Source organism: Janthinobacterium sp. BJB446, from assembly GCF_002735655.1.
In the GTDB taxonomy this organism is placed as follows: Bacteria; Pseudomonadota; Gammaproteobacteria; order Burkholderiales; family Burkholderiaceae_D; genus Janthinobacterium; species Janthinobacterium lividum.
The window spans coordinates 513,165-570,835 of record NZ_PDZK01000001.1 but is presented as its reverse complement, the minus strand read 5'-3'; the positions used below and the strand labels follow the sequence as shown (position 1 = coordinate 570,835).

The following is a 57,671-nucleotide window of genomic DNA, read 5'->3' as shown; positions in this document are numbered from 1 at the left end:
CTGCTGTTCCTGCAAGCCGTCTTCGCGCGCCGCGCCATGCCGGCGCCGCGCCAGATCGCCATCAGCACGGGCCTGCTGGCCGTCTACTGGCTGCTGGCGAACTACGTCACCTTCGATATCCGCGTCGCCAGCTGGAGCACCTTCTCGCCGCTGGAAATCTGGGCGCACGTGCTGCCCGCCTCCACCATCAGCATCGCCGTCTGCGCCGCCGCGTACTTTGGCCTGAGCTGCGTCATCCTGCGCCAGGGCCGCGCGAAAAAGTAAACGGGGGGCGCTTTTTTCACCTGCATCAAGGATTCGTCACGCAACTGCACGCGCCCTTTGACGCCACTATATTTAGTGATTAATCTCCATAAAAACACCGCATGTTGTGTTTATTGGAGGTTTCATGACGACAAATGCAGTTTCCCCCACACGCGGCCAGGTCGATGTCGCCGCGTCCATCAATGAATACCTGGAGCGGCGCGACTGGCGCGTCAACGCCAACGCCAACCAGGGCTACTCGCTGGGCGGCCTGATACTCAACGTGTCGGGCAAGGTGATCGCCAACTACTGGCTGGACCAGGTCTATCCGCCGGAAGTGGGCGCGGCGCACCGCGAAGCGGCGCTGCACATCCACGACCTCGACATGCTGGCCGGCTATTGCGCCGGCTGGTCGCTGCGCACCCTGCTGCACGAAGGCTTGAATGGCGTGCCGGGCAAGATCGAATCCGGTCCGCCCAAGCACATGTCGAGCGCCATCGGCCAGATCGTCAATTTTCTCGGCACCCTGCAAAACGAGTGGGCCGGCGCGCAGGCGTTCAGCTCCTTCGACACCTACATGGCACCCTACATCCGCAAGGACAGCCTGCGCTACGAAGACGTGCGCCAGTACATGCAGGAGCTGATCTTCAACCTCAACGTGCCATCGCGCTGGGGCACGCAGACGCCGTTTACCAACCTCACCTTCGACTGGGTCTGCCCGGACGACCTGCGCGAGCAAATTCCCGTCATCGCCGGCCAGGAGATGGACTTCAGCTATGGCGAGCTGCAGGTGGAGATGGACATGATCAACCGCGCCTACATCGAGATCATGATGGCGGGCGATGCCAAGGGCAGAGTCTTCACCTTCCCCATCCCCACCTATAACATCACCGAGGATTTCGACTGGCATAGCGAAAACGCCGAACGCCTGTTCGAGATGACGGCCCGCTACGGCCTGCCCTACTTCCAGAACTTCATCAATTCGGAACTCAAGCCGAACATGATCCGCTCCATGTGCTGCCGCCTGCAGCTGGACTTGCGCGAACTGCTGAAACGGGGCAACGGCCTGTTCGGTTCCGCCGAGCAGACGGGTTCCCTGGGCGTGGTGACGATCAACTGCGCGCGCCTGGGCTACCGATGGCGCGGCGACGAGCCAGCCCTGATGGCGGACCTGGACCGCCTGCTGGAACTGGGCAAGACGAGCCTGGAAATCAAGCGCCGCATCATCGAGGAACTGATGCAGCAAGGCCTGTTCCCGTACACGAAGCGCTACCTTGGCACCCTGCGCAACCACTTCTCCACCCTGGGCGTGAACGGCATCAACGAAATGATCCGCAATTTCAGCGGCGACGCCCATGACATCACGAGTCCCGAGGGCCATGCGCTGGCCGTGCGCCTGCTCGACCACGTGCGCGCCCGCATGGTGCAATTCCAGGAAGAGACGGGCCATATGTACAACCTGGAAGCGACGCCGGCCGAAGGCACGACCTACCGCTTCGCCCGCGAAGACCGCAAGCGCTATCCCGCCATCCTGCAGGCGGGCACGGTCGACAACCCGTACTACACGAATTCGTCGCAGCTGCCCGTCGGCCACACGGACGACCCGTTCGAGGCGCTGGAATTGCAGGACGCGCTGCAGCGCAAGTACACGGGCGGCACGGTGCTGCACCTGTACATGACGGAAGCGCTGTCGGACGCGAATGCCTGCCGCGAGCTGGTGAAACGCGCCCTGAGCCGCTTCTCGCTGCCCTACATCACGGTCACGCCCACGTTTTCCATCTGCCCGCGCCACGGCTACCTGGCCGGCAAACATGAATTCTGTCCCACCTGCGACGCGGAACTGATCGCGCGCAAGCAGTCCGATCTCGCTCACCCACTCAAGGAAACGCCATGAACGCACGTCCCGACTTCACTCCCGCCATCACCCTGCTCGACACCGAACGCCAGCGCTGCGAAATCTGGACCCGCGTGATGGGCTATCACCGCCCCGTCGCCTCGTTCAACATCGGCAAGCAGGGCGAATTCCACGAGCGCCAGTACTTTACGGAAGCGAGCGCCCGGGTTGGCCTGTCCGCCTGCCATGGCGGCTGATTTGAAAGTGGGCGGCCTGACGCCCTTTTCCGCCACCGACTACCCTGGCAAGCTGGCGGCCGTGGTGTTCGTGCAGGGCTGCCCCTGGCGTTGCGGCTATTGCCACAATCCGCACTTGCAAGCCCGCACGCCGGAAGGCGCCATGCCCTGGCACGACGTGTTGACCTGGCTGCGCCGCCGCATAGGCCTGGTCGACGCCGTCGTCTTCAGCGGTGGCGAAGCGTGCATGGACCCGGCGCTGGGGCGGGCCATGCAAGACGTCAGGGAACTGGGGTTCGGCATCGGCCTGCACACGGCCTGCATCTATCCGCAGCGCCTGCAGGAAGTGCTGCCCCTGGTCGACTGGGTCGGCTTCGACATCAAGGCGCCGTTTGCCGACTATCGTCATGTGACCCGCGTGGCCGGCAGCGGCGACCCGGCGCGCGCCTGCCTAGACACCATCCTCGCCAGCGGCGTCGCCTACGAATGCCGCACCACCACCCACCCGGATCTGCTGCCGGACGAGCAGTTGCTGTCCCTGGCCACCACCCTGGCCGCGAAAGGCGTCGACAACTACGTGCTGCAGCAATTCCGCGCCGAAGGCTGCGCGGACGCGGCGCTGTCCGGCCGCCCCCTGCACGGCTATCCGGCGGCGCCTACCTTGGCGCAAATCGGCGCCATGTTTCCGCGATTTACATTCCGTAATCATGGCGGTTGATCCTGCCGCCACATAATTGCAGAAAGCTCTACAAAATTCCCCGTTCTGCAACGCTGAAATGTCTTGCGTGCTGTAATGTATCAACTGTGCCGCGCGCCATGCGCAGCCCATCAGATTCTTCACTCCGCATTACAGATAAGCGTCATCCATGAACGATTTCACCGCAGTCAGCCCAGGCACTCCTTCCACCCACGCCGACATCCTGTACGGCCCGCCGCGACCGGATCTGCTGCGCGAGGAAGTACTGGCCGACCTGCTGGAAGCGACGGCACGCCGCTGCCCGCAACAGACCGCCCTGATCGACGGCGAACGCCGCATCACGTATGCGGAGCTCGACGCGCAGGCGGGACTGGCCGCGTCGCGCCTGGTGGCGGCCGGCGTCAAGCCGGGCGACATCGTGGGCCTGTGGCTGCCGCGCGGCGCCCATCTGCTGCTGATGCAGGCGGCCATCGCCAAGGCGGGCGCCGCCTGGCTGCCCGTCGATGAAGACACGCCCGTCGAGCGCCTGCAAGTGTGCCTCGATGATGCCAGCGGTGCCGGCGTCGTCAGCTGCCAGCAGTTCGCGCCACGCCTGCTGGACGCCGGCGTCCAGCGTCCCGTGTGGACGGCGGAAAGCCTGCTGGCCCCCGCCGCGCCGGGAGAAGTGCTGCCCGCGCGCGGCGCCGTGCTGCCCGAACACCCGGCCTACGTGATCTACACCTCCGGCTCCACGGGCAAACCGAAGGGCATCCTGATCAATCAACGCAGCATCTGCCACTTCCTGCGCAGCGAAAACGCCGTGCTGGAAGTGACGCAAGACGACACCGTCTACCAGGGCTTTTCCGTCGCCTTCGACATGTCGTTCGAGGAAATCTGGATCGCCTACCTGGTGGGCGCCACCCTGTGGCTGGGCCCCAAGGATATCTCGGGCGACCCGGAAGCCTTGCCGCGCGCGCTGGCCGAAAACAAGGTCACCGTGCTGCACGCCGTGCCGACCTTGCTGGCCCTGTTCGCCGAGGAAGTGCCGAGCCTGCGCCTGATCAACCTGGGCGGCGAGATGTGCCCGGAGTCCCTGGTCGAGCGTTGGTCGCGCCCGGGCCGCGCCATGTTCAACACCTATGGCCCCACGGAGGCGACCGTCTCGTGCAGCCTGGCGCGGTTGCGGCCCGGCGAACCGGTGACCATCGGCACGCCGCTGCCCAACTACGGCTTGCTGGTGCTGCAGGTGGCCGAGCCGGGAGAAAACCGTCCCCTGGCCCTGCTGCCGCGCGGCGAGACAGGGGAGCTGTGCATCATCGGCCCCGGCCTGGCCGAGGGCTACCTGGGCCGGCCCGACCTGACGCTGGAAAAATTCTTGCCCAATCCATGGGCGGCCAGCGAGGATGACGCGCGCCTGTACCGCACGGGCGACCTGGCTCGCATCGATGCGGACGGCCAGGTGCTGTGCCTGGGCCGTGCCGACGACCAGGTGAAAATTCGCGGCTTCCGCGTGGAGCTGGGCGAGATCGAAGCCGTGCTGGCGCAGCAGGCGGGCGTGGGCACGGTGGCCGTGTTGCTGCGCAAGGATGACGGCATCGACCAGCTGGTGGCCTACATCGTCGGCAGCGACGAGGCACCCGAGGACGCCCTGGCGGCAAAGACCCTGCGCGCCGCCCTGAACCTGCATTTGCCGCCCTACATGGTGCCGGGCCGTTTTGAATTGCTGCCGCTGATGCCGCGCCTGACCTCGGGAAAAATCGACAGGAAGGCCTTGAAGGCCATGCCATTGGCCGCGCCGCCCCCAGGCGAGGCGGGCGAATCGGACGTGCCGGAAACGCCGGCCGAAGCGGCCCTGTTCGCGGCGCTGGCCAAGCTGTTTCCCGGCCAGGCGATCTTGCGCCAGCTGGATTTTTTCAGCGACCTCGGTGGCCATTCCTTCCTGGCCGCGCGCCTCGCATCCGCCCTGCGCGCGGATCCGGCCTACGCCCAAATGACGGTGCGCGACATTTACCAGAACCGGCAGATCGGCAAGATCGCCGCCGTCTTGAGCGAGGCGCCCGCGCTGGCCACGCCGGAGGCGGAATGGACGCCGCCGTCCACCCTGAAGCGCTGGATCTGCGGCGCCGCGCAGGCGGCAGCCGTGCCTGGCCTCGTCACCCTGCGCATGGCGCAGTGGATGGCGCCCTTCTTCACCTACCACTTCTTCACGGGCGACACGGGAGATACCGTGCCGGGCGCCATCGCCGCCTCGATCGGCGTGTTCCTGTTGGCGACCCTGGCCGAATTTGCCATTGCGATTGCCGGCAAGTGGCTGATCGCCGGGCGTTTGAAACCGGGCAGCTATCCGCTGTGGGGCGTCACGTATTACCGCTGGTGGCTGGCCGACCGCCTGGTCGAATCGGCGCCCGCCTACCTGCTAAGCGGCTCGTCCCTGAATAGCTGGTGGCTGCGCGCGCTCGGCGCGAAGGTGGGCAAGGAAGTGGTCATCGGTTCGATGACCCTGCGCGCGCCCGACCTGCTAGCCATCGGCGACAACGTCAGCGTGGGCAACGCCGTCAACTTTGAAAACGCCAGGGTCGAGCGGGGCCGCCTGTTGCTGGGCCAGATCCGCATCGGCGACGACGCCTGCATCAGCTCTTACGCAATTTTGGAAGGCAATACCACAGTGGGTGCGTTCGGCCACCTGGAGGGACAATCGGCGCTGGCCGATGGCGCCTCGGTGCCGGCCGGCAGGGTCTGGACTGGCTCGCCCGCGCGCGATATCGGCCCCTACGACCCGGCCAGCCAGCCGCCGCGCCCCTCCGTCTCGCGCCTGCGCCTGACGGGCGAAACCGTGTTCTTCTGCTTCGGCATGGTCTTGATCGCCGTGCTGTTCTTCATGCCCGTCTTCCCCAGCTTCGTGCTGATCGACTGGTTCGACGAGCGTGAAATGATGCCGTGGCTGCAGGGCCGCGACGTGACGACCCAGCTAGCCCGCTACTTCCTGCTGGCCTTCCCCGCCAGCGCCGTGCTGATCGTGCTCACGGCCTTGCTGTCGGCCGCCATCCGCTGGGGTGCGCTGCCCCGCTTGAAGCCGGGCAGCTCGCCCGTGCATAGCAATATCTATTGCGCCAAGTGGCTGGTCAGCCATATCCAGGAATCGAGCCTGAACGTCCTGCACGGCATCTACGCCACCGTGTACGCGCCATACTGGTACCGCCTGCTGGGCGCCAAGGTGGGCAAGGGCGCCGAGATTTCCACGGCGCTGGGCGTGGTGCCCGACATGCTGACCCTGGGCGACGACACCTTCATCGCCGACGCCGTCATGTTGGGCGACGAGCAGATCGACGGCGGCTGGATGACCATGCGCCCCACCGTCATCTCGCACCGCAGCTTCGTCGGCAATGGCAGCTACATCCCGGATGGCACCGTGCTGCCCGAACACGTGCTGATCGGCGTGCACACGCATGCGCCGCGCAATGAGCAGATGCACAGCGGCGACACGTGGCTGGGCTCCCCGCCCATGCATTTGCCCGCGCGCGAGCAGGTCAGCGGCTTTGCCGAGCACCTGACCTTCAAGCCATCGCTGTTGCGCCGCCTGGGCCGCAGCCTGATCGAAGCGTTCCGCATCGTCGCGCCGCACGCGGTGGTGATCGCCGTCGGCTACACCCTGGTGTTGGACGTGATGCCGATCGCGGGTGCGGGACGCTGGGGCGAGGTGGTGGGTGACCTGGCCATCGCCGGCCTGGCCTACGGCATCGGCAATTTTCTGGTGGTCGTGCTGTTCAAGTGGCTGCTACTGGGACGCTACCGCAAGCATGCGGCGCCCATGTGGACGCCGTTCGTGTGGATTTCGGAAGGCGTGACCAACCTGTACGAAGGCATCGCCGTACCCAACTTCATGCGCTACCTGCGCGGCACGCCGTGGCTGCCGCTGGCCTTCCGCCTGTTCGGCTGCAAGATCGGCCGCGGCGTCTACATGGATACGACCGACATCACGGAATTCGACTGCGTGCACATCGGCGATTACAGCGAATTGAACGCGCTGACCTGCCCGCAAACGCATTTGTTCGAAGACCGCGTGATGAAGATCGACCATGTGGAGATCGGCCAGCGCGTCTACATGGGCCCGCGCAGCTCCGTGCTGTACAGCGCCAAGGTGGGCGACAACGCGCGCCTGGGCCCCTTGACCCTGGTGATGAAGGGGGAACACATCCCCGCCGACAGCAACTGGGCCGGCTGCCCGGCGGCGCCGCTGCGCAGCTGATGGATGATAAGGTGCTCTTCTCAAGAGACGGCGTGCTGGTGATCGGCATCGCCGCCTTGCTGCCGCGCGCCGAAGCCCGGTGGCGCATCCGCGCCGCCGTGCGCGAGGCGGCGGCCCGCTGGCTGGATGTCAGTATCGGGGCGATTTCGGTGGCATCGACGCCGGGCACCCCTCCCCGCTTGCTGCTGGCCGGAAGCACGGCCAGCCTGTCGTTCAGCCATGACGAGGGAATCTCGCTGGCCGCCATCGGCCTGCATGGCCCTGTCGGCATCGACGTGATGCGGGTGCAGGAGATTCCCGACTGGTTTGAGCTGGCGCGCGACTATCTGGGGCCGCAGGTGGCTGGTGAACTGAGCGCCTGCCCCACCGATCAGCGCCCGTTGACCCTGGCGCAGGCGTGGACGGCGCGCGAGGCGGCGCTCAAGCGTGCGGGCTTGCCACTGACGGAGTGGAACGGGGTAGCACCGGCTTGCCGCTTGCACGCCTTTGCGTTGCCGGCGCCGCATGTGGCGACCCTGGCATATTAATCTTCCTTCCCTTTGCCAGCTCCGCCGATCTGGACGAAAATCAGTTTTACGATAATACTGACGAGCAATCCCAGCACCCCGATCAATTCCAGCATGGTCTTTCCTTTGCAGTGACAGCAGACCAGCCCACTGTAACGCGAACACCGGGGCCAGGCTAATATCAAATCAGGCAGTCTCCGATCTCGAAAAGGCATACGATTGATTTCCATCAGACAGTTCCGCTATTTTGTCGAAGTCGTCGATGCGGGCAGCTACTCGCGCGCGGCGGAAAAGCTGTACATCGCGCAGTCGGCCCTGAGCCGGCAAATCAAGGAGCTGGAAGGTGAAGTACAGGCCCTGCTGCTCACGCGCGACGCGCGCCATATCGAACTGACGCCCGCGGGACAGGTCTTTTATGAGCGGGCCAAGCGCATCCTCGAAGACATCGACGAAACCGTGCGCCAGACGCGCCACGTGGGACAAGGGGCGCAAGGCATCGTCCGCCTGCTGCATTCGAGCTCCGTCACCCTCACGCCCGCCATCGGCGCGGTGCTGAACCGCCTGCTGGCGCAATTTCCCGGCGTTTCGCTCGATGTATCAAAAGGGTCGTCGGAAAACCAGGCCGCCGACATCGAGGAAGGCCGCGCCGACCTGGGCCTGGTGCGCCTGCCCACCCTGCGCAAGCATGCCAACATCGTCGTGCGCGAGCTGTTTACAGAAAAGCTGGTGGTGGCCGTGTCAGCGACGTCGCCCCTGGCCGCGCTGGAGCGCACGACCATCGCGGCATTGCGCGACGAAGCCTTCGTCTCGATCCCGCACAAGGACCGCGGAGGCCTGAGCTACCTGGTGGCGGGCCTGTGCCTGGCGCAGGGCTTTTTCCCCAAGGCGGCGCGCGCCCTGTCGCGCAAGACATCGCAGCTGAACCTGATCGAAGCCAATATGGGCATCGCCATCGTCCCTGACAGCATGCGCCTGGTGGCGCCGCCCGGCGTGCGTTTTATTGCGCTACCGGACGAGGAATCGCATTCCGTCGTCGGCCTGATCTCGCCGCGCGCCGCCAGCGGCATGGTGGCCGCGTTTACAGAGGCGTTCGTGCGCGAGATGAATGCGCTGGCAGCGGCGGATTAACCCTCCGCATACAGCGCCGCATCCGCGTCGCGCACGGCCGACATCAGCAAGGCCAGTTTCATGACATCGAGCTTGCCGTCCGTGCGTACGCGCGAGCACAGGTCGATGCCGTAGGGGCGTACCTGGCGCAGCGCGTCGGCTACGTTGGTGGCGTCCAGCCCGCCGGCCAGGAAGACGGGACGGGGGCTGGCGCGCACGAAGCGCGCACTGACGGACCAGTCATGCGTGCGGCCCGTGCCGCCCAGTTCCGGGACCTGCGCGCCGGGGCGGCCCGAATCGAGCAAAAACGCATGCACATGGGGCGCATAGGCGGGGATCAGCGCCAAAGCCTGCGGCCCCTCCACGTGGATCACCTGCACGCGCCGCACGTGCGGCAGCAAGCGCGCCAGCTGCGCCACTTCGCCGGGGTCGATATGGCCGACGATCTGCACGGTGGACGGCTGCGTGGCGCGCACGTGTTCGGCGATGGCTTGCGCCGTCGTCTCGGACGTCAGCAGGAACGTGGCCACGGGCGGCGGCGTCCAGGCGGCGATCTGCGCGATGCGCGCGTCGGGAATCGGGCCGGGGCCGGATGGCATGGCCGCCACCAGGCCCAGCGCGTCGGCACCGGCGGCAATGGCCAGTTGCGCTTCGTCGATGGAAGCGATGCAGCAGATCTTGATGCGGGTTCTCATGGCCTTGCGTGTTCAGTCCGGATGATCAACATTACAACACAGGGCGGCACACGCGCCAAGACACGCGGTCAAGGCCGCGCACGATTGTGTGCCGAATGGGGCGCACCCACCTCGTCTCGACGGAAGGCCACGCCATGCCGCCGCAACACCACCACCAGCGCAGCAGCGGGCAGGGGCCGCTCCTCTGACGCCTGATCGTCAGCCCGCGCTGATTGACATGCGCCAGGCGGCGGACGATACTTGCTTTATCCGGAATCGCCATTGGAACGTCACTGGAACACCAGCATGCGTATCGTCGACTTTGAAGTCCGCAAGGAGTGCCCGCCGCAGTTGTGCGATTGCGAACGCGAGCGCCTGCTCGACGATGCGCAGGCGGACCTTGCCATCCTGCGCCTGAACCTGACGGAAGAAAAGCGCCTGCTGGCGCATATCGAGCAGATCGACAGCTATACGCAGCTAAAGAAACTGCAAGAGCGCTTGAAGAGCAACCTGGGCGTGGACTTGCAGATTGCGCCGGGCAGCGGCGAAGTGCGCACCGTGCGCGGCTTCCAGATCCGCCTGCTGGAGCGGCCCGGCCTGTGCCGCAAGACGCGCGCCGCCATCCCGGCCGCCGTGCGCCGCTGCCTGGCCGCACATCCCGAGATCGCGTTTGCGATATTGAATGAAAACGATTTGCTGGATGGGGTGTGAGCCGAGTAGGTCGGATTAGCGGGCACCGCGTAATCCGACACCATTGTTGGCGTATGTGCGAATGTCGGATTACGCTCCGCTAATCCGACCTACGCCGTCACGCTGGCGCGGATGGGAATGACCTTGCCCTTCGCTTCACGCGCCCTTAACTGTCCGCAGCCGCCCTCCACGTCCTGTCCTGCAGAATCGCGCAATTTGGTCAGCACGCCGCGCGCGTGCAGGCCGGCGGCAATGGCGCGCGCTTTTTCCCAGCTGGGGCGCTTGAACGGCAAGTCGTCGATGGTGTTATACGGGATCATGTTCAGCACCGCATATTTCCCCTGCAAGAGCGCGACGATGCCATCCATCTCGTCCTGGCCATCGTTGACCCCTTCCATCAGGGTCCACTGGTACTGCACCGGATAGCCGGTCAGGCGCGCATACGACTCGCCGAAGTCCACCAGTTCCTGCGGGGTGAGCCTGGGCGCGCGCGGCAGCAACTGTTCGCGCAGCTCCGGCTTGCTGGTGTGCAGAGACAGGGCCAGCGCCGGCTTGACGCGCCCTTGCGGCAGGCGCTCGAAGGCGCGCGGGTCGCCCACGGTGGAAAACACGAGGTTCTTGTGGCCGATATTGCCCTCGGTGCCCAGCAGCTCGATCGCTTCCATCACATTGTTCAGGTTATGCGCCGGCTCGCCCATGCCCATGAAGACGACTTTTTTCACGGGGCGCAGGGTGCGCGCCAGCACCACCTGCGCGACAATTTCTCCGCTGCTCACTTGCCGGATCAAACCATCGCGGCCCGTCATGCAGAACTGGCAGCCGACGGCGCAACCGACCTGGCTGGACACGCACAAGCCATCGCGCGGCAGCAGCACGCTTTCCACCGTCTGGCCATCGTGCAGTCCCACCAGCAGGCGCGCCGAACCGTCGGCGCCCGGATGGGTGCTGAGCAATTTCAGCATGCCCTGCAGCTCGAGATCGAGCGCAGGCAAGGCCTCGCGCACGGGCAGCGGCAAAAAATCCTCGGCGCGGCGCCGGCCCTGGTCGTGCGGCTGGCCCTGTATCCAGTCGCGCAGCACGCGCTGTTCATGCAGGGGTTTGGCGCCCAGGGCGCGCAGGCGCTGGCGGAGATGGTCGATTTGCATGGCGTCTGAAATAAAAAACGGCGCGCCGGCAGGAATGCGAGGCGCGCCGCGGATGGCAAGGAGGAGCTTAGACTTTTTTCACGAACTCGGTTTTCAGGCTCATGGAACCGAAGCCGTCGATCTTGCAGTCGATATCGTGGTCGCTGTCGACCAGGCGGATGTTCTTGACCTTGGTGCCCATCTTGACGACACCGCCGCCGCCCTTCAGTTTCAAGTCCTTGATGACGCTGACCGTGTCGCCGTCCTGCAGGATATTGCCGGCCGCATCGCGGTACACGCGAGCGCCCTCTTCCGCCGCTTCGCCAGCCGTGGCCGACCATTCATGCGCGCATTCAGGGCAGATCAACTGGCCGCCATCTTCGTACGTGAATTCGGACTTGCATTGCGGGCATGGTGGTAATGTGCTCATTTTATTCTCTGTCTGGTGAACAGCGCGTGCTGTAAAAGCCGACAGTATAGTGCCTACGCCCCGCATCAGCGCGCTTTTTTCGCCATCATTGTCAAGGACGGCGAATAATCTCGATGGTGCTGTGGACAATTTCCTCGTGGATGCCGATGCGCGCGCGCAGCTCGGCGCCTGTCAGCGCGGGATCGCGGCTGACGACGGACAAGGCGCACGAATACAGCTGCTTGCCCACCCGCCACACATGCAGGTCGACGATGCGCGGCGTGTCGCCGGCGCTTTCCACTTCCACCGCCTCGCGGATTTCATCCACCACCGGATGGTCCATTTCGCGGTCCAGCAAGACCTTGCCCGTCTCCTGCATCAGTTTTTTCGCCCACAGCGCCACCAGCACGGCGCCCGCGATGCCCATCACGGGATCGAGCCAGCGCCAGCCGTAAGCCCACGCGCCGCCCAGCGCAAGGATGGCCAGCACGGACGTGGCGGCATCGGCCAGCACGTGGATGTAGGCGGCCTTCATGTTCAGGTCTTCGCCATGGTGGTGACCGTGATGGTCATGCTCGTCGTGGCCGTGACCATGGTGATGGTCATGGTCATGGTGCCCGCCGAGGATCAGCGCGCACACGAGGTTGACCACCAGGCCGAAAGCCGCCACGGCCATCGCCTGCGGATAGTGGATGGGCTGCGGCGAGAACAGGCGTTCGACGGAAGCGGCCACCATCAGCACGGCCACGCCCAGCAGCAGGATGGCGCTGGTGTAGCCGGCCAGCACCTCGATCTTCCACGTGCCGAAGGCAAAGCGCGGGTCGCGCGCATAGCGGCGCGCGGCCGCATACGCAAATGCGGCCAGGCCGATGGCCAGCGCGTGGGAACTCATATGCCAGCCATCGGCCAGCAGGGCCATGGAGTTGTACCACCAGCCGGCGAGGATTTCCAGCGCCATGGTGGCCAGGGTGATCCACATGACGATGCGCGCGCGGCGTTCGGCCCTGCCATTGCTGCTGTCAAAAACGTGTTCGTGCTGCCAGGCGGAGAGGTCTTCGCCGAGGGATTGCGCTTTCATGGCATTCTCCTTATTTGAGGTAGGTGCGCAGGATGCCCGCGATGTCGTCGGCGCCCCTGGCCCGTTCGTCGCCGGAGATGTCGGGACTGGCCACATGCTCACGCAAGTGCTCTTCGATCACTTCGGCCATCAGGCCGTTCACGGCGCCGCGCACGGCGGCGATCAGCTGCAGCACTTCGCCGCAGTCGCGCCCCTCTTCCAGGCCCCGCTCCAGGCCCTCCACCTGGCCGCGGATGCGCTTGACGCGATTAAGCAACTTGGTCTTGTTGTGCGCCGTGTGTCCCATGATTTCACCTCGATAAATACTATAGGGGGGTATACTATCAGAAACCACTACGGCCACGGCCAGGCGCAAAAAAGCCGCGCATCGCGCGAACGATGGCGGCTCCGTCAACAAGGCGTGTCCGCGTCAGGGCGCGGGGGCGATCTTCTGCAGCTTGCTGGCCAGCGAGGCATCGGATAATTCGCCCAGGTGCGTATCGACCAGTCGCCCCTGCGCATCATAAAACAGGGTGGTGGGCAGGGCCGAGGAGCCGGCCGCCTTGCCCAGCGCCGCCTCGCTGTCGAGCACCACATTGCGCAGGGTTACGCCGCTCCTATCCAGGAAAGCGCTGGCCGCCGCCGCATCCTCGCGCTGGTTCGCATACACGAAGACGATATCGGCGCGCGCCTGCTGCGCGGCAGCCAGCACGGGCATCTCGCGCCGGCATGGCGGACACCAGCTGGCCCACAGGTTGACCACCATGGGCTTGCCGCCGGCCAGCGCCGCCAGGGTCACCGGCGCGCCACCGATAGCCCGCAGCGCCACGGCCGGCAAGGCTACCGGCTTGTCGTAGGCCAGCGAGAGCCCTGCACTCAGCACGCCCCAGGCCAGCGCGCCGGACGCGACGCTGATGGCCAGGGGACGGCGCATGGCCGCCATGGCGGGACGCCGGCAGCGCCACGCGGCGATGGCCAGGGCAGCCGCGATGCCGGCCGGCGCCATGAAACCGCCATCGCGGATATTGATGATGGACCAGGGCGCCGCCGAGGGGGAGCTGAAATACTGCTCATGCCAGCGCAAGACGAATGCCAGCCGCGCCGCCAGCAAGCCTGCAATCAGCATGTCGGAAACGAGGGGACCGGCATCCGGCAACTGGCGATAGCGCCGCAGCCAGCCCGCCACGCCGTAGGCGACGCACAGGAAAACGATCAGCAGGACGAGGCCCGTGGGCAGGGCCAGGGGACCGATTTGCAGGGACAGCATGGGCGCTTTCAGGAACGTCGGGGGAGGCCATTGTGGCCCATGCGGATTAAGCGGGCGTTAAGAAGCGGCCAGCGCTTCCTTGCGCACGAAATGCATGGCTTGCGGCTGGTCGACCAGCACGCACTGCTTGCCCGTGCGCTTGCAGTGGTCATGCACGCGCCAGTAGGCGTCGTGGCTGACGCAGCCCGTCTGGCAAATCACCAGGTCGGCCGCCACCAGGCCCGCTTCCAGCGCCGCCGCATCGTCGGCGCCATCGTCGCCGCCCGCGTGATGCAGGAAGCGCCCGCCGGCCTGCTCGATGGCTAGTTGCGCCGCGTTGGCGCCACCCGCATCCTTGCCCGGCTCCAGACTTGAATAGTGGCCCACATATAGCACGGCCTTTTCGCGCACGTCGGCCTGCAAGGCGGGCGACGGCACCCACTGCAGGCGCAGCAATTCGCGCATCAGGTCCTGCACGCGCTCACTGAGCCACTCGACCTTGCGCGCCAGCCTGGCGCGCGTCGGCAAGCCAGGCACGCTGGCCGCCAGGTCCGCCAGTTCGTCGCGCGCCAGCGCCAGCTTCGTATCGCGGATCACCACCTGCGCCCGCGCGCGCATCAATTCCGATTCCAGCTGCGCGATGCGCGCTGCCTGCGCGGCCAGCTGCGCACTGCAGCGGGCCTGCGCCCTCCCATACTCGCCCATCAGCACGCGATGCTCATGCGCGATCAAATCCTCATTGCCGTACATACTGCCCATCATGCCCTCCCTCACCATGCATGGCGCCATGGCGCCGGCCCATCGCCACCCCATTGAGCCGCATTATAAATGAGAATCATTATTATTTGTCTATGCGCGTGCGCGCAGTAGGGGTATCGGGTGGCCGCCAGCGTCACGCAGCTGGTGGACAAGACAGCAGGCGCTGCCATACGTCGTCCTGCACCTGCCGCACCTGCCGCAGGCCGTCAGGGCCACGATAGATTCCCAGCGTGTTCGGCCACGCCATATCGATGAACAACAAGCGTGCCGGATCGATCAGCAGGGACTGCCCCACGTAGTTGCCCTTGATCTCGCCCTTGTTGACGGTCAGCAGGCGCGCGCCGCCTGCAAGCGTCCGCTCGTCCAGCGCCACGCCGCTGCGCTCGGCCACATCGCGCAGCCAGCGTTCGCGCCAGCGCGCCTGCTCCTCGAACTGCCCCTCTGGAGGCCGGTCCAGCTTGACGACAGCCGCCACGGGACCGTCAATGCCCGCCTGCAGCGAAAAACCCATGCGTTGCTGCAGTTCGACCGTGTACGACTCGCCCCTGACGTCGATCTGGTAACGCCCCGTCCCGTTCTGCACCAGCAGGTCAGCCTGATGGTAGGAAGGTTTGACGCAATTGGCGTACTGATAGACGAGCACGTCAAGAAACGGCGGTGCGGCCGGCGTGGATGCCGCCATGGCGGGCGACAGGGTGGAACACAGGGCCGCGGCGGCCGCGCATTGCATCGCGCATTTCATCATACTCATGCTTGCTCCGGTTCATGTGGAAGACGATGGCAGCCGACAAATATCCAGGGCGCGCCATCTTGTCGCTCATAGTAGCTATTTTGTATATTTCTTTCTGGTACACGATTCAATTGAATCACGCTTGTTCGATCACTTTTTCTAAGGTGTAATCTTGCAAACAAATCATTGAGCTACCGTACCGTCACCATACCATTTGTATCCGGATGCGCTCCAGATGCGGATGCCCGGCCTGGAACAAGGAACAAGAATGCAAACGCTGGACGAACAGGATTTTCTGGCCAGGCGCAGGGAACCGCGGCTGTCATATGCCATCTATCTTGAAAGCAAGGAAAGCCAGGACGAGGGCTACGACATGGTGGAAGCCGGCTTGCAACAACCGGAAGAAGTGCTGCGAAATATTCCACCAGAAAACTTCATGACGGCTACGCGCCAGCGGGCCTGGGATGGGATCGACCAGCTCGCCCTCGCCTACAGCGCCGGCCACCCGCTCGACGAGTTGCGCGCGTCGTATCCCACGATACTCGGCTACTGGCTGGCCTTTGCCCGGTATGACATGATATTTGACGCTCAGGCCAGCGAGGCCGAACAGGGATTTCCCCACTTCGCCCTGCCCGGCGACGCGTATGAACAAGTCAACCGCATGGTCTGCCTCGGCATTCTGCTTGGCTGGGGCAGTTTGCTGCCCAAGCTGGCGCCGGTCATCGATTTCAACAACCATGAAAAGGATGGCTTGCTGGAACGGCTGCTGGCCTGCTTCGTCGCCGGCAGGGATAGCGCCTGGCCCGCATGCACGCGCCACCGGCCCTACATCAACACACTCAAGATATTCGCGGCAGAAAAAGATGCGCGTCCCGCGCTGATGCAGGAGTACCTGCGGCAATGGTATGACGCCAGCCGCCGCGAGCCCTATTACGACAGCCACCGGCGCGATACGTCGTTCTGGGGCTACTGGTCGTGGGAAGCGGCCGCCATCACCTGCGTGCTCGGTATCGACGACAAGCACTATCGGGACGCGCCCTTCTATCCGGCCGACCTGGCGGCATTCTGCCGGATACAGGGAATCGGCGCCAAAGCATGACAGCCATCGCCGCCGTCACCCATCCCTTTCCAGGCATGTATGCCATCGTCGATCCTGTCACTGGCGAAACCTGTCTGGAAACGTTTTCCACTGCAGCGGCCCGCGCGCCATGACGGTTGTTCAGGCCGCCACCTGCGCGCCGGCATGCAAGCGGCGCCAGAACGGCGCAGCGGGCCAACGCTGCTCCCAGCCGTAATACTGCTGGCGCTGCGCCAGGTACTGCGCATGGCGCTGCGCTACCGTGTGCGCCACCGCGCCCAGGGTGGCGTGGCCGGCGATGGCGCCAGCGGCCGCCATGCCGTTGGCCAGCGCCTTGACGATGCCTTGCGAGGTGACAGGATCGTAGGCCGAAGCGGCGTCGCCGATGGCCAGCCAGCCGTCGCCATGCAGTTGGTCGAGGCAGTAGGACGGCGCGGGAAAACTCTGCACGCCGCCTGCCAGCGGCACCGCGCCGCGGGCCAGCGCGGCCGTGTTGGGCGCGGCCGCCAGCCATGCCAGCCAGTGTCCGGCAAGCTGCAGGCGCCGCGCCTTGACGGTGGCCGCATCGCTGTAGAACGCCAGCAGCAAGGTGGCGTCGGGCAGGTGGGCGGCATACCACCAGCCATGTTCGACGGCTTCCAGGTGCGTCAAGCCGGAACGGGGACCATCGGGCGCCGCGAAGCGCATGGCCAGGCAGACCAGCGGCAGCGTTTCCACCTTGCGGCTGCCGCGCTGACGCGCGAAGACGGCGCGCGTGCCGCTGGCGTCGACCACCAGATCGGCATGGATGGTAGCCGGGCGCGGGTGCGCCGGATCGCCCAGCATCAATTCCAGGGCAAAGCCGCCGCCTTGCGCCGGGGCCGACGCGGCCAGGCTGGCGCGCAGCAGCACTTCCGCCCCGCGCAGGTGCGCCTGGCGCGCCAGGAAGCCATTGAAGCGGGAGCGCTCCAAGTGCCAGCCGTGGCCCAGCGGATGCAGCAGCGCGTCGTTGTAGCCGCGCTTGTCGCTGCCCCACCAGGAACAGCTGCCATGGCAAGGCGCATGCGCTTCGGCGAAAAATTCCTGCGCAATACCCAGCGCCTGAAACAGGCGGTTGGCCTCGGGCGGAATGCTCTCGCCGATGCGAAATTGCGCGTAGTCGCCCGCCTCGATCACGAGCACGTCGTGCACGCCATGCTGCGCCAGCGCCAGCGCGCAGGCGCAGCCGGCCGGGCCGCCGCCGATGATGGCGACCCGGTAGTGCTGCCGCGATGGCGCTACCGCGCCGGGAGTGTCTGCAAACGCCGCCATCAGGGCTTCGGTTTCGGCTGCGGCTTCGGCCGGTACACCTTGTCGATGGCCGTGTTGCGCCAATACTCGACCAGGTTGCTTTCATCGCTGTCAAACAGGCTCTCGACTTCCAGGTAGTAATCCTTGCAAATGGCCTTCTCGCCCGCCTTGCGCGCAATCGCCGTGCTTTGCACGACCACGCCGATGCGGTGCCAGTTCAGCAGGAACTGCGCGCGGTCCTGGTAACGGCCCACATGCATGGCGGGCCGGTCGATTTCCGCATTCTCCGGGGTGGTCGACGGCACCCCATCGGCCCGCGTGCCCTTGCCGCGCACGGAGTAGCGCGGCGTCGCCAATTCGTCGCCGTTGGCGACGACGTCGTCGTACGTGTACACGGCCACGGGCCGCTGCGCCGGCCAGGAGGAATACAGCAAGGTATTGTAGCCATTGCCCTTGATCGCCGTGGCCGCATCGATCGCCTGCTGGTTATTGCGCACCGTGCCGCCGGGATTCGGATCCGGCAGATGCGTGGCGCACGAGTTGTAATCGGTATGCCACGGCAAGGCCATGAACTTCGACACGTCGCCGGGCTGCACATCGCCGCCGCGCAGCGGCATATAGCCGGCGCCGAGGAAAGGCTGGTCCCTGACGGCGGCCGGGTAATCGAGATGCTGTGCATTGATGCGGAACGGGCCACCGCCATCATGGCGCCGCCACGCCTGCCGGTACAGGCCGGGGTCGCGCACGATAAAACCCATCTCGATGCCGGGGCTGTAGCGGCCGCCCAGGCAGTTGAACAGGACGGTACGGTCGAGCGCTTCGCCCGCGCCCAGCAGGAAATCGCCGCTGTCGGCCACATACTGGCCATGCGCCCATTGATCCATGAAAAAATACTGGGCACGGGTCAGGGTCAGCAGGCTGCTGCCCGCATCGCCCAGCGACAGCGGCATTTGCGGCTTCAGCGACGGCGCGCCCGTCTGGTCGGGATGGCGGATGAAATTCATGATCGGGTAGGTCAGGCCTGCCGCCTTCATCTTGCCCAGCAAGTCGTGCTCCTTGATCGCCCTGGGCGGCAAGCTGGTCGTCCAGCGCTGCAGCGAGGCCGCGCGCAGGATGGGCTGGACATCGGTGCTGAAGTTGCTCCGGTAGCCCGTCTGGTAGCTGCCATCCGCATACACGGCGGGCCGCAGCGCCATTTTTTCCAGCCAGGTGCAATACAGGTCGTCCCACAGCGACACGACGTTCGCCGTTTGCGGCGCATACGACGGGTCGCTCGATATCACCCAGGCGCTGCCCTCGACGCTGCGCGCCGTGCCGTCGGCGAAGAGCAGCATGGCCGTGACGGGGCCATCGGCCACGTCATCGAACCAGTTGTCGTTGTTGACATTGTCGTGCAGGACGGCGGCGGCCGAGTAATTGCCTTGCGCGTCGAAGCCGCATGCCTTGCCATAGCCGCCCAGCACCAGCAATCGGCCATTCTTTTCCGTCGTGATGGCGCCCAGCGACGCGATGATGGCGCCAGGACCCTGCGCCGGCGCGCCAGGCTGCCCGCCGCGCGGGAACGACACGGGGTAGTCGGGCAGGCTGCGCACGGCGCCGCTGGCCGCCTCCGCGCACGACGGCGGCGTGGCGGCGTCGAACTGCTGCACCGACTGGCGCGAAGCTTGCACGCTGCGCGGTCCGGGGTCGATGACCAGCAGCTTCAGCCGCAGCGGGTCGGCCGGCGTGCCGAAATGCGGCGAGCCCGGCTCGCCAAAGGCCGGATTGCGCAGGGCTGGTGCGCCATTGTTTTGGAAGGGCGCCACGCCGTCCCCGCCCTCCCAGCTATTGGCTTTCTTGTTGGCCAGGTGCACGGTCCAGACGATGTCCTTGACGATCTTGCCGTCGACCATGCTGCCGATGGCCACTTCGGCCGCCGCGCCCCGCCGGCCCAGCGGATAGGCTTCCACGCCGTCCGCCGCGTCGAACGCATACTGGTAAATGCGGAAGCGGGCCGCCTGCCGCTTGAGCTTTCCGCTGGCGTCGCGCAATTCGGTGCTGGCGATTGCCGTGTCTTCCGTGCCGGGCCGGATCGGCAAGCCTCCCGTGCCATCCTGGCCATCGAGCGGCATGCCGGCCTGGCTTTCCGGGCCCAGATAGTATTCTTCGCTGTTGCCGACGCGGGCAATGCCGATGGCCGGGTGAATTCTCAAACCTGTGTATGCCATGCTGAACTCCTGATCATCAAGGGTGTCTGTGCCGGTTGGCCAACGCATCACGGCTGCATGCCGTCCCTGACCCACTGGTCGAAGATATCGATGCCTTCCTGCGGCATCGGGCCGTCGGGCGGCATCGGGTGCGGTGCGGACTTGACATACTCGCCTTCCCGCCCTCCCGGCGCGCGCAGGCGGTGGCCTGCCTCCACCAGCCATTTTTCCTTGCGGCTGTCATAGTCGTAACCGTGGATGGCCACCTGGATCTGCCACGCAAACGCCTTCACGCTCGCATAGTCGTTCAGATACAGCCGCTGCACGCCCGTCGAATCCGGGTTCGACAGCTTGACCTTGTTCATGTCGGCCACATAGCGGGAAAACAGGCCCTGCACATCGCGCTTGAAGCTGGTTTGTTCGCTCATGGCTTGCTCTCCTCATACGTGGGTTCGGCAGGTTTGCGCCGGTCGACAAGCTGGATCACGGGCGTGGAAAAATCGCCTTGCCGTATCAGGCCGCGGCCCTTGTCATTGGTGGTGATGGCCGCCGTGATGCGCCAGGCCTGCCTGCGCTTTTTGGGAACCAGGCTGTCGACGATGCCGGTGATATCCGTTTCAATGACATACTTGTCATGCTGGTGATGGCCGGACAAGGCCCAGTGGCTGGTGCTGGTCACCAGGTAGCGGTCGCGGAACGACTTGTCGCCGATGCGCGCGGCCACGTTGGCCGGATACAGGTAGATATCGGCCTGAAAACTGTAGTCTTCGTCCGCATGGGCGCGGTCCAGCACCATGTTGGCCCGCTTGTCGCTGGCGACCCGCCGCGCCGGGATCTTGTAGGCCCCCGTGACGGTCAGGTCTGGCCTGGCAACCGCGCCATCGGCCGCATCGTCGCTGAGCAAGGCGGCGAACAGGCTTTTCTGGTTGTCTCCAAACACGAAACCCGCCTGCTGGTGCCGGTCGATCAGGGCCTGGATATCCTTCTTGCGGGCAAACTCGCCGCCATAGCGCGGCTGGAAGCCATAGCCCTGCCGGATCGTGTCGAAGTACAGGTTCGCCTGGCCCATGTTGGCCGTGTAGTCGCCCGAATCACCGCGCTGGGCATCGCCGCTGCCTGCGCTCCAGCCGACGGGCCGGGGCAGGCTGGCGTCCTGCTCGCTGCGCATGAACGCCGTGCGCCCGCTGCCGCGTATGCCGGCATCGCCATGCTCGTCAAGCCACTTCTCGAAACTGTAGTCGAGGAAGTTATGGAAGGCATAAAACAGCGGATCGAGGCCGGCCGTGACGTTATCGCCCATGTTGCCGCCCATATAAGTGGCGTGCATGTGATTATGGATTTTTGTTTCCAGGTTGCCGCCGCCCAGGCTGCCGTATTCGTCGCCGCCGAAATCGGCCCAATCCATGTAGTAGATCTGGTAGGCCAGCAAGTTGGGCGAAGCCGTGGCCAGCGAGCTGTCGAGCCCCTCCCTCTTGCGCGTGGCGTCGTACAGCGGCGAATCGACGTCCTCGAAGGCTTTCGGGTAGCGCACGCCGGAAGGCTTGCGGGTGAAGTTCCAGTACGGCAGCGCGACATTGCGCGTGCTGGGTCCCCGCTCGCCGTTCGGGTCGGCCGCCTGCAAGGCTTGCTCATAGAAATACAGTTGCGCCCGGTGCCATTGCAGGAAGGTGTTTTTCTGGTGTTCGCACTCGCCGGGGAATTCCTCGTGGGCATTGTCCTCGGTCGCCACCTTGTCGAGAAAATAGGCAATGTCGCAGCTGTTGCGCGTGGGATCGCCCAGCAACTGCTTCAGCCTGTCGCCTGGCAAGGCCGCCTGGCGGTCATTGAAGACGTCGACGGAAGTGCAGTTATGCACCCACGCCTGCCACAGGAAGCCGCGCCGGTCGTACACGTTTTCCTGGCTCTTGCGTTTCATTTCGCTCACCGCATGCTTGAAGGCATCAAGCTCGGCCGGGGTCAGTTCATCGATATTCTTGCGGTAGCGCACGACGCGCGCGCCACCCGGCTCCGCCTGGGCCAGCAGTTCCGGGCGGCAAGATACAGCCGCCTGCGCTTGCGCCCCGGTGCAGACGCCTGCGCAGAGCAGGCCGGCCAGGAGGGGAAGGAGTGAAGTTTTCATGCGTAACATGGGCAGTTGCTCCAGAAGCAGGTTGGGAGGGGCGGAAGCGCGCCGGGCGCGCTCCCGTCAGGAACGGTCAGTGTCCGTGCCCGCCCATGTCGCCGCCGCCCTTGCCATCCGGCAGAACCACCTTGACGTTCTGCATCATGCCCTGGTCTTCATGCTCGAGGATGTGGCAATGCAGCACGTACTCGCCGATGTAGCGCTGGTAACGCGTGGCGATCTCGATCTTGTGATTGGGGATCACCAGCAAGGTGTCTTTCCACGTACCGAGCAGATCCTTGTATTGCGCATCGATCGCGCCGCCGTCGGTACGGGTGATGCCGATGATCTGGAAGGGGTTGACGTGGATATGGAAGGGGTGGCTGCCATTCTTCGACGCCAGCTCCCAGATCTGCTCGGTGCCCAGCACCAGCGTGTGGTCGACGCGGTGCGGATCATAGACATTCTTCAGCTCGGGTACCGGCGAGTCTTCCGGCTTGCCTTCCACCATGAAGCGGGTCTTGCCGTCCAACTTGGCAATATTGAAGGTCGCATACTCCTTCTTCTTGCCGCGCATCGCGTCCTTTGCTTCTGCGCTGAAGCCCGCATGCGGGACGAACTTGGCAAGCTTGAGACCATTCTCCAGATCGCCGAGGATGGTGCCCTTGACGCTATCGGGCAACTGCGCAACGGGCAGGCGCTTGACGGCATTGCGCAACTCGGCCAGCAGGAAATCGCGCGGCGACTCGCCCGCCCTGGCGCGCGCGGCAGCCTTGGCGCTGGTCTTGGCCGTGATCACGCTGATCAGGCGCGTGTTGTTGACGTCATGCATCGTCGTCATGTTATTGAGGTTGGTTTCCGCATACACGCAATATGCGCCGGCCTTCGGCAGCGAAAACAGGATGTCGCTGCGGTAGCCCGGCTGCAGGTAATTGAGGGTCTTGGGAATGATCCTGTCGTGCGTCAGGCCGTCGCTGGCCACTTCGAATTGCGTGACATCCTCGCCATCGCACAATTCCATCATGTCCTTGTCCTGGTTGGCCACGCCGAGCGCCTGCAACAGCTTTTGCGGATCGTTGGCACGCCGGATGCGCAGCACCACGGAAGCCTGGAAGCCCGTATCGATCAGGCGCCAGCGGTACAGGCGCTGCGTGTCCATCTTCATCACCGGCTGCACCTTGCCGTTGACGGAGGTATAGCGGCCCGACATCAGCCAGGCATCGGGATCCTTGACCTGCTTGAAATCCTCGAGCATGCCCACCGCCTCCTTGTCGCACGGCTTCAGCGGCGTCAGGCTGTTGCTGGGGCAGTCATAGGGAATTTGCTGCAGCAGCATAACTTCGCCAGCGCTGCCGCTGCCATCGTCGGGCTGGAATTGCTTCAGCACGACGTCGAGGTCGCCATTTGCCTTGTCGGTCGGATAGCGGTCGCCTTCGACCACCAGCGCACCGGCCATGCCGCTGGCGACCTGCATCGCCGTCGCGCCATGCTGGTGCGGGTGATACCAGAACGTGCCGGCCGGATGGTCGATGGGAATATTGTATTCATACTCGAAATCCACCTCAGGCTTGATCGATATCAGCACATTGTCGCTATTGCCCGAAGGCGAGACCCACAGGCCATGCGAGTGCAGATTGGTGTCGTTGAAGCAGCCAGGCGGACGCGGCGCATTGATATCGTCCGTCGCGCACTGCTCGGCCGGCAGCGCCGGCAACTGGTTGTACAACCTGAAGCGCACGGTTTGCCCCGGCGCCATCACGACGGTGGGCGCCATGAAGGTGGCCGCATTCTCGTCGCGTCCATCGAGCGCCAGGCCGCTCGTCTGCTGGTAGGAGCGCAGGCGCACCTTGTCATGCTTGGCCGTGGTCGGGTTATAGATGCTGCCGTTGGCGTAGCGGATGTACAGGTCGTACGCTTTCTCGTACTCATCGCGCTTGCTTGCCGCGCGGTTGGCGGGCCTGGCGCGGGCCTTCAGTTTCGGCGGCTCCTGCAGCAGGCGCAGCTCGAGTTTGGGCACGGACTTCAGGTTCAGGTCGAGATTCATATTCACCGTGGTTTCCGCGGCGAGGGCGGCACCGCAGGCGAACGGCATGGCGGCCAGGCACAGCGACAGACAGCTGCGGGGAAGGCGATTGGACATGACAACTCCTTGATTGGACTCGGCAATGGAAGCATGGCTGGGCATGCGTATTTTTTATTAGCAACATTGCTATTATCCATAATGACAAAGAGTCAATACTCACACTAAGTCACTTGTTGTTTTTATTGCTGAGGTAACTGGGGCCGACGGGGGAGCTGGCTGCTGAAGCCTGAGATGGGGGGACGGCGTTGGCCGCTGCGCGGCCAACGTGCCGCGCGGAGCGCGGTGGTTGGGCGATTCGGAGAGGGCTGGGCCGGCACGGCCCAGCCCTTCGAATCCCACCGTTCCGTCCAGACAAATAAAAAAGCCTCCCGCAGGGGAGGCTTTTTTATTTGATTCTGGCGGAGACGGTGGGATTCGAACCCACGATACAGGTATAAGCCGTATGCATCCTTAGCAGGGATGTGCCTTCGGCCACTCGGCCACGTCTCCTAGCTGATTACTCAACTATGTCTCTGTAGCTAACTGCGCTGCAGCGACGAACGTCATAATATCGATTGCCCCCCCTTTGGTCAAGGGCGTGGGGCAATATTTTTGGATATTTAAGCTTTTTCCAGCTCGAACGCTTTATGCAGCGCACGCACGGCCAGTTCCATGTACTTTTCATCGATCAGCACGGAGATCTTGATCTCGGAAGTGGAGATCATCATGATGTTGATGCCCTCTTCCGACAGGGTACGGAACATTTGCGATGCGACGCCAACATGGCTGCGCATGCCCACGCCGACGACGGACAGTTTCGACACTTTCGCGTCGCCCGTGATGCTGGCCGCGCCCAGCGATTCGCGGTTCGCTTCCAGCACGGCCAGCGCGCGCGCGTATTCGCCGCGCGAGACGGTGAAGGTGAAGTCCGTTTTACCGTCGACCGACTGATTCTGTATGATCATGTCGACTTCGATGTTCGCGTCCGCCACCGGTCCCAGGATGTGGTACGCCACGCCTGGGCGGTCGGGCACGCCGAGCACGGTGATTTTGGCTTCATCGCGGTTGAAGGCGATGCCGGAGATGACTGCTTGTTCCATGTTTGTATCTTCCTCAAACGAAATCAGGGTGCCTGAATTGGCTTCTATTTCCAGCGGCAACATCGGGTCGGTCAGCGACGACAGCACGCGCGTGGGAACGCGGTAGTTGCCGGCAAATTCCACCGAACGCGTTTGCAGCACTTTGGAACCCAGCGAAGCCAGTTCCAGCATTTCTTCAAAGGTGATGGTCTTCAGGCGGCGCGCCTCGGAGACCACGCGCGGGTCGGTCGTATAGACGCCGTCGACGTCCGTGAAGATCAGGCATTCGGCCGCCTTCATGGCGGCGGCGATCGCCACGGCCGAGGTGTCGGAACCGCCGCGGCCCAGGGTCGCGATGTTGTCGTGTTCGTCGACGCCCTGGAAACCGGTAATGATGACAATCTTGCCCGCATCGAGGTCGCGTTTGACTTTTTCGTCATCGATCGACTGGATGCGTGCCTTGGTAAAGGCGGAATCGGTCTTGATCGCGACTTGCCAGCCAGCATAGGATACGGCTTGTTTGCCGATCGCCAGCAGTGCCATCGACAATAGGCCGACGGACACTTGTTCGCCTGTCGAGGCGATCATGTCAAGTTCACGGGGATCGGGTTGATCCATGATTTCCTTGGCCAGTCCAATCAGGCGGTTGGTTTCGCCCGACATGGCGGATGGCACCACCACGATTTGATGCCCAGCGTCGTGCCACTTGGCAACGCGCTTGGCGACATTCTTGATACGGTCAGTCGAGCCCATCGACGTACCGCCATATTTGTGGACGATTAAAGCCATAAGAGTGAAGTTTCCGCTCAAGAAGAATAAAAAAGGAGGGCTTTACTCTACATGCCGCAATGCAAAATAACAAGCTAAAAAGCGCATTAGCTCATACCGATTGCGCATATGGAAATAACCAATCCATGCAGTCCAACTGGCTTGAACAGCCGCTTGCCGGCTACCCCGGGAGTGGCCGTGGCGGCTGCCCTTACGCTCAGCAGGAGAGCCAGCGCAAGGCGACGCGGGGACGATCCAGCAGGCTCAGGCAATGGCAGTCGAGGCCAATACCGGCCGCGTACAGCAATTGTTGCGCCGCACAGACAAGGGGCAGGCGTTCGCGCTCCCAGGCGGGCACGTCAAACGCCTGATAATGGTATTTCAAGCTCTTGGTGGGACGGTTCAAGGCCAGTTTCAGGCGCTCGCCGCCCTGGCGGAAATCGATGGTCAAGGTCTGTGCTTGCAGCCAGGCAATATCGATACCTTGCCCGCCCTCTTCCACCGCATCGAAATGCAGCACGCCGCCATACGCGGGAAAGGCCAGGCTGGCCTCGCCTTTCCAGGTAAACTCCTGGCTGGCTTTTTCCAGGCCGGGAATGCCCGCATCGTCACGCTCGCGCATGCCGGCCAGGTCATCGAGCTTCGGCGTCAGGTACAGACGGTCGCGATGGCGCCGCACGTGGCACTCGGGGTGTGTGACCAGCAATTGCGCATCGGGCCGCGCTTCCAGCAGCTGCGCCAGCATTTCCGCCAGCCACGCCGTCGACGGCATGCGCAAGCCGCGCGTGCCGAACCAGTGGCGCAGCAGGTTGTAGCAGCGGTCCGCGCTCAGCGCGCGCAATTTCGCCAGTTCGATGCAATCGCCATCGAGGCACGCTGCCAAATCGTGGGTCGCCAGTTCCGTCAACAGGCGCTGCGCCGATTGCGCGTGCTGGGCGCTGCGCGCAAAACGTTCCTGGAAGCCGGGAAATGCCTGCGCCAGCACAGGCATCACTTGGTGCCGCAAGGCATTGCGGGCGAAGCGGGGATCGTCGTTCGATTCATCGTGGATGTGCGCGATCGCATGCTTCGCCACATAGGCCTCGAGCTGCCTGCGCGACACGGGCAACAACGGGCGCGCCATCACCAGGTCCGGGTTGCCCAGCAACTCGGGCGCGCTGTTGGCGCCATCCATGCCGGACAAGCCCGCCGTGCCGGAGCCGCGCAGCAATTGCAGCAGCACGGTTTCCGCCTGGTCATCCTGGTGGTGGGCCGTCAGCAGCAGCCGCACGCCATGCGTGGCGCACAGTTCGCCCAATGCCGCATAACGGCGCTTGCGGGCCGCCTCTTCCGTGCCCGTCTTCGCATTCTTTTCCAAGGTGACCTTGCGCGCCTCGAAGGCGATGCCCATGCCAACGCACAATTGCCCGCAATGGGCCAGCCAGGCATCCGCATTCGGGCTCAGGCCGTGGTGCACGTGGAACGCGTGCAAGGCCACGCCATGCTCTTGCGCCCAGGCATGCGCCAGGTGCAGCAGGGCCGAGGAATCGAGGCCGCCGCTCAGGGCGATGCCGACCGTCTCGCCGGCTTGCGGTCCGCAGGTTTCCAGCGCGCTAGCAAAGATATCGGCGACGGTGGCGGTTTGTTGCTTTTTCAATGTGGACTCCGGGAATGCAAAGAGGGACAGGCGGCTAAACGGATGGTGTCGTTTAGCGGACTGTCCCTGGTGTTTTACTATCTTGTCGGCTTACGTCTTGTCGGCTTACGCTGCGCTAAGCCGACCTACGCCGACCGGCGATGGATTACTCGCTCGGCGTGGTTTCCTTGAACTTGCCGTAGCTCAGCAGTTTTTCATGGCGCGCGGCCAGCAGGTCCTTGGTTTTCATGCCGTGGAACTGGCGCAGGGTGTCGGCCAGTGCGCGTTTCAGCAAGGTGGCCATCTGTTTCGGATCGCGGTGGGCGCCGCCCAGCGGTTCGTTGATGATCTTGTCGATCAGGCCCATGGCTTTCAGGCGGTGCGCCGTCAGGCCCAGCGCTTCGGCCGCGTCGGAGGCGCGCTCGGCGCTCTTCCACAGGATCGAGGCACAACCTTCCGGCGAGATCACGGCATAGGTCGAGTATTGCAGCATCAGCACGGCATCGCCCACGGCAATGGCCAGCGCGCCGCCGGAACCGCCTTCACCGATGATGGTGGCGATCAGCGGCACTTTGAGTTCGGCCATCACGTACAGGTTGTGGCCGATGGCTTCCGACTGGCCGCGCTCTTCCGCGTCGATGCCGGGAAAGGCGCCCGGCGTGTCGACGAAGGTGAAGATGGGCAAGTTGAACTTTTCCGCCACTTTCATCAGGCGCATGGCCTTGCGGTAGCCTTCCGGTTTCGGCATGCCGAAATTGCGCATGGCGCGCTCTTTCGTGTCGCGGCCCTTCTGGTGGCCGATGACCATGCACGGCTGGCCGTTGAAGCGGGCCAGGCCGCCGACGACGGACAGATCGTCCGCGTAGCTGCGGTCGCCATGCAATTCGTGGAAATCAGTAAAGATTTCATTCACGTAATCCATGGTGTAGGGGCGCTGCGGGTGGCGCGCGATCTGCGCCACTTGCCAAGGCGTCAGCTTGGCGTAGATATCCTTGGTCAGCTGCTGGCTCTTCTTGGCCAGGCGGTCGATCTCTTCCGAGATGTCGACGGCCGAATCGTCTTGCACGAAGCGCAACTCTTCGATCTTGGAATCGAGTTCCGCGATCGGCTGTTCAAAATTGAGGAAAGTCGTTTTAGTCATTGTACCTCCAGGTTTTACAGGCCACGGCGCCAGGGCGCGCGGCGTCATCTATGTTTATTTTACCGTACCGGCTGGTGCGCCGGGGGCTGCATCGGATGCGGCAGGGGCGGCTGCAGGGTCGAGACTGCGCCACAAATACCACGTCGCCACGGTGCGCCACGGTTCCCAATTGGCGGAAACCTCGCGCGCATCGCTGCGGGAAACTGGTTCGCCGGAGAAATAATTGACGCTGATACCCTGGATCAAACCGGGGTCGTCGAGCGGCAAGACATTCGGCCGAAGCAGATTAAATATCAGAAACATCTCGGCTGTCCAGCGGCCGATGCCGCGGATCTGCACCAGTTCGGCGATGACGGCTTCGTCATCCATCTGGTCCCACTGGCTCGCGTGCACGCGTTTGGCCTTGAAATGGTCGGCCAGGTCGAGGATATATTCGGTCTTGCGTTTGGACAAGCCGCAGGCGGACAGCTGCTCGGCGCCTGCCTTCAATACTTGCGAAGGCGTGCATTTCGGGCAAGCCAGCAACAGCTTTTTCCAGGCAGCATCCGCCGCCTTGGGCGTGATCTGCTGCCCCACCAGCGAACGGGCCAGGGTGGTAAACGGGTCGCTATGGCCGACCAGGTGCAGGTCGCCAAATTGCGGGATAAGCTTTTTCATGATGCGGTCGCGCTTCATCAGCTCGATCTTCGCCTCTTCCCAGTAGTGCGGCACCTGGATCACTTGCGCCAATTCCGTCACCTTGGGCGCTTCCCCGTTTTCCCTGGACGTTGGCATCATGCGCGGCGCCAGTTGGTCGAGCCGTCAGGCTTGTCTTCAAGAATGATGCCCGCCGCCAGCAGCTCGGCACGGATCTTGTCGGACTGGGCAAAGTCGCGCGCCTTTTTCGCCGCACTGCGCGCCGCGATGGCCGCTTCGATGCCGGCCGCCTCGTCCTGTCCACCGGCGGCAGCGCCGACGGTCGCTTGCAGGAATTGCTGCGGCGTGCGTTCGAGCAAACCGAATACGCCTGCCAGGCCCTTCAGTTGACGCGCCAGGGCTGGGGTTTTGTGCTTGTTGACTTCCGTTGCCAGGTCGAACAGGGCGGCCACGGCCAGCGGCGTGTTGAAATCGTCGTCCATGGCTTCGCGCACGCGCACGGCATGCGCTTCGCTCCAGTCGATGGCGCCCTCTTCCACCGCCACGTCGGCCAGCGCCGTGTACAGACGCGTCAGGGACAGGCGCGCGTCATCGAGATGCACGTCCGAGTAATTCAGGGGGCTGCGGTAGTGCGCGCGCAGGATGAAGAAGCGGATCACTTCGGCATCGAACTTTTGCAGCACTTCGCGGATGGTGAAGAAGTTGCCGAGCGACTTGGACATTTTTTCATTGTCCAGGCGCACGAAACCGTTATGTATCCAGTAATTCACGCTGGTATGGCCGAACGCGCCTTCGGATTGGGCGATCTCGTTTTCGTGGTGCGGAAATTGCAAATCCGCGCCGCCGCCATGGATATCGAACTGTTCACCGAGCAAGGCGCAGGACATGGCCGAGCACTCGATATGCCAGCCCGGACGGCCCTTGCCCCACTTCGAATCCCATTTCACTTCTTCCGGCTCGGATTCCTTCGACGACTTCCACAGCACGAAGTCGAGCGGATCGCGCTTGCCCGTGTTCACGTCGACGCGCTCGCCCGCGCGCAGATCGTCGAGCGACTTGCCCGACAGCTTGCCGTAGTGGGGGAAGTTGCGCACGGCGTAATTGACGTCGCCATCCGCGCCCTGATAAGCCAGATCCTTGGCTTCCAGCTGTTCGATCAGGCGCAGCATCTGCGGCACGTATTCGGTGGCGCGCGGCGTGTGGTCGGGCGTCAGGATGCCCAGCGCGGCCGTGTCTTCATCCATGTACTGGGTGAAACGCGTCGTCAGCTGGGAAATCGTCTCGCCGTTTTCCACGGCGCGGCGGATGATCTTGTCGTCGATGTCCGTAATGTTGCGCACATAGGTGACATCGAAACCGGACGCCTTCAGCCACCGGTAGATGACATCGAACGCCATCATCATGCGCGCATGGCCGATATGGCAATAATCGTAGATGGTCATGCCGCAAACGTACATGCGTACCTTGCCTGCTTCCATCGGGACGAATACCTGCTTTTCGCGAGCCAGGGTGTTGTAAATCTTTAGATTGCTCATCGTGCTTTGCAAGTGGAGCGGCCGCCAGCCTGGCAAAACGACAGACAGGCGCGGACACCAGGGGTGCCGCGCCACTGAACTGCCGTGTGCGCCGAGACTGTACGACCCGCTATATTGTTGTTCTTGTTTGTTAGAATTGGGGCGTTAGCGGCCAAGTATAACATTGATAAAAACCATACTGGCCCGATATGAATCAGGTTTTTACGATGTTCAACCGAAACTCACTTCTTTTGGCAACAACGCAAGTTTAAAGAAAAATAACGATCAAGGACGCCTTCATGCAAGAAATCAAATCGAAACGCCTGTCTTTCCTGGCCCGCTTTTGCACCCTGTTTGCCGGCCTGACCCTGGGCAGCGCCGTCGTGGCAGCCGCTCCGGCGACCGTTCTCGACCCAACGCCGCACGTGGCCCTGAAAACCAGCATGGGCGAGATCGTGCTGGAACTGGATCAGGAAAAAGCACCGAAAAGCGTGGCCAACTTCCTGCAGTACGTCAACAGCGGTTATTACAAGGGCACCGTGTTTCACCGCGTCATCGACGGCTTCATGATACAGGGCGGCGGCTTCGACAAGAACATGAAACAGAAAGCCACCAAGGCGCCGATCAAGAATGAAGCGCAAAACGGCTTGCAAAACGTCACCTACAGCATCGCCATGGCGCGCACGGGCGACCCGCATTCGGCCACCGCACAATTCTTCATCAACGTCAACGACAATGGTGCGCTCGACTACCCGGGCCGCGACGGCTTCGGCTACACGGTGTTCGGCAAAGTCGTCAGCGGCATGGACGTGGTCGACAAGATCAAGGCCGTGCCGGTAGCCGACAAGGGCCCGCACCAGAACGTGCCGGTCACCCCCGTGGTGATCGAATCGGCGACTTTACTCAAGTCCGTGCCCGCAAAACTGTAAAATAGCGTTTTTGCGGCGCCGGCCTGGCTGGCGCCACTGAATCAATTATTCATCCAATTTATTAAGGATTATCATGACCTCCGTCATCATCACCACCAATCTGGGCAAGATCACCGCTGAACTGGACGCCGAAAAAGCGCCGAAAACGGTTGCCAACTTCCTGGCCTACATGAAAGCTGGTCACTACGACAACACGATTTTCCACCGCGTCATTGACGGCTTCATGATCCAGGGCGGCGGTTTCGAGCCAGGCATGAAACAAAAGCCTGCCGACACCACCGTGGAAAACGAAGCCAAGAACGGCCTGAAAAACGATACCTACACGCTGGCCATGGCCCGCACGTCGGATCCGCATTCGGCATCGGCCCAGTTCTTCATCAACATCAAGAACAACAGCTTCCTCGACTATCCAGGCCAGGACGGCTGGGGCTACGCCGTGTTCGGTAAAGTCACCGACGGCAAGGAAGTCGTCGACGCCATCCGCGCCGTGAAAACCTCGCGCGCCGGCATGTTTGCCGATGTGCCAGTCACCGATGTCATCATCGAAAAAGTCGAAGCAGTTTAATTCGGCCACTGCACCATGAATAACAGGCATTGCAGCGTTTGCGCCTCTCCATGCACTTCACTTTTTGGGAGCGTTGAACGATGACAATGCCTGCCGCACTCTTTATTTCCGACCTGCATCTGCAGAGCTCGCACCCGCGCACCAGCGCGGCGTTTCTTTCTTTCCTGGAACACCATGCGCAATATGCGCAGGCGCTGTATCTATTAGGCGACCTGTTCGAATACTGGGCCGGCGACGATGACCTGGAAGACCCGTTCAATGCGCGCATGACGGCCGCCATCCGAGCCGTCAGCGATGCGGGCGTGCACGTCTACTGGATCGCCGGCAACCGCGACTTTCTCGTCGGCTCCGGCTTTGCCGCCGCCGCCGGCGCCACCCTGCTCAGCGAACCGCACGTGGCCACGATTGCCGGCCAGCGCATCGTCTTGCTGCACGGCGACGCCGAATGCACGAAAGACGTCCAATACATGGAGTTTCGCGCCATGGTGCGCCAGCCCGCCTGGCAAAAACAGTTCCTCTCCATGCCGCTGGCACAGCGCAAGGCCATCATCGACGGTTTGCGTCAGAGCAGCCGCCAGCACAATGGCGAAAAATCCATGGACATCATGGATGTCACGCCCGATGCGGTAGCGCAAGTATTTGCCGAACACGCGAGTACCGTCATGATCCACGGCCACACGCACCGCCCTGCCCTGCATAAAGTCGACGCTACCTTGCGCTATGTCTTGCCCGACTGGGAATGCGACGTGACGCCGCCGCAACAGCCGCGCGGCGGCTGGATCGCCATCGATGCGCGCGGCAACATCACGCGCCACGACCTGAACGGCGACATCATCGACTAGGCTTGCGCCGACTGCCGCACGGGCGTTTGTCCGATAGCCGCGCCCGCCTGGCCCTGCTGTAATGGCGCCATGCACACTGTTTACATCGGCACGGCCGGCTGGAGCCTGTCCAGCGCCGCCGCCAGCCACTTCCCCCTCGATGGCAGCCATTTGCAGCGCTATGCCCAGGTCTTGCCCTGCGTGGAAATCAACAGCTCGTTCTACCGACCGCACCAGAGCGCCACTTACGCGCGCTGGGCCGACAGCGTGCCCGCCCATTTCCGTTTCAGCGTGAAATTGCCACGCAGCATCACGCACGAGCGGCGCTTGCGCGACTGTGCAGCCGAACTGGAACGCTTTGCGGGAGAAGTCATGCAACTGGGGAATAAACTGGGCTGCGTGCTGGTGCAGCTGCCGCCCAGCCTGCGTTTCGAGGCGGACGTGGCCGCCGCATTTTTCCATGCACTGCGCCAGCGCTTCGACGGCATGCTCGCGTGTGAAGCGCGCCATCCCAGCTGGTTCGAGGCAGGCGCAACCGAGCTGTTAACGATGCAGCGCATCACCCGCGTGCGCGCCGATCCGCCTGCGGGACAGCCGGGGCCGCACATACCGACGACCAGCGTGGCCTACCTGCGCCTGCACGGCAGCCCGACAATCTATTACTCGGACTACCCGGCCGACTACCTCACGGCGCTGGCCGCTGAATTGCACACACCAGCGCATGCGGACAGCTGGTGCATCTTCGACAACACGGCGGCCGGGGCCGCCCTGTTCAATGCGCTGGATTTGCAGGCGCGGCTGAGGGATGCGCCAGCCACGTCTGCGCATCGCTCCATTTAAGGCAACGGCATCTGGATGATGGCGCGGGCGGTATAACCATACAAGGTTCCGTTGCCAAAAGCCAGGACCTCCACGATGGGATTTCCCCATGCCATTTGCGGTGAGGAAATGACCCCGGTCGTATCGATCTTGCGTACGCCATCCTGGCCGCTCACGTACAGGTTGTCGGCCTTGTCGAAGGCCAGGCTGGGCATCCCGGCAAAGGACAGGCTGCCCACCCCAGGCGCACCATCGGCATTTTTAGTCGAGTACAAGGTGCCGGCAAACACCTTCACGGCGCCGTAACGATCCGCCTTGAAAATCACTTGATGGTAAAAGTCATCAAAATACAAATCACCTTTGCTGTCAAACACCATGCTGTAAGGCAAAACATCTTGCAAGCCGAGATCGCTGTCGCTGAAGGAGCGCGCGAGCGTTTCAAAGGATACAAACAAGGAGAATACGCCACCAGGCGGGCGCCGGTAAATCCCCCCGCCCAAAGCCTCCGTCCAGGTGATATAGCCATCCTTGTCAACCGCCAGGATATACTGCTGAAGGCCAAAACCGCCTGCTGGCAATGGCTCGATGGTGGACATGACCCCGTCAGCGTTGATCTTGCGCAAATTAAATGAAGGGGAATACAGCTCCCTGTCCGCCACATACACGGCCCCATCCGCACCGCAAGCGATCGCCACGGGGTTGACCATGGTCGCGCTGAGCCGCGCCCCATCGTCGCTGCCGGTACGGCCGGCAATCCCTGCATAGACTTCCAGCTTGCCATTGGGCGCCAGCCGGCGCAGCACCTTGTTGGCCGCATCGAGCAGATAGACATTCCCTGCAGGATCGCTGCACATGTCCGATGCCTTGACTTGGCCCACGCGCGCCGCAGCGCCCACGCCATCCACCTGCCCGATATTGCCCTGTATGACAGGCAGGATCACGATCCTGTTGCCGCCATCCACCCGGCTCAAGCGCTGCAGGGTGGAATCGTAAACCAGCATGCTGCCCGTATCCCCAATCAATATCTGGGCCAGGTTTTTCCAGTCGAGATAATTTCCTCCCGCGTCGGGTACATGCCGGCCCACCACCGTCGTCACCACGCCATCGGGCGTCATGCGGCGGATGGCCTCGCGGTCGGCCAGCAACAAATTGCCGCTGCGCTCGAACACCATGCCGCGCACGCCCCTGAAGCTGGCATTGACGCCCTTGCCGTCATAGCCCATCGTCATGAAATCTCCGGCAACCAGGGTGGCCACGCCATTGGCAAAGCGATAAACCTTGTTACCAGTCCGGTTACTCAAGTAAATGACGCCATTGGCATCGACTGCCATCTGGCCCACCTGCCCAGCCCGCGGCTGGCCATTCGGCTCGGCAAACAGAACATTGTAAGAACTGACCACGCCAGTTGGAGTCACCCGGCGAACCTGGAACTGTCCATCATCGACGAGCAGCAAATCACCGTTTGGATCCATGGCCATGCCGGTGATCACGCCAAACCGGGCTTGCGTCCCCGGCCCGTCGGCATACACAGGCACGCCATCCGGCTCTGCCGGTGCCGCACTGCAATTGGCACGGCGCTTGCCGGCCAGTGTACTGACCACGCCAGCCGGCGTAATTTTTCGTACCTGGCCATTGCAGGTGTCGGCCACATACAGGTTCCCCTTGCCGTCGCTCACCAGCGGTGCACGGCCCCCCATGTAAAAAGTCGCGCTGGCAGCCGGCCCGTCAACGGCGCCAGCCTTGCCTGGCATGCCGGCGTAGATACTGAGGCTGCCGTCGGGGGCCAGCTTGTGGATCACTTGTGAGGGAACATCGGCGATGTAATAATTGCCAGCGCCATCCTGCGCTATGCCATCGACACGCTGGATCCGCTCCTGCACGCCCGCCAGCACGATGGGCAGGCAACGCACGGCCAGGGTGCTGACATCCGCGCTGCCCATGGTCGCCGCGCCTTGCGCGATGCTGCAGCCCAGGCCAGCGGAGGCGCTGTCGACCTTGCCTTGATACGCCGCGCCCGCCGCCAGCTTGCCGGCAAAGCTGAAGGAACCGTTGGCCGTGACGGTCAGCTTTTCCGTGCCGTTCGCCAGCACGACGCTGGCGCCAGGCAGCAAGCCGCTGACCGTGCCGCCCAGCAGATAGCGCGGCGTTTCGACCGGCGCCACGGGTGTCGGAGGCGTGGACGTGCCGCCGCCGGAACCGCCGCCACAGGCGCTCAACAGCGCCAACAGTGCGGCGCCGCAGCCGGCACGCCTGAACAAGTTCCGTACTTCTCCAAAGCAATTTATCATTTCTGCTTTCATGGTTGTGGCGACATGCGCGCCAAAAGTTATCAAGTAAGATTTTTAAACACGCAACATTATAGTTTCCTTATGGATAGAAAAACATGAGTATCTTGACATTTGAATTTTCACTGTTATAGTTAACTACAACACCAACTCAATACATCACGGAGCTTCGATGCCTACAGCACTTTTTATGCGCCGCACCGCCCCGCCCTTGTGGGAGCGCATCCCATGAGCGCGGAATGGAACGACAATAGCCCCATCTACCGCCAGCTCAAGGCCAGGGTGGTGGGCATGATGCTCGATGGCGTGCTGCAGTCCGGCGACGCCTTGCCCTCGGTGCGCCAGGTGGCGGCCGATTATCAATTGAATCCCATCACGGTTTCGCGCGCCTACCAGGAACTGGTCGACGATGCCCTGGTGGAAAAACGCAGAGGACTCGGTATGTATGTCTTGGAAGGCGCCCGCGACAAATTGCTGGCCAGTGAACGCGAGCGCTTCCTGCGCGAGGAATGGCCAGCCTTGCTGGAACACATCACCCGCCTGGGCCTGGACCTCGATCAACTGCTGCAAGCGAGCCGCGACGCCGGCGCACACGGAGAGAACGCATGAATGCATTGAACAAGGACAGCGTCATCAGCGCGCGCGGCCTGCGCAAGCAGTATGGCAAGCAGGTGGCCATCGATGGCATCAGCTTCGATATCGCGCCGGGGCGCATCGTCGGCTTGATCGGCCCTAACGGTTCCGGCAAGACCACCACCCTGAAAGCCATCCTGGGCCTGACGGGCTTCGATGGCGACCTGTCGGTGCTGGGGCGCGATCCCCGCGTGCAGCGCGATGCGCTGATGGAAGACGTGTGCTTCATCGCCGACGTGGCCATCCTGCCGGGCTGGCTGCGCGTGGCAGACGCCATCGATTTCGTTGCTGGCGTGCATCCACGTTTCGACCGCAGCAAGGCCGAACGCTACCTGGCCCACACCAAGCTGTCGCCGAAGATGAAGGTCAAGGCCATGTCGAAGGGCATGGTGGTGCAGTTGCACCTGGCGCTCGTGATGGCCATCGATGCCAAACTGCTGGTGCTCGACGAGCCGACCCTGGGCCTCGACATCCTGTACCGCAAGCAGTTTTACCAGAACTTGCTGGAAGACTATTTCGATGAAAACAAGACCATCGTCATCACCACGCACCAGATCGAGGAAGTGGAACACATCCTCAGCGACCTGATGTTCATTCGCGACGGCAAGATCGTGCTGGCGTCGAGCATGGAAGAAGTGGGCGAGCGCTACATCGAGGTGATGGTGGGCCCGCAGCACGTCAATCCGGCGCGCGCCCTGCAGCCGATCAGCGAACGCAGCGTGTTCGGCAAGTCGGTGATGCTGTTCGACGGCGTCGCCCGCACCCAGCTGGCCGCACTCGGCGAAATACGCACGCCCAGCCTGGCTGACCTGTTTGTCGCGACCATGAAAGGATCGTACCAATGAGTATTTCCCCTGTAAACAAGATGCAATGGCTGCTCCGGCGCGAGTTGTGGGAACACAAGGGCATGCTGCTGTGGACGCCTGCCCTGATCGGTGTCGTCATGACGGTGCTGGGCGCCCTGATGGCGGCCGCGACCGTCGCAAAGACCAAAATGCACACGGCGCTCATCGTCAATGGCGAGGAAATTTCCTGGAGCACCGTTTTCAATACGCGCACCTTCGGCCCGCGCCGCACGGAAATCATCGACGCCGTCGCCAATAACTATACGTATGCGGCCGCGCCGCTGTTCCTGGCGCTGGGTTTCCTCGTGTTCTTCTATTGCCTGAGCGCCCTGCATGACGACCGCCGCGACCGCAGCGTGCTGTTCTGGAAATCGCTGCCCATCTCGGATGCGCAGACGGTGCTGTCGAAAGCGGCCATCGCCCTGCTGGTCGCGCCGCTGATCGTGGCCGCTGCCGCCAGCCTGACGTCGCTGGCCCTGATCCTGATCCTCAGCGGCGTGCTGGCGGTCAACGGCATCCACGTGTTTGCCGAACTGCTCGGCTCTTCCGGCCTGTACCTGGGACCGCTGCGCGTATTCGGCTTGCTGCCAGTGTATTGCCTGTGGGCCTTGCCGACGGTGGGCTGGCTGCTGATGGTATCGAGCTGGGCCAAGTCGAAAGTCTTCCTGTGGGCCGTCGGCGTACCGCTGCTGCTGCTCATCCTGACAGTCTGGGCCGGCAAGCTGACGCAGACGGAAAGCGATGTCAGCTGGATACAGATGAATGTTATCGGACGCGCCCTGCTGGGCACTCTTCCCGGCAGCTGGTATCTGTTCGAACCGGAACTGCTGCCACGCATGCACGCCCTGGCAGAGGGAGGATCGCACATGACGCGCATCGATGTGTTCAGCAATTCCTGGTCCAGCCTGGCCTTGCCAGCCGTCTGGCTGGGCGCAGCGGCAGGCGCGGCCCTGATTTACGCCGCCATCCGCCTGCGAAGCTGGCGCGAGGAAGGCTGACAGCGCACCATCGCATCCCCGTAAAAAACGCCCCGCCCGCCGGGGCGTTTTCATTTTTCCCCTGTTACGCCGCCGAAAACAATCACTATCGTGCTGCTAGTAATCAGTAATAAATTCCCTCGCCAAATAAAGACTATTCATTCGATAGCATTAATTAGATATAAAAATTACAAATAATTATTCCTATCGTATTTTATTACCAATCAAATTTGATAATCACCGGACAAAAAAGCAACAACTAGCAAATCGATAGCAAGACGATTTTTGAGATGAAAGGCGCAGAAATGCTGGCGCATGGCAGCAGATTCATCCGGAAAGCCCTGTTTCGTGACAATACGTGATTATTCACTTGCGCAAAGCTTGACAGAATAGAGTCATGGAAAATGATCAAAATGAAATTGAAAGTTTCAAAATTGAAATTACCATCAGAGTGAAGGCAGGCGCGGACATCCTTTAAATATGCCATCCTGCCAGTGTGTATCGTAAAGCAAGCCAGTTACGGGCGAAGCAAAATACGAGAAATAAGCGCCATGCAAAACAAATGCAAAATTAGTATTTTTAATATCCAGGATCAAGCGCTCTTTTACGCCAGCGATTTTTTTCCAATTATGTTTTACTTGCCACTATCAACATCGGCAACACCAGAGTTCGACCACGGCCCAAGCCACGCCGGAGTAACCAAGGAAACGAAATACATTATTGATTTTTTAATATCTTAAAAAATTGAACGAATATCCAACCTCTTCCGGAGACTTTAAAATGGCCACCACCCAAAATCCAGCACAAGTTCCCGTCAATGCCGAAGGCGTTGGCGCCAAGGTCGCGACGCCCGCAAAAAAAGTCGCCAACCCGAAAAACGGCGACCGCAAGCAGTATGACGAAGATGAACTGGTGCAAGGGGCCGATGCCAGCCAAAGCATGCCGCCTGAAAATGTCGTCGAAGTCACGGGAAGCGCCGATACGGGCAATGCCGGCGCCCTGGGCGCGGCCGCCGCTGTAGCGGCAGCCGCCGCGGCAGCCGGTGGCGGTGGCAGCGGCGCCGCAGCAGGCCAGGCCGGCAACGGCAGCGCCGATCTCGGCACGCCGCAAAGCGACAACAATGGCGGCGCGGCAGGCGCGGGGGCTGGCGCCGCCGGGATCCCCAGCGGCAGTGTCGTGGATGTCGCCGGGGCATCGGCTGGCGCGGGCGCGGGTGCCGGCGCGGCAGGCGGATTGGGCGGACTTGGCGTGCTGGGCGCGCTCGGCGGACTTGGCCTGGTTGCCGCCGCGGCAGGCGGTGGCGGCGGAGGCGGCGCCGCAGCTGGCGGCTCGGGTACGGGTGGCACGGGGACAGGAGGTACCGGCACTGGCGGTACGGGTACGGGCGGTACGGGCACCGGTGGCACGGGTACGGGCGGTACGGGCACCGGTGGTACGGGCACGGGTGGCACGGGAACTGGCGGCACGGGCGGCACCGGAGGAACGGGCGGCTCGACCGGCGGCCAGGGCGGCACAGGAAATCAATCCACCACCACCGTCGTGACCGACGCGGCCGTGCTGGCCGCCGCCGCCGCGGCGGCTGCCGCCAGCAACGCCCTGGCCGATGACGCCAGCGCCGCCGCGGCAGCAGCCACGGCAGCAGCTTCGCTGGCAGCGGCGAATGCCGCCATCCTGGCCGACCAACTGGCGGCACAGGCCGCCGCAGCAGCGGCAGCAGCCTTGCTCGCTGCCAATACCGCCACCAGCGACGATACGCTGGCGGCCAGCACGGCAGCCGTCGTCCCCGGCGCGCAAGCGGCCGCTACCGCCGCCACGAATGACGACAGCGCGGCAGCCACCGCTGCCGCTGCCGCTGCCACCTCCCAGGCCGCCGCCACGTCGGCGCAAAATGCTGATGCGGCTGCCGCCACGGCCGCCGCCAACGCCGCCGCCGCGCACGCCGCGGCCGATGCGGCGCAAACGCAGGCGGACCAGACCAACGCCCCGGCATTGCAAGCCATCGCCGATGCGGCCGACGTGGTCGCCGCCGCAGCCAACACCCAGGCAGCGCTGACCGACGCGGCAGCGCTTGGCGTCATCTCCGCCAATGATGCCGCCGCTGCCGCCGCCGCCACGGCGCTGGCCAATGCCACGGACGCCGCCGCGCTGGACCTGGCGGCCACCGCTGCCGCCAATGCCGCCGTCGCCGCAGGCATCCAGGCCAGCCTGACGGATGCCGCCGCCCTGGCATTGATCTCCGATGCGGATGCCGCCACCGCCGCCGCTGCCGCCACCGCGGCCGCCGCCACCGATGCCGCCGCCCTGGCTGCCGCCTCGAACGCAGCCGCCACCGCGGCAGCGAATGCGGCGGCAGCTGCCAATGCCAGCGATGCCGCGGCACTCGGTATCGCTGCCACCGCCGCCACGAATGCGGCCACCGCGGCCAGTACGCAAGCGGGCCTGACCGATGCCGTCGCCTTGAGCATGGCAGCGGACGCCGCCGCCGGCGTTGCCGCCCAGGACGCTGCCATCGCCAACGCCACCGACGCCGTCGCCCTGCAGGCTGCCGCCAATGCCGCCGCCACGAACGCCGCCAATGCACAGACGCAAGCGAACATGACGGACGCGCCCACCCTGGGCCTGATCGCAGACGCCGCCACTGCGGCGTCGGACGCAGCACAGCTCCAGGCCGGCTTGACGGATGCGGCCGCACTGGCCCTGATTTCCGATGCCGACGCTGCCGCAGCCGCCGCAGCAGCCCTTGCCGCCAGTACCGATGCCGCCGCGCTTGACGCCGCCGCAGCCCTTGCCGCCACCGTGGCGGCGAATGCCGTCGTCACGGCCAGCCTGAGCGACGCGGCCGCCCTGCAAATCACGGCCGATGCGGCAGCCAGCACGGCCGCCGGCGCCGCCACGCAAGCGGCATTGACGGACGCGGCCGCCCTGCAAGTGATTTCCGACGCCGATGCCGCCGCCGCGCTGGCCGCGCAAACGACGGCCAACCAGACGGATGCGGCCGCCCTGGCCGCTGCCGACGCGGCCGCCGCCAGCGATGCCGCCAATGCGCAAACAGTGGCCGACCAGACCGATGTCGTCGCCTTGCAGCAAGCAGCCGACCAGGCGGACGCCGATGCGGCTGCCGCCAATTCGCAAGCCAGCCTGCTGGACGTCAACGTCGCCCTGAATGCGTTCAATCTGGCCAACCTCGCCGCCCTGGCCGCCAATGTCACGGCTGGCCAAACCAGCGTGCTCGATCTGACGGCCACGGTCAATACCTTGCAGATCGGTGCCGATAATGCCGATATCTCTGCCGCCCTGTTCGATGCCACCATCCTTGCCGGCATCTCCACCGCCGATGCGCTGGCGGCAGCCGGCCTGCAAACCATCGCCGACCTGACCAATGCCGATGCGCTCATCGCCACGGCGGCCGCTGCCGTCTCGGCGGCGGAAACGGCCGCCCTGCTGGGCGGGATCGATATCTCGGCCGTCAGCGCAGCTGCCGCGGCACAGGCCGCCGCCGCCGCGGCCGCCACCACGGCCTTGCTGACCGATGCCGGCACGCTGGGCATTGCCTCCACTGCCGACGCTGCCGCTGAACTTGCCGCCCAGACTGCCGTCACCACCTTGACGGCCGCCAATACGCTGGCGCAAAACGCGCTGACCACGGCACAATTTGTTGCCAATCAGACCGACGCCGTGGCCCTGGGCCTGGCCTCTTCCGCAGCCGATGCGGCCGCAGCCCTGGCCGTCACGACTGCCGGCCAGACCGACGCCATCGCGCTGAGCCTCATCTCGAACGCCGATGCGCTGGTCGCTACCTCCGCCGCCAACCTGGCCGCGCTGACGGATGCCACGGCGCTGGGCGTGATCTCGACCGCCGACGCCACCCTGGCCGCCACCCTGCAGGCGACGGCCAATCTGACGGATGCCGCCGGCCTGGGCCTGCTCGCCACGGCCGCTGCCGCTGCCGCCAATACGGCGACGAATGTTGCCAACCTGACCGATGCGGTGGCCCTGGGTACGCTCTCGACAGCGGCCACCACCGCCGCCAATACGGCAGCCGCCACCGCCGCGCTGACCGACGCCACGGCCTTGGGCCTGGTCGCCACGGCCGACGCGGCGGCCGCTTCCGCCCTGCAAACGACGGCCAACCTCACCGACGCCGTGGCACTGGGCCTCGTGTCGACGGTCGCCAACACGGCCGCCAGCACCGCTGCCGCCGTTGCCAATCTGACCGATGCCGTGGCACTGGGCACCGTCTCGACAGCCGCCACGGCCGCCGCCAATACGGCAGCTGCCACGGCCGCCCTGACCGACGCCGTCGCACTGGGCTTGACGGCCACCGTCGACGCGGCGGCCGCCACCGCTGCACAAACAACGGCCAACCTGACGGATGCCGTCGCCCTGGGCCTGGTAGCGACCGTCAATGCCACCGCCTCCACGGCAGCCGCCGCCGTCGCTGGCCTCACCGATGCCGTCCTGCTGGGTACTGCCCACACGCTCGACGTCACGGCCGCCACCGTGGCGGCCACCAAGGCCGCCTTGACGGATGCCGCCGCCCTGACCACCGTCGCCAACAACGATGCCGCGAATGCCGCCGCCCTGGCTGCCTATTCGGCCGCCCATCCGTTCGACCTGGTGGCAGCGCTGGCGGCCACCGTCGCCGCCACCACGGCCGGCTTGTCGAACACCGCCGCGCTGGCGGCGCAAGCCGATGATGCGGCCGCCGCCTCGACCGCAGCAACGGCCGCAGCGTCCCTGACAGCCCTGAACAATGCGCTCGCGGCCGACAGTGCCGCCACCGCCGCCGCCACCCTCGCCCTGACGTCCCAGGCGGCAGCCACCGCGGCGGCGCTGGACGACACGCTGGCGGCCACCGCCGCCGGCGTGGCCGCCACCTCGCTGGCAGCGGCACAGGCGGCGCAGGCAGCCGATGCCGCCGCCGCCGCGACGGCAGCGACGGCGGCCAACGCCCTGGCCGCCTTGAATGCGGCTCTGCAGGCGGATGCAAATGCGGCCGCCACGGCCGCCGCCGCCATCACGGCGAGTGCGGCCACCGCCGCCGCCGTCGCCGACGATCTGGCCGCTGCGACGGCCGCCACTGTCGCCAACGTCTCGCAAGCGGCCGCGCAAGCGGCGCAGCTGGCCGACAATGCCGCCGCCAGCGCCGCCACCATCGCCGCCAACGCGCTGGCGTCGCTGAATGCGGCCCTGGCCGACGATGCCGCGGCCGCTGCGGCTGTGCTGAACTCCACCAATGCAACGGCCGCCGCCGTGGCCGCCGCCGCCGCCGATACGGCTGCCGCTGCGGCCGCCGCCGTGGCAGCCATCTCGGCCGCCGCCACGCAACATGCGCAAGCGGACGATATCGCCGCTGCCGCCGCCGCCCTCACGGCGTCCGTCTCGCTGGCAGCCACGCTGGCCGCGCAGGCCGCCGATGCGGCTGTCGGCACGACCGCGGCAGCCGCTGCGAGCGCACTGGCCGCGCTGAACCAGGCCCTGAACGACGACAGCCTCGCCGCGGCAGCAGCCACGGCGGCGGCCAACGCGCAAGCGGCCCTGAATACCGCCACGACCACACTCAACGCGGCGATATTGACGGCCAGCGCCTCGCTCGCCGCCACGAATGCCGCCCTGGCCGACGACGCCACGGCGGCAAGCACGGCGGCAGCAGCGGCAGCGGCCCAGCTCATTGCCGATGCCGCGCTGCTGGCCGATGCAGGGCTGGCCGCGCTCGCAACGGCAGCCAACAATGCACTGGCAGCAGCCAGCGCAGCGCTGGCCGCCGACGATGCCGCCGCCAATGCCGCGCACACGGCCGCCCTTTCGGCGGCCGCCACCCTGGCGGCGCAGCTGGCCGATACGGCAGCCCTGAATGCCCATGCCGCGCTCAATGCGGCCATCGCCAACCTGAACGCGGCGGTAACGGCCGATACCAACGCCCTGGATGCCAACAATGACAGGACGCTGAAACTGAACCTCCTCCTCACCGCCCAGAGTGCGGCCGATGACGCGGCCCAGGCCAATGCCAATGCGGCTGCCGCCCATGCGGCGCTGGCGGCGGCGCAGGCCGACGATGCGGCGGCTGCCACCGCTGCCGCCAATGCGACTGCCGCGCATGCGGCGGCCGTCGCGGCGCAAAACGCCGATGCCGCTGCGGCAGCGGCATCGGCGCAAGCGGCCATTTCCCTGGCCGCCACCCTCAATGCCCAGGCGGATGACGCCACCGCGGCAGCGGCCGCCACGGCCGCCGCGAATGCGCAACTGGCCCTGGACGCAGCCCTGGCAGCGGACGCCAACGTCGCCGCCACCGCGGCAGCGGCAGCGGCCGCCCAGCTGGCGGCGCAAAACGCGCATGATGCCGATGTTGCGGCAGCGGCAGCGGCCGTTGCCGCTGCCATCACCCTGGCAGCCACGCAAGCGGCGCAGGCAGACGACGCGGCAGCCGCGCTGGCAGCGGCCAATGCCGCCAACGCCCAGGCAGCGCACGACGCCGCCGTCGCCGACGACCAGGCAGCTGCGGATGCCGCCGCCACCGCAGCGCTGGCGCAAACGGCTGCCACGGCAGCGGCAGCCGCGGATGCTGCCGCCAGCGCCAGCGCCGCCGCAGCGGCAGCATCACTGCTCGCCGCCCAGGCGGCGCAGGCCGACGACACGGCAGCCAATCAGGCAGCGGCCAATGCCGCCGCCGCCACCGCCGCGCACACGGCCGCCATCGCCGCCGATGCGCTGGCCGTCAGCACGGCAGCAACGGCGGCCAGCGCACTGGCTGCAGCCACGGCAGCGCAGAACGCCGACGACGCGGCCGCCGCAGCCGCCGCCCAAGCCGCCATCTCGCTGGCGCTCACCCAGGCGGCACAGGCCGACGATGCGGCGGCAGCAGCGGCCACGGTCAACGCCAACAACGCGGCGGCAGCGGCACTTGCCGCCCATGCGGCCGATACGGCAGCGCCGCTGGCGCAGGCGCAGGCCGCCGCTTCCCTGCTTGCCCTGCAAGCGGCGCAAGCCGACGATGCGGCCGCCGCCAGCGCGGCAGCAGCAGCGGCGCAAGCGCACGCCAATGCGAGTGCCGCGTATGCGGACGATGCGGCAGCGGCCCAGGCCAATGCCGACGCGCAGGCTGCCGACGTGGCCCTGGCACAGGCGAACGCCATCGCCGCGCAGACCGACGCCAGTGCCCTGGCCATCGTGGCGAATGCGGACGCCGCCAACGCCGCCGCCGCGCAAGCGCTGGCCGACCAGACCGATGCCGTGGCCCTCACCCAGGCTGCCGATGCGGCAGCGGCAGCGGCGCTGGCAGCGGCGCAGACAGCCGCCCTGACGGACGCCAATGCCCTGCACCTGGCAGCCGATGCGGCAGCAGCCGCCGCCCTGCAGGCGCAGGCGCAGGCGGACCTGACGGACGCCAGCTCGCTGACGGTGGCGGCGAATGCCGATGCCGCCGCAGCGGCGGCAGCCCAGGCCCAGGCCGACCTGACGGACGCGAGCCAGCTGTTCGTGCTGAGCCAGAATGCCCTGCACAACCCGCTGACGGTGGCCGACTTCAGCACCGGCCTGCCGGCTGCCGGCGGCGACGTGATCGACATGTCGGCCATCGCCGACCTGACGGCGTCGGTGGCCGTGGGCGTCAACGTGGGCACGGACTTCAGCAACAATAACCTGTTCATCTTCGACGGCACGTCCGTGTCGATCGGCGCGGCGGCCAGCGCCATCGCAGCCGACGACAGCGTCTTGTCGGGCCAGGGCTACATCGTCATCGCCGATGCGCAAAACAGCGGCGCCGTGACGGTGTATCACTCGAGTGACCTGAGCAACGCCAATGCCATCGACACGGCGCTGGTGCTGCTGAGCGGGGTGAACATCACGCAACTGACGGCGGCCAACTTCGTCGTCTGAAGCAGGGCACCCACGCCAGGCGCCGCGCCTGGCACGGCGGCGGGAGCGCAAGACAGCGCGCTCCCGCCACACCTTGAAATGCGTCAGGCCTCGGGCCGGAAAAATACGGGATGAGATTACGCGGTTTCCCAGCACTATCCTCACTGCCACGCATCGCGGCCTTGCTGGCGGCCGTGGCCATGGCATCGGTATCGTCTTTCGCCGGCGCCCAGGGCGCCACCGCCTGGAGCTTCGACCAGGTCTTGCAGCAGGCGCTGCAAAGCCATCCCGCCGTGCAGGGCAAGCGTTCGGCGCAGGCGGCCGCGCGCGCCGAACTCGATGGCGCGCAGTGGCAGCGCTTTCCCAGCCTGTCGGCAGAAGTGCCCACCGGTTCGCAGGAAACGGGCGGCGTGGTGCGCATCGAGCAGCCGCTGTGGAGCGGCGGACGCATCGACGCCGGCATCGATGCCGCCGGCAGCCGAGTCGATGCGGCCGGCGCCGCCATCGAGGAAGAACGCCTGACCCTCTCTTTGCGCGTGATCGCCGCCTACACGGAAGCGCTGCGCCAGACGGCGCGCGTGCGCTCGGCGGAGGCGGGCCTGGCCGAGCACCAGCGCCTGCTGGACATGATCAAGCGCCGCGTGGTGCAGTCGGTCAGCTCGCAGACGGACCAGCGCCTGGCCGAATCGCGCGCCTACCAGGCGGCCAACGACGTGTCGAATGCGCGCCAGGCGCTGGAAAACGCGCTGGCGCAGCTGTCGCAACTGGCCGGCAAACCCGTGCGCCTCGTCAGCGCCACGGGCATCGGCGTGGGCGAACCGCTGCCCGACGCCAGCCTGGAGCGGGTCATGCGCCAGGCCATCGACTATTCCCCCACCCTGCACCGCCTCGATTTCGAGGCGCAGGCAGCCGATTCCGAAATCACCATGCAGCGCTCGGCCTACATGCCGAAAGTCGTGCTGCGCATGGAAAAGCCGACGGGCGGCGGCATCAATGCCGACAACCGCACGCGCGCCATGCTGGTACTGCAGGCGCAGCCTGGCGCGGGCTTGTCGGCCAAGGCTGGCGTGGATGCCGCCGTGGCCCGGCGCGAAGGCGCGCGCGCCGCGCACGACGTGGCAGAACGCGAAGTGCGCGAGCGTTTCACCCTGGACTGGAACGAGGCCGAAGCGAGCCGCCAGCGCCTGGGCAACGCGGGCGAGGCCAGCACCACCTCGACGCAGGTATTCGAATCGTATGCGCGCCAGTACGTGATCGGCCGCAAGAGCTGGAACGACGTGCTCAACGCCGTGCGCGAAGCGACCCAGGCGCAGTTTTCACTGGAAGACACGCGCGCGCAAGCCATCGCCGCCAGCCTGCGCCTGGCCGCGCAAACAGGCACCCTGGCCGGGCGCACGGCGCCGGCAGGCATGGCGCGCGCGAATTGACACCGACATGATGCACACAGGAGACAGCGTGGATACCTCCATCAAACATGGCTTGCTGACACTCATCGAGCGCGCCGCCCGCCTGACGGGCCAGCACGTGCCCGCCGCGCGCCTGGCCGACCTGCAGCGCCAGCTCGATGACGCCGAGGATAGCGGCCCGCCCGCCATGGTCCTGACCACCCTCTGGCAGGCGGCCGGGCTGGAAGGCGCGGCGCGTCCGCTGCACGAGCCGACGCCGGGCGAGCTGCCATTCGCCGTCTACAGCGCCAGCACGGGCTGGGGCTTGCTGCAGTCGCGCGGCGCCGACGGCGCCTGGCGCGGCGAAGGCATCGATGGGCGCGCCTTGCAGCTGGCGACACTGGCCGGCCTGGCTTGCGTGGGCCTGCCGCGCCGCAGCGAAAAAAGCGGCGCCCGCCCCGGCGCCCTGGGCCTCGTGCGCAACGCCCTGTGGCTGAAGAAAAGCGTGTTTGTCGACGCCGTGCTGGCCACCGCGCTGGTGACCCTGCTGACCATGGCCACTTCGCTGTTTTCCATGCAGGTGTACGACCGCGTGATCCCGAACCAGAGCTTCAGCACCCTGTGGGTGCTGGTGGTGGGCGTGGCCCTGTCAATCGGCCTGGAATTCATCCTCAAGCAGGTGCGCAGCCGTATCGTCGACCACTCGTGCAATGACGTCGACCATGAATTGTCCGAGTGGTTTTTCCAGCGCATGCTGGGCATCCGCATGGAGGCGCGCCCCGCTTCCGTCGGCACCCTGGCGGCGCAGGTAAAAGGCTTTGAAATGGTGCGCGGCGTGCTGACGTCGACATCGCTGTTCGTGCTGACGGACGTGCCCTTCGCCGTGATTTTTCTCGCCATGATCACCATCATCGGCGGCTGGCTGGTGGTGGTGCCGCTGGTGGCCCTGCCGCTGGCCCTCGCGTGCGGTTTGATGTTCCAGCGCGCCATCGAAAGCCATACGCGCAAGAACCTCAACGCCAGCAACCGCAAGGCGGGCTTGCTGGTGGAAGCCGTCGACGGCGTCGAAACGCTCAAGGGCAGCAGCGCCGAATGGATGATGCAGGCGCGCTGGGCCGAACTGGTGGCCGAGAGCAGCCACGCGGAGCAGAATATCCGCGACTATGCGGCCCTGTCGCAAAACATCACGGCCGCCTTCCAGCAGCTGACCAACGTGGCGCTGATCTCCATGGGCGCGTGGTTCGTGGCCGAAAACCAGATGACCATGGGCGCCCTGATGGCGTGCACCATCATCAGCAACCGCGCCCTGATGCCCATCGTGCAGCTGCCCGCCGTGATGGTGCAGTGGGCGCATGCGCGCGCCTCGATCGACGGCCTGGAGCAAGTCATCAGCCTGCCCAACGAAGCGGACAATGCGCAGTTCGCGCTGACGCCGCGCAGCCTCGATACGGGCTTGCGCTTCGAACGCATCCGCTTCACGTATGGCGGCGCGCAAAAGGTGGCGCTGGAAGTGGAAAACCTCGCCATCCGCCCCGGCGAGCGCGTCGGCCTGGTGGGCGCCATCGGTTCGGGCAAGAGCACCCTGCTGAAACTGGCCTCGGGCCTGTACCAGCCGGCCGAAGGCAAGGTGTACCTGGGCGACGTCGACATGGCCCTGCTGGCGCCGGCCGTGGTGCGCGAAATGGTCGGCTACCTGCCGCAGGAAACGCGGCTGTTCAGCGGCACCCTGCGCGACAACCTGCTACTGGGGCTGGCCGACCCGGGCGAGGAAGCGATCCTGGCGGCCGCCAAACGCACGGGCCTGATCGAGCTGATACTGGGCCAGCCACGGGGACTGGCGCTGGGCATCACCGAGGGCGGGCGCGGCGTGTCGGGCGGCCAGCGCCAGTTGATCGCCGTCACGCGTTTGCTGCTGGCCAAGCCGCGCATCTGGCTGCTCGATGAACCGACGGGCGCCATGGATGCGAAGACGGAAGCGCGCATCGTCGGGCTGTTGGGCGAACTGGCGGCCGAAGGCGTGACCATGGTCGCCACCACGCACAAGAACGCCCTCTTGCCTCTGCTCGACCGCCTGGTGGTGCTGCAGGCGGGACGGGTGCTGCTGGATGGTCCGCGCGATGCCGTGCTGGCCAAGCTGTCGGGCAAGCCGCAAGCCGTACCCGCCCCTGCCCCGGCACCGCAAGCAGCGCCGGTGGCGCAAGGAGCGGTGGCATGAAACTGGCCAAGGTCGAAGCGCGGGAAGAAGCGAAACGGGGCCGGGTGCTGATCTGGAGCTGCACGGCGGCGCTGGCCGGTGTCATCGCCTGGGCTTCATGGGCGGAACTGGACCAGGTCACGCGCGCCAACGGCCAGGTGATCGCCAGTTCGCGCAACCAGATCATCCAGGTGGCCGATGGCGGCGTGCTGGCCGAACTGCGCGTGCATGAAGGCAGCATCGTGAAAAAGGGCGAATTGCTGGCCCGTTTCGACCGCACGCGGGCCGAGACGAGCTACCTGGAAAGCACGGCCAAGGCAGCAGGGCTGAAGGCGGCCGTGGCGCGCCTGCAGGCGGAAGTGTTTGGCGGTGCGCCGAAGTTCCCGCCCGAACTGCAGGCGTTCCCGGAATTTCGCGCCAACCAGCTGGCCCTGTTCAGCAAGCGCCAGGGTGCCGTGCAAGCGGAAGTGAGCTCGCTGGAAAGCGCCATGAAGCTGATCAAGGAAGAGCTGGAAATGAATCTGCCGCTGCTGGAAACGGGTGATGTCAGCCGCGCCGAAGTGCTGAAACTGCGGCGGCAGGTGGTCGACATCCAGGCGCAGATCACCAACCGGCGCAACAAATACCTGCAAGACAGCCAGACGGACCTGGTGAAAGCCCAGGAAGACCTGGCCGGCGTGCTGCAGACCGTGACCCAGCGCAAGGAGCAGCTGGGCTCGACGGACATCTACGCGCCCACCGACGGCATCGTGCGCAACGTGCGCCTCACTACCTTGGGCGGCGTGGCCAAGCCGGGCGAGGAAATCCTGCAGATCGTGCCGACGGACGATGACCTGATCATCGAGGCGAAAGTCAAGCCGGCCGACATCGCCTTCATCAAGCCCGGCCTGCCCACGGCCGTGAAACTGGACGCCTACGACTACGGCATCTACGGCCGCCTGCGCGGCACCGTCAGCTACATCAGCGCGGACACCTTAAGTGAAGACAACAAGGGCAACGAACAGCCGTACTACCGCGTGCAGATCAAGACCAGCGGGCGCAACCTGATGGGCAAGAATGGCGAGCCGATCCTGATCCAGCCCGGCATGACGGCCACCGTGGAAATCAACACGGGCCGCAAGACGGTCTTGCGCTACCTGACGAAACCGATCACCAAGACATTCTCGGAGTCGATGGGGGAACGCTGACGCAGCGGGCTGCGTCAGCCTGCTTCAGCCGGCCGGTTTCAATCGGCCAATGACGCTGGCCACCTTGGCCGTGATCATGTCGACCGCGGGGCCGTTGGCGCCGTGCGGCAAAATGACGTCGGCATTGCGCTTGGTCGGTTCGATGAATTGCTTGTGCATCGGGCGCACGGTTTCCAGGTACTGCTCGATGACGCTTTCCACCGAGCGGCCACGTTCCGTGATATCGCGTTGCATGCGGCGGATGAAGCGCACGTCGGAGGCCGTGTCGACAAAGATCTTCAGCGACATCATGTTGCGCAAGTCTTCGTCATACAGGGCAAACAGGCCTTCGATCACGATCACCGGCGCCGGCTTGACCAAGATGGTCCTGTCGGAGCGGTTGTGCAGCGTGAAGTCGTACTCGGGCATCTCGATCGCCTCGCCATTGCGCAAGGCCTGGATGTGCTGCACCAGCAATGGCCACTCGAACGCCTGCGGATGGTCGTAATTCTGCTGCCTGCGCACTTCAGGGGAGAGATGGGTTTGGTCGCAATAGTAGTCGTCCTGCATCACGACCGAGACCATGTCGGCGCCAAAGGACGCCAGCACTTGTTGGGATACGGTGGACTTGCCACTGCCGCTTCCGCCAGCGACACCAATAACAAACGGTTGGAAGGAAATAGTATTCATGCCGAATGATACCGGAAACATGCGCGGACCGACAGGGAGGGGCTGAAAAGCCGGGCCTGTCAATCGCCATGCATCAGCTGCGCATACAGCTCGGCCACCCGCTCTGCCGTGATGCCGTCGCGCTGTTCCAGCGCCAGCGGGTGATCCGTCGGTTCCAGCTCGATTGCCGGACGCATGCCATCGTCGCGCAGGTGCACACGGGTCTTCAGGTTCAATGTAGCGGGATACACGTGCAGTTGCGTGCTGAGCCAGCCGAAGAAGGGGCCGATGTGCGCCCGTTTGGCATCGTTGAAGCAGGCGTCCCAGGCATCGAAGCTGTCGCCGCTCAGCGATACCCACACGCCCCAGCTGAATGGCTCATCCGCGCCATGCACGGGGATGTCGAGGGTGGCGCGCACGAAGCAGTGCGCTTCGTCAACGATGCAAGCGTCGCTGTCGAGCTGGCAGCGTGCTTCGCGTTCGGCGGGCGCCATCTGCTGGTACAGCCACGGCGCATCGGCACCGAAGCTGGGCATGCCCGTGTGGGTCTCGCCGCAGGAGCGGCACAGGAAGGAAAAAGTCATGTGGGAAGGACGCTTGGTCGAATTGTTTGCGGTGTTGATTACAAAGAGTTACTTGGGGAAACTGTGCGCTTGGCATTCGGGCAAGATGATATTCTAAACAAGCTCAAGATGCACAGACGGGACGCATCGCGCCAAGGGGATTGCATGCCTGCTCTCTTTCAGTATCGATAGACTATTTACCTGGAATAAACAATGAACGAAGAAAAATTTTGGCAGCTGATAGAGCAAATCGACCGTGAAGCCCTGGAAGACGGCGACGCCGATGCTGCGGTGGAACCATTGACCGAAGCGCTCGCCGAGTTGCCGGTCAAGGACATCAAGGGCTTCGAGGAGTGCCTGGCTCAGGCACTGTACCAGCTCGATGGCAAGGTGTTTGCGGACCATGCCGGCAACTCAGGAAAGTCGGATGACGGTTTCCTGTATGCGCGCTGTTTCGTCGTCGGCTCGGGCAAGGCCACATATGACAGCGTACTGGCCGACCCCACGCTGATGCCCGATCAAACGGACAAGTGGCTGGAAGAACTGTTGAGCGTCGCTCCCGAGGCCTGGTCCGGGAAGACAGGGCGTGACACCGATGACTGGGATTTTACCGCCAGCGTCGATTATGAAACCGGAAGCAATTCCGCCGCCTGGCCTGGCTAAGGCGGCAATGGACGCCATCGCCGCAAGCAGGGCGCATATCCAGCTGGCCGAAGGCGATGCCGGGCAATGGGAGGCGCACATGGCGGCAGCTGAAGCCGTGTTGCGCAGCGCCTTGCAAGCGGCCCGGCAAGACACGGCCCTGATCACTTGCCTGGGCGCCGTGCTGTGTGACCAGGGCAAGTACAGGGAAGCCGTCAACGTACTGGAAACGGCGCTCAAGCTCGGTTCGACGGACAGCCATACCCATTACAACCTGGGGGTGGCTCTGGCGGGACTGGCAAAACCGCGCAAGGCCATGGCGCAATTTGGCAAGGCGCAGGGCCTTGCCGCTTCCAGCCTGACCTGGACCGCCTATTTCGACCCGCAAGCCCAATAGGCGCGTGCCCGGAAATTATTCGAACTGCTTGCGGAACGCCTCGAACTGCGCCGCCAGGCCATCGAAGTCGCTGCGCAATTGCAGCACTTCCTGTTCCAGCTGGGCCACCCTGCTGCCCTGCTGCGGCGCGCTGACGGCGCCCGCAAAACCTGCCGCCGTCTCGATCTGCGCCAGCGCCTCTTCGCCGCCCAGCAGATGGCCGTAGCGCGGTTCCTTGGCGCCGGGCGCGACGGCCAGCTTGGCCACCAGCGGCGGGTATTTGTCGATCAAGAATTGCAGGCCGGCTTCCACTTCCGCCACGGACTTGAATTCATGCACGCGGCCGCTGCGGCTGCGGATCTCGCCCGCCGTCTGCAAGCCGCGCAGCATCAATATCGTCAGGATGGCCAGCTTGTCCTGTTCCAGCGACCACTTGATGCGCATGCGGTGTTCGTACTTGGCGACCCGCGCACCCGCCTGCGTGATGCCGTTGACGAACTTGCGCTGCATCAAACGCTGCAGCACGTCGTAGACGGTTTCTTCGGACAGGGCCATGACGGGGTCGCGGCTGGACAGCTGATTGCAGCCGTTCGTCAGGGCATTCAGCGACAGCGGATAGCTGTCCGGCGTCAGCGCTTCCTTTTCGGCCAGCACGGCCAGCACGCGGATCTCGAAGGGGTCGAGCAGATTGGGATTATCGCTACTCTTTTCTGCTGCGTTTGCGTCTGTAGTCATGCCTGTATCCTTAATCAACCAGCTTGTTCATTTGCTCGGAATCGAATTTATCACACTCGGGCACGCCCTGGCAGCAGATGCCCGCCGCCTTCAGGGTGGCGAGGATGGTTTCGATGCGCTGTTCCTGTGCCACGGCATGCGTGATCAAGCCTTGCAGGGCTTTCGACAGCGGATCGTCGCCGTTGGGCGTCACGCCATATGCGGCGAACAAATGGGCCGTGCTGCCCTCGCGCAGGGCGCTGACATCCTTTTGCACGATGTGCGCGGGGTTGCCGACGGCCGTGGCGCCGGACGGCACGGGTTTCAGCAGCACGGCGTTCGAGCCCACCTTGGCGTACTCGCCCACCGTGAAGCTGCCCAGCACTTGCGCGCCGGCGCCGACGATGACGCCCCGTTCAAGCGTCGGATGGCGTTTGCTGCCGCTGTGCAGCGAGGTGCCGCCCAGGGTCACGCCCTGGTAGATGGTGCAATCGTCGCCGACGACGGCCGTCTCGCCGATCACCACGCCGAAGCCATGGTCGATGAAGACGCGCCGGCCGATGACGGCGCCCGGGTGGATCTCGATGCCCGTGATGATGCGGGCGATATATGAAATGAAGCGCCCTACCCACTTCAGGTGCCGCGTCCAGCACCAGTGCGCCCAGCCATGCATGACGATGGCGTGCAGGCCAGGATAACAGGTCAGCACCTCCCAGCCATTGCGGGCGGCAGGGTCACGTTCAATGATGCTGTTGATATCTTCGCGCAGGTGGTGGAACATAATGACAATGAATAAGGTGGAACGCAAATGGTAGCGTATTCGGCGGCGTGCTGCCGGGGAGGCAGATAAACAACCGCCGCCTCAAGGGCGGCGGCATATCAAAGAAGCGCTACAAAATTTTTAGCCTTCTTTCGCGATGCGCTGGCGGCGGGCTTCGTAGAGACAGACACCGGAAGCGACCGATACGTTCAAGCTCTCGACGGAGCCGAACATCGGGATGCTGACGAGGATGTCGCAGGTGTCGCGCGTCAAACGGCGCATGCCTTCGCCTTCGGAACCCATGACGAGGGCCGTCGGACCCGTGAAATCGGCTTCGTACAAGCCTTTTTCGCCGTCGTCGGACGTGCCGATCAGCCAGATGCCGCGCTCTTTCAGTTCACGCATGGTGCGCGCCAGGTTCGTCACGGTGATGTACGGGACGGTTTCGGCGGCGCCGCTGGCGACCTTGGCGGCCGTGGCGTTCAAGCCCACGGCGCGGTCCTTCGGCACGATCACGGCATGCGCGCCGACGCCGTCGGCCACGCGCAGGCAGGCGCCCAGGTTGTGCGGGTCGGTGATGCCGTCGAGAATCAACAGCAGCGGCGGACCGTCGATGGCGTCCAGCAGTTCATCGAGATTGCGCGCCAGCGACAGTTGCGAGGCAAACGCGATCACGCCCTGGTGGCGGCGCGTGCCGACGATCTTGTCCAGACGCGACGAGTCGACAGGCATGACGCGCACGTTGGCAGCCTTGGCGGCGGCGATCATGTCCTTCATGCGGCCGTCGACGCGGCTGGCATCGACGAAAATTTCTTCCACGGACGACGCTTCATGACGCAGACGCGAGGTGACGGCGTGGAAGCCGAAAATCATTTTATTCTTCATTTGTTATCGTTTCTTTTATCGCTTGTTCTTGCTTGATTTTGATACAGTTTTTGCTGCACGTGGTGCCGCCGCAGCGGGTGCCGCGGCTGGTTTCTTGCTGCGCTTAGGTTCGGCGGCCTTGGGGGCTTCCTTCAGCGCCGCCTTGACTGCAGGCTTGGCTTGCGCCTTGGTGCCATTGGAACGGCCGCCGGAACCCTTGCCGGCCTTGCCGCCGTTGTTGACGCTGGCCTTGATCTCATGGCGCTGCTCGGTCGCAGGACCGGGCTTGACCATGGATTTCTTTTCGCCCTTGCGCTTGCCGGCGCCGTTCGGCTTGGCTGGCGCATCTTCGCCCGCCAGTTCCGCATCGGTAACCAAACGCAGGTCGATCTTGCGCGTTTCCAGGTCGACACGCGCCACTTGCACCGTCAGACGGTCGGTCAGCTGGTAGCGCTTGCCCGTGCGTTCGCCGCGCAATTCATGGCGCGCATCGTCGTACTGGAAGTAGTCGGTGCCCAGCTCGGTGACGTGCACCAGGCCTTCGACAAACAGGGTATCGAGTTGCACGAAGACGCCGAAGGTGGTCACGCCGGTGATGGTGCCGGTGAACTCTTCGCCCAATTTGTCTTGCATGAAGTAGCACTTCAGCCAGGCTTCCACGTCGCGCGACGCTTCGTCGGCGCGGCGCTCGTTGGCCGAGCAATGCACGCCCAGCGCGTCCCAGATCGTCAGGTCCGTCTTCTTCGGCTTGCCGTCGGCCTTGTCCTTCGCTTGCTGCTTGCGCGTGGCGTTCGACACGTTCGTGTTCAGCACGGTCTTTTCGGACAGCTTCGGCTCGTATTTCTTGCCTTGCAAAATGGCCTTGATGGCGCGGTGCGTCAGCAGGTCGGGATAGCGGCGGATCGGGCTGGTGAAGTGGGCATATGCCTCGTACGCCAGGCCGAAGTGGCCGATATTGTCCGGGCTGTAAACGGCTTGCTGCATCGAGCGCAGCAGCATCGTTTGCAGCAGTGCCGCGTCGGGACGCGCCTTGATCTGCTGCATCAGGGTCTGGTAATCGGATGCCGATGGCGTGTCGCCGCCCGTCAGGTTCAGGCCCACCTGCTTGAGGAAGGTGCGCACTTGCGTGAGCTTTTCCTTGGTCGGGCTGGCGTGGATGCGGTAGGTGCCGGGATGCTTGTTGCGCAGCAACAAATCCGCCGCACAGACGTTGGCCGCCAGCATGCACTCTTCGATGATCTTGTGCGCCTCGTTGCGCGTGCGGGGGATGATCTTTTCGATCTTGCCGGCGCTATTGCAGACGATATACGTTTCCGTCGTCTCGAAGTCGATGGCGCCCCGCTCCGTGCGTGCCTTCAGCAAGGCGCGGTAGACGGCTTCCAGGTTTTGCAGGTGCGGCAGGATGTCCGCGCGGCGTGCCGCTTCGGGTCCCTTGGTGTTGCCCAGCACGGCGGCGACTTCGTCATACGTGAGGCGCGCGGCCGAATGGATGACGGCCGGATAGAACTGATACGCCTTCAACTCGCCCTTGTCGCTGACGACGGCGTCGCAGACGAGGGTCAGGCGGTCGACGGCCGGGTTCAGCGAACACAGGCCATTCGACAGTTTTTCCGGCAGCATCGGG

At 64.5% G+C, this 57,671-nt stretch carries 47 protein-coding genes and 1 tRNA gene (2 of these 48 cut by a window edge); 22 read left to right on the top strand and 26 right to left on the bottom strand.

Annotated elements, in window-relative coordinates; all coding sequences use genetic code 11:
* The 7 genes from CSQ92_RS02575 to CSQ92_RS02545 form a co-directional block, all read left to right on the top strand.
* A protein-coding gene (locus CSQ92_RS02575) for a hypothetical protein (RefSeq protein ID WP_099393141.1) crosses the window boundary here: on the top strand, positions 1-264 show its 3' portion. The gene continues 147 nt to the left of window position 1, outside the view; 264 of the gene's 411 nt are visible here — the last part of the coding sequence; the start codon falls outside the window, past its left edge; the stop codon is at positions 262-264.
* 124 nt (positions 265-388) lie between these two features.
* Positions 389-2,137 carry a ribonucleoside triphosphate reductase gene (locus CSQ92_RS02570; RefSeq protein WP_099393140.1) on the top strand — a complete coding sequence of 583 codons (1,749 nt, stop codon included), beginning with the start codon at positions 389-391 and terminating at the stop codon, positions 2,135-2,137.
* Positions 2,134-2,334: an anaerobic ribonucleoside-triphosphate reductase gene (gene nrdD / locus CSQ92_RS02565; RefSeq protein ID WP_070259224.1), complete on the top strand. Its 201-nt coding sequence runs from the start codon at positions 2,134-2,136 to the stop codon at positions 2,332-2,334. Before CSQ92_RS02570 ends, nrdD begins: the two co-directional genes overlap by 4 nt.
* On the top strand, positions 2,324-3,031 hold the full coding sequence (locus CSQ92_RS02560; RefSeq protein WP_099393139.1) for an anaerobic ribonucleoside-triphosphate reductase activating protein: 708 nt from the start codon (positions 2,324-2,326) through the stop codon (positions 3,029-3,031). Before nrdD ends, CSQ92_RS02560 begins: the two co-directional genes overlap by 11 nt.
* 148 nt (positions 3,032-3,179) lie before the next feature.
* Positions 3,180-7,235, top strand: a complete 4,056-nt coding sequence (locus CSQ92_RS02555) for a Pls/PosA family non-ribosomal peptide synthetase (protein WP_099393138.1) — start codon at positions 3,180-3,182, stop codon at positions 7,233-7,235.
* Between the two features lie 11 nt (positions 7,236-7,246).
* Positions 7,247-7,762 (top strand): 4'-phosphopantetheinyl transferase family protein, encoded by a 516-nt coding sequence (locus CSQ92_RS02550; RefSeq protein WP_180276916.1) that lies wholly within the window; start codon positions 7,247-7,249, stop codon positions 7,760-7,762.
* 198 nt (positions 7,763-7,960) lie between these two features.
* Positions 7,961-8,869 (top strand): LysR family transcriptional regulator, encoded by a 909-nt coding sequence (locus CSQ92_RS02545; protein ID WP_034784063.1) that lies wholly within the window; start codon positions 7,961-7,963, stop codon positions 8,867-8,869.
* On the opposite strand, the gene CSQ92_RS02540 is transcribed toward CSQ92_RS02545, so the two are convergent.
* Positions 8,866-9,543, bottom strand: a complete 678-nt coding sequence (locus CSQ92_RS02540) for a phosphoribosylanthranilate isomerase (RefSeq protein ID WP_099393136.1) — start codon at positions 9,541-9,543, stop codon at positions 8,866-8,868. The two genes, CSQ92_RS02545 and CSQ92_RS02540, sit on opposite strands and share 4 nt — an antisense overlap.
* Before the next feature lie 285 nt (positions 9,544-9,828).
* Here CSQ92_RS02540 and CSQ92_RS02535 point away from each other — a divergent pair, with 285 nt between their 5' ends.
* On the top strand, positions 9,829-10,233 hold the full coding sequence (locus tag CSQ92_RS02535; protein WP_099393135.1) for a hypothetical protein: 405 nt from the start codon (positions 9,829-9,831) through the stop codon (positions 10,231-10,233).
* A gap of 89 nt (positions 10,234-10,322) precedes the next feature.
* On the opposite strand, the gene CSQ92_RS02530 is transcribed toward CSQ92_RS02535, so the two are convergent.
* The 7 genes from CSQ92_RS02530 to CSQ92_RS02500 all read right to left on the bottom strand — a co-directional run bounded on the left by CSQ92_RS02530 (position 10,323) and on the right by CSQ92_RS02500 (position 15,558).
* Entirely contained in the window at positions 10,323-11,357 is a 1,035-nt protein-coding gene (locus tag CSQ92_RS02530) for an RNA methyltransferase (protein WP_099393134.1), read from the bottom strand.
* Between the two features lie 67 nt (positions 11,358-11,424).
* Positions 11,425-11,766, bottom strand: coding sequence for a zinc ribbon domain-containing protein YjdM (locus tag CSQ92_RS02525; RefSeq protein ID WP_099393133.1), 342 nt, complete (start codon positions 11,764-11,766; stop codon positions 11,425-11,427).
* 91 nt (positions 11,767-11,857) lie between these two features.
* The gene (gene dmeF / locus CSQ92_RS02520; protein ID WP_070259236.1) at positions 11,858-12,823 is read right to left on the bottom strand and encodes a CDF family Co(II)/Ni(II) efflux transporter DmeF; all 966 of its coding nucleotides are present in this window, start codon (positions 12,821-12,823) and stop codon (positions 11,858-11,860) included.
* Between the two features lie 10 nt (positions 12,824-12,833).
* On the bottom strand, positions 12,834-13,109 hold the full coding sequence (locus CSQ92_RS02515; protein WP_034784058.1) for a metal/formaldehyde-sensitive transcriptional repressor: 276 nt from the start codon (positions 13,107-13,109) through the stop codon (positions 12,834-12,836).
* A gap of 123 nt (positions 13,110-13,232) precedes the next feature.
* Positions 13,233-14,069 carry a TlpA disulfide reductase family protein gene (locus CSQ92_RS02510; protein ID WP_099393132.1) on the bottom strand — a complete coding sequence of 279 codons (837 nt, stop codon included), beginning with the start codon at positions 14,067-14,069 and terminating at the stop codon, positions 13,233-13,235.
* Positions 14,070-14,126: 57 nt separating this feature from the next.
* Positions 14,127-14,666 (bottom strand): DUF2325 domain-containing protein, encoded by a 540-nt coding sequence (locus CSQ92_RS02505; protein ID WP_180277017.1) that lies wholly within the window; start codon positions 14,664-14,666, stop codon positions 14,127-14,129.
* Positions 14,667-14,940: 274 nt separating this feature from the next.
* Positions 14,941-15,558, bottom strand: coding sequence for a hypothetical protein (locus CSQ92_RS02500; protein ID WP_143450266.1), 618 nt, complete (start codon positions 15,556-15,558; stop codon positions 14,941-14,943).
* 247 nt (positions 15,559-15,805) lie between these two features.
* Here CSQ92_RS02500 and CSQ92_RS02495 point away from each other — a divergent pair, with 247 nt between their 5' ends.
* Positions 15,806-16,636, top strand: a complete 831-nt coding sequence (locus CSQ92_RS02495) for a PoNe immunity protein domain-containing protein (RefSeq protein ID WP_180276915.1) — start codon at positions 15,806-15,808, stop codon at positions 16,634-16,636.
* A 120-nt stretch (positions 16,637-16,756) separates the two neighbouring features.
* Here CSQ92_RS02495 and CSQ92_RS02490 read toward each other — a convergent pair whose 3' ends face one another.
* The 11 genes from CSQ92_RS02490 to cysS form a co-directional block, all read right to left on the bottom strand.
* Positions 16,757-17,905: an FAD-dependent oxidoreductase gene (locus CSQ92_RS02490; protein ID WP_143450264.1), complete on the bottom strand. Its 1,149-nt coding sequence runs from the start codon at positions 17,903-17,905 to the stop codon at positions 16,757-16,759.
* Entirely contained in the window at positions 17,905-20,091 is a 2,187-nt protein-coding gene (locus CSQ92_RS02485) for a LodA/GoxA family CTQ-dependent oxidase (RefSeq protein ID WP_099393128.1), read from the bottom strand. Before CSQ92_RS02485 ends, CSQ92_RS02490 begins: the two co-directional genes overlap by 1 nt.
* Before the next feature lie 47 nt (positions 20,092-20,138).
* The gene (locus CSQ92_RS02480) at positions 20,139-20,498 is read right to left on the bottom strand and encodes a hypothetical protein (protein WP_034784052.1); all 360 of its coding nucleotides are present in this window, start codon (positions 20,496-20,498) and stop codon (positions 20,139-20,141) included.
* Positions 20,495-22,189 carry a tyrosinase family protein gene (locus CSQ92_RS02475; RefSeq protein WP_161789580.1) on the bottom strand — a complete coding sequence of 565 codons (1,695 nt, stop codon included), beginning with the start codon at positions 22,187-22,189 and terminating at the stop codon, positions 20,495-20,497. The genes CSQ92_RS02480 and CSQ92_RS02475 overlap by 4 nt, the downstream gene beginning before the upstream one ends.
* Before the next feature lie 76 nt (positions 22,190-22,265).
* On the bottom strand, positions 22,266-24,311 hold the full coding sequence (locus CSQ92_RS02470; protein ID WP_180276914.1) for a multicopper oxidase family protein: 2,046 nt from the start codon (positions 24,309-24,311) through the stop codon (positions 22,266-22,268).
* A 339-nt stretch (positions 24,312-24,650) separates the two neighbouring features.
* Positions 24,651-24,743 (bottom strand) — tRNA-Ser (locus CSQ92_RS02465).
* A 110-nt stretch (positions 24,744-24,853) separates the two neighbouring features.
* Positions 24,854-26,101, bottom strand: coding sequence for an aspartate kinase (locus CSQ92_RS02460; RefSeq protein WP_034784049.1), 1,248 nt, complete (start codon positions 26,099-26,101; stop codon positions 24,854-24,856).
* 196 nt (positions 26,102-26,297) lie between these two features.
* Positions 26,298-27,716, bottom strand: coding sequence for a tRNA lysidine(34) synthetase TilS (tilS, locus tag CSQ92_RS02455; RefSeq protein ID WP_099393126.1), 1,419 nt, complete (start codon positions 27,714-27,716; stop codon positions 26,298-26,300).
* A 145-nt stretch (positions 27,717-27,861) separates the two neighbouring features.
* A complete protein-coding gene (locus tag CSQ92_RS02450; protein ID WP_034756951.1) occupies positions 27,862-28,836 on the bottom strand; it encodes an acetyl-CoA carboxylase carboxyltransferase subunit alpha in 975 nt (324 codons plus the stop codon).
* Between the two features lie 54 nt (positions 28,837-28,890).
* Positions 28,891-29,610: a DNA-3-methyladenine glycosylase family protein gene (locus tag CSQ92_RS02445; protein ID WP_225317449.1), complete on the bottom strand. Its 720-nt coding sequence runs from the start codon at positions 29,608-29,610 to the stop codon at positions 28,891-28,893.
* Positions 29,610-31,007 (bottom strand): cysteine--tRNA ligase, encoded by a 1,398-nt coding sequence (cysS, locus tag CSQ92_RS02440; protein WP_070259255.1) that lies wholly within the window; start codon positions 31,005-31,007, stop codon positions 29,610-29,612. Before cysS ends, CSQ92_RS02445 begins: the two co-directional genes overlap by 1 nt.
* A gap of 311 nt (positions 31,008-31,318) precedes the next feature.
* On the opposite strand from cysS, the gene CSQ92_RS02435 reads away from it, so the two are divergent.
* The 4 genes from CSQ92_RS02435 (at position 31,319) to CSQ92_RS02420 (ending at position 34,141) form a co-directional block, all read left to right on the top strand.
* Entirely contained in the window at positions 31,319-31,915 is a 597-nt protein-coding gene (locus CSQ92_RS02435) for a peptidylprolyl isomerase (RefSeq protein ID WP_373606040.1), read from the top strand.
* Between the two features lie 73 nt (positions 31,916-31,988).
* Positions 31,989-32,480 (top strand): peptidylprolyl isomerase, encoded by a 492-nt coding sequence (locus tag CSQ92_RS02430; protein ID WP_092610294.1) that lies wholly within the window; start codon positions 31,989-31,991, stop codon positions 32,478-32,480.
* A gap of 86 nt (positions 32,481-32,566) precedes the next feature.
* Positions 32,567-33,322, top strand: a complete 756-nt coding sequence (locus CSQ92_RS02425) for a UDP-2,3-diacylglucosamine diphosphatase (protein WP_099393125.1) — start codon at positions 32,567-32,569, stop codon at positions 33,320-33,322.
* Positions 33,323-33,391: 69 nt separating this feature from the next.
* Entirely contained in the window at positions 33,392-34,141 is a 750-nt protein-coding gene (locus CSQ92_RS02420; protein WP_099393124.1) for a DUF72 domain-containing protein, read from the top strand.
* Here the strand turns inward: CSQ92_RS02420 and CSQ92_RS02415 are convergent.
* The gene (locus CSQ92_RS02415; RefSeq protein ID WP_099393123.1) at positions 34,138-36,378 is read right to left on the bottom strand and encodes a hypothetical protein; all 2,241 of its coding nucleotides are present in this window, start codon (positions 36,376-36,378) and stop codon (positions 34,138-34,140) included. The two genes, CSQ92_RS02420 and CSQ92_RS02415, sit on opposite strands and share 4 nt — an antisense overlap.
* Before the next feature lie 255 nt (positions 36,379-36,633).
* Between CSQ92_RS02415 and CSQ92_RS02410 the strand changes: the two genes are divergently transcribed.
* The 7 genes from CSQ92_RS02410 to CSQ92_RS02380 all read left to right on the top strand — a co-directional run bounded on the left by CSQ92_RS02410 (position 36,634) and on the right by CSQ92_RS02380 (position 51,480).
* Complete coding sequence (locus CSQ92_RS02410; RefSeq protein ID WP_034784016.1) at positions 36,634-37,014, top strand: GntR family transcriptional regulator; 381 nt, start codon at positions 36,634-36,636, stop codon at positions 37,012-37,014.
* Positions 37,011-37,883, top strand: a complete 873-nt coding sequence (locus tag CSQ92_RS02405) for an ABC transporter ATP-binding protein (RefSeq protein WP_099393122.1) — start codon at positions 37,011-37,013, stop codon at positions 37,881-37,883. The genes CSQ92_RS02410 and CSQ92_RS02405 overlap by 4 nt, the downstream gene beginning before the upstream one ends.
* Positions 37,880-38,881, top strand: a complete 1,002-nt coding sequence (locus CSQ92_RS02400; RefSeq protein ID WP_070279019.1) for a hypothetical protein — start codon at positions 37,880-37,882, stop codon at positions 38,879-38,881. Before CSQ92_RS02405 ends, CSQ92_RS02400 begins: the two co-directional genes overlap by 4 nt.
* 759 nt (positions 38,882-39,640) lie before the next feature.
* Positions 39,641-46,735, top strand: coding sequence for a hypothetical protein (locus tag CSQ92_RS28970; RefSeq protein ID WP_099393121.1), 7,095 nt, complete (start codon positions 39,641-39,643; stop codon positions 46,733-46,735).
* Between the two features lie 110 nt (positions 46,736-46,845).
* The gene (locus CSQ92_RS02390) at positions 46,846-48,141 is read left to right on the top strand and encodes a TolC family protein (RefSeq protein ID WP_099393120.1); all 1,296 of its coding nucleotides are present in this window, start codon (positions 46,846-46,848) and stop codon (positions 48,139-48,141) included.
* A gap of 28 nt (positions 48,142-48,169) precedes the next feature.
* Positions 48,170-50,314: an ATP-binding cassette domain-containing protein gene (locus tag CSQ92_RS02385; RefSeq protein WP_218964028.1), complete on the top strand. Its 2,145-nt coding sequence runs from the start codon at positions 48,170-48,172 to the stop codon at positions 50,312-50,314.
* Positions 50,311-51,480, top strand: a complete 1,170-nt coding sequence (locus tag CSQ92_RS02380) for an HlyD family type I secretion periplasmic adaptor subunit (protein ID WP_070260260.1) — start codon at positions 50,311-50,313, stop codon at positions 51,478-51,480. Before CSQ92_RS02385 ends, CSQ92_RS02380 begins: the two co-directional genes overlap by 4 nt.
* A 24-nt stretch (positions 51,481-51,504) precedes the next feature.
* Here the strand turns inward: CSQ92_RS02380 and udk are convergent, their stop codons facing one another.
* Complete coding sequence (udk, locus tag CSQ92_RS02375; RefSeq protein ID WP_070260278.1) at positions 51,505-52,149, bottom strand: uridine kinase; 645 nt, start codon at positions 52,147-52,149, stop codon at positions 51,505-51,507.
* 59 nt (positions 52,150-52,208) lie between these two features.
* The gene (locus CSQ92_RS02370; RefSeq protein WP_099393119.1) at positions 52,209-52,712 is read right to left on the bottom strand and encodes a DUF2199 domain-containing protein; all 504 of its coding nucleotides are present in this window, start codon (positions 52,710-52,712) and stop codon (positions 52,209-52,211) included.
* A gap of 192 nt (positions 52,713-52,904) precedes the next feature.
* Here CSQ92_RS02370 and CSQ92_RS02365 point away from each other — a divergent pair, with 192 nt between their 5' ends.
* Positions 52,905-53,354 (top strand): DUF4240 domain-containing protein, encoded by a 450-nt coding sequence (locus CSQ92_RS02365; RefSeq protein ID WP_099387235.1) that lies wholly within the window; start codon positions 52,905-52,907, stop codon positions 53,352-53,354.
* A gap of 7 nt (positions 53,355-53,361) precedes the next feature.
* A complete protein-coding gene (locus tag CSQ92_RS02360; RefSeq protein ID WP_034784007.1) occupies positions 53,362-53,730 on the top strand; it encodes a tetratricopeptide repeat protein in 369 nt (122 codons plus the stop codon).
* 15 nt (positions 53,731-53,745) lie between these two features.
* Here the strand turns inward: CSQ92_RS02360 and CSQ92_RS02355 are convergent, their stop codons facing one another.
* The 4 genes from CSQ92_RS02355 to rnr form a co-directional block, all read right to left on the bottom strand.
* The gene (locus tag CSQ92_RS02355; protein WP_070260269.1) at positions 53,746-54,444 is read right to left on the bottom strand and encodes a YceH family protein; all 699 of its coding nucleotides are present in this window, start codon (positions 54,442-54,444) and stop codon (positions 53,746-53,748) included.
* Between the two features lie 10 nt (positions 54,445-54,454).
* Positions 54,455-55,204, bottom strand: coding sequence for a serine O-acetyltransferase (gene cysE / locus CSQ92_RS02350; RefSeq protein WP_099387234.1), 750 nt, complete (start codon positions 55,202-55,204; stop codon positions 54,455-54,457).
* A 120-nt stretch (positions 55,205-55,324) separates the two neighbouring features.
* Positions 55,325-56,068: a 23S rRNA (guanosine(2251)-2'-O)-methyltransferase RlmB gene (gene rlmB / locus CSQ92_RS02345; protein ID WP_034784003.1), complete on the bottom strand. Its 744-nt coding sequence runs from the start codon at positions 56,066-56,068 to the stop codon at positions 55,325-55,327.
* Positions 56,069-56,083: 15 nt separating this feature from the next.
* Positions 56,084-57,671 carry the 3' portion of a ribonuclease R gene (gene rnr, locus CSQ92_RS02340; protein WP_099393118.1) on the bottom strand. Its footprint extends 962 nt past the window's final position, so the window shows 1,588 of its 2,550 coding nt (coding positions 963-2,550); its start codon lies beyond the right edge, outside the window; it ends in the stop codon at positions 56,084-56,086.

What these genes read in the sequence shown, in the direction of transcription:
- CSQ92_RS02405 (WP_099393122.1), top strand. Translation starts at nt 37,011, where the DNA reads ATGAATGCATTGAACAAGGACAGCGTCATCAGCGCGCGCGGCCTGCGC.
- CSQ92_RS02515 (WP_034784058.1), bottom strand. Translation starts at nt 13,109, where the DNA reads ATGGGACACACGGCGCACAACAAGACCAAGTTGCTTAATCGCGTCAAG.
- CSQ92_RS02370 (WP_099393119.1), bottom strand. Translation starts at nt 52,712, where the DNA reads ATGACTTTTTCCTTCCTGTGCCGCTCCTGCGGCGAGACCCACACGGGC.
- CSQ92_RS02495 (WP_180276915.1), top strand. Translation starts at nt 15,806, where the DNA reads ATGCAAACGCTGGACGAACAGGATTTTCTGGCCAGGCGCAGGGAACCG.
- CSQ92_RS02430 (WP_092610294.1), top strand. Translation starts at nt 31,989, where the DNA reads ATGACCTCCGTCATCATCACCACCAATCTGGGCAAGATCACCGCTGAA.
- CSQ92_RS02355 (WP_070260269.1), bottom strand. Translation starts at nt 54,444, where the DNA reads ATGACTACAGACGCAAACGCAGCAGAAAAGAGTAGCGATAATCCCAAT.
- CSQ92_RS28970 (WP_099393121.1), top strand. Translation starts at nt 39,641, where the DNA reads ATGGCCACCACCCAAAATCCAGCACAAGTTCCCGTCAATGCCGAAGGC.
- CSQ92_RS02500 (WP_143450266.1), bottom strand. Translation starts at nt 15,558, where the DNA reads ATGAGTATGATGAAATGCGCGATGCAATGCGCGGCCGCCGCGGCCCTG.
- CSQ92_RS02470 (WP_180276914.1), bottom strand. Translation starts at nt 24,311, where the DNA reads ATGTCCAATCGCCTTCCCCGCAGCTGTCTGTCGCTGTGCCTGGCCGCC.
- CSQ92_RS02365 (WP_099387235.1), top strand. Translation starts at nt 52,905, where the DNA reads ATGAACGAAGAAAAATTTTGGCAGCTGATAGAGCAAATCGACCGTGAA.
- CSQ92_RS02535 (WP_099393135.1), top strand. Translation starts at nt 9,829, where the DNA reads ATGCGTATCGTCGACTTTGAAGTCCGCAAGGAGTGCCCGCCGCAGTTG.
- CSQ92_RS02450 (WP_034756951.1), bottom strand. Translation starts at nt 28,836, where the DNA reads ATGACTAAAACGACTTTCCTCAATTTTGAACAGCCGATCGCGGAACTC.
- CSQ92_RS02530 (WP_099393134.1), bottom strand. Translation starts at nt 11,357, where the DNA reads ATGCAAATCGACCATCTCCGCCAGCGCCTGCGCGCCCTGGGCGCCAAA.
- CSQ92_RS02390 (WP_099393120.1), top strand. Translation starts at nt 46,846, where the DNA reads ATGAGATTACGCGGTTTCCCAGCACTATCCTCACTGCCACGCATCGCG.
- CSQ92_RS02420 (WP_099393124.1), top strand. Translation starts at nt 33,392, where the DNA reads ATGCACACTGTTTACATCGGCACGGCCGGCTGGAGCCTGTCCAGCGCC.
- CSQ92_RS02570 (WP_099393140.1), top strand. Translation starts at nt 389, where the DNA reads ATGACGACAAATGCAGTTTCCCCCACACGCGGCCAGGTCGATGTCGCC.
- CSQ92_RS02490 (WP_143450264.1), bottom strand. Translation starts at nt 17,905, where the DNA reads ATGGCGGCGTTTGCAGACACTCCCGGCGCGGTAGCGCCATCGCGGCAG.
- CSQ92_RS02380 (WP_070260260.1), top strand. Translation starts at nt 50,311, where the DNA reads ATGAAACTGGCCAAGGTCGAAGCGCGGGAAGAAGCGAAACGGGGCCGG.
- cysE (WP_099387234.1), bottom strand. Translation starts at nt 55,204, where the DNA reads ATGTTCCACCACCTGCGCGAAGATATCAACAGCATCATTGAACGTGAC.
- CSQ92_RS02475 (WP_161789580.1), bottom strand. Translation starts at nt 22,189, where the DNA reads ATGAAAACTTCACTCCTTCCCCTCCTGGCCGGCCTGCTCTGCGCAGGC.
- CSQ92_RS02425 (WP_099393125.1), top strand. Translation starts at nt 32,567, where the DNA reads ATGCCTGCCGCACTCTTTATTTCCGACCTGCATCTGCAGAGCTCGCAC.
- CSQ92_RS02360 (WP_034784007.1), top strand. Translation starts at nt 53,362, where the DNA reads ATGGACGCCATCGCCGCAAGCAGGGCGCATATCCAGCTGGCCGAAGGC.
- CSQ92_RS02410 (WP_034784016.1), top strand. Translation starts at nt 36,634, where the DNA reads ATGAGCGCGGAATGGAACGACAATAGCCCCATCTACCGCCAGCTCAAG.
- udk (WP_070260278.1), bottom strand. Translation starts at nt 52,149, where the DNA reads ATGAATACTATTTCCTTCCAACCGTTTGTTATTGGTGTCGCTGGCGGA.
- nrdD (WP_070259224.1), top strand. Translation starts at nt 2,134, where the DNA reads ATGAACGCACGTCCCGACTTCACTCCCGCCATCACCCTGCTCGACACC.
- CSQ92_RS02510 (WP_099393132.1), bottom strand. Translation starts at nt 14,069, where the DNA reads ATGCTGTCCCTGCAAATCGGTCCCCTGGCCCTGCCCACGGGCCTCGTC.
- CSQ92_RS02480 (WP_034784052.1), bottom strand. Translation starts at nt 20,498, where the DNA reads ATGAGCGAACAAACCAGCTTCAAGCGCGATGTGCAGGGCCTGTTTTCC.
- dmeF (WP_070259236.1), bottom strand. Translation starts at nt 12,823, where the DNA reads ATGAAAGCGCAATCCCTCGGCGAAGACCTCTCCGCCTGGCAGCACGAA.
- CSQ92_RS02560 (WP_099393139.1), top strand. Translation starts at nt 2,324, where the DNA reads ATGGCGGCTGATTTGAAAGTGGGCGGCCTGACGCCCTTTTCCGCCACC.
- CSQ92_RS02485 (WP_099393128.1), bottom strand. Translation starts at nt 20,091, where the DNA reads ATGGCATACACAGGTTTGAGAATTCACCCGGCCATCGGCATTGCCCGC.
- CSQ92_RS02540 (WP_099393136.1), bottom strand. Translation starts at nt 9,543, where the DNA reads ATGAGAACCCGCATCAAGATCTGCTGCATCGCTTCCATCGACGAAGCG.
- cysS (WP_070259255.1), bottom strand. Translation starts at nt 31,007, where the DNA reads ATGAGCAATCTAAAGATTTACAACACCCTGGCTCGCGAAAAGCAGGTA.
- CSQ92_RS02555 (WP_099393138.1), top strand. Translation starts at nt 3,180, where the DNA reads ATGAACGATTTCACCGCAGTCAGCCCAGGCACTCCTTCCACCCACGCC.
- CSQ92_RS02400 (WP_070279019.1), top strand. Translation starts at nt 37,880, where the DNA reads ATGAGTATTTCCCCTGTAAACAAGATGCAATGGCTGCTCCGGCGCGAG.
- CSQ92_RS02445 (WP_225317449.1), bottom strand. Translation starts at nt 29,610, where the DNA reads ATGCCAACGTCCAGGGAAAACGGGGAAGCGCCCAAGGTGACGGAATTG.
- CSQ92_RS02525 (WP_099393133.1), bottom strand. Translation starts at nt 11,766, where the DNA reads ATGAGCACATTACCACCATGCCCGCAATGCAAGTCCGAATTCACGTAC.
- rlmB (WP_034784003.1), bottom strand. Translation starts at nt 56,068, where the DNA reads ATGAAGAATAAAATGATTTTCGGCTTCCACGCCGTCACCTCGCGTCTG.
- CSQ92_RS02460 (WP_034784049.1), bottom strand. Translation starts at nt 26,101, where the DNA reads ATGGCTTTAATCGTCCACAAATATGGCGGTACGTCGATGGGCTCGACT.
- CSQ92_RS02505 (WP_180277017.1), bottom strand. Translation starts at nt 14,666, where the DNA reads ATGCGCGCGCGGGCGCAGGTGGTGATCCGCGATACGAAGCTGGCGCTG.